Origin of the sequence: Mesobacterium pallidum (assembly GCF_019966535.1) — a bacterium.
GTDB classification, from domain to species: Bacteria; Pseudomonadota; Alphaproteobacteria; order Rhodobacterales; family Rhodobacteraceae; genus Mesobacterium; species Mesobacterium pallidum.
The window spans coordinates 169,995-224,768 of sequence record NZ_JAIMID010000004.1 but is presented as its reverse complement, the minus strand read 5'-3'; the positions used below and the strand labels follow the sequence as shown (position 1 = coordinate 224,768).

Here is a 54,774-nt window from a genome sequence, read left to right as displayed (position 1 = left end):
CAGCGGCGGCTTTCGCGCGCTGCCCGATCTCGGTCATCAGGGCGGGGATGTCGGCGAGGTCTTTCATGGGCATGGTCCTTGCGGTGAGGTCGGATGCGGGGGCCAGCCCCCGCGCCCCCGGAGTTTATCGGCAAGATGAAGGGGGATCTTCAGAGTGCCATATCGTCGCGATGAATCAAGGCCGCGCGGCCTGGGTAGCCGAGGATCGCCTCGATCTCTGAGCTGTGGTGGCCAAGGATGGCCCGCGCCTCGGCCGCGGTGTAGCGGGTGAGGCCATGGGCCAGCTCGCGACCGCTTTCATCGCGGATGATGACCGGATCGCCGCGGCCGAAGGCGCCTTGAACGCCCTTGATCCCGGCGGGCAGCAGGGATTTGCCCTGCGCCAGCGCCCGGGCAGCGCCGGCGTCGATGGTCAGCGTGCCCTGCGGTTTCATCGCCGCGATCCAGCGCTTGCGCGCGGCATGCGGGTCGAGATGCGGCGTGAACCAGGTGGCCGGGGCGCCGTTTTCCAGCGCGGCCAGAGGGTTCAGGCGCGAGCCTTCGGTGATCGCCAGCGCGCAGCCCGAGGCGGTGGCGGTGCGGGCCGCCATGACCTTAGTCTTCATCCCGCCCTTGCTGAGGCCCGATCCGGCGTCGCCGGCCATCGCCTCGATCTCGGGCGTGATCTCGTCGATCACGTCGTAGCGGCGGGCGTTCGGGTCGGTCGTGGGGTTGGCCGAGTAGAACCCGTCCACATCCGACAAGAGCACCAGCTGGTCGGCGCCTACGGTCACCGCGACCTGAGCCGCGAGCCGGTCATTGTCGCCATAGCGGATTTCATCCGTGGCGACGGTGTCGTTCTCGTTCACGATGGGCACCGCGCCGAGGCCCACCAGCGTTTCGAGCGTCGCGCGGGTGTTGAGGTAGCGTCTGCGGTCGGCGGAATCTTCCAGCGTGACAAGCACTTGCGCGGTGACGATGCCGTGGGGCGTCAGCACCTCCTCGTAGGCGCGGGCCAGGCGAATCTGGCCGACGGCGGCGCTGGCCTGGCTTTGTTCCAGCGGCAGGGTGCCGGCGGGCAGACGCAGGGTCGCACGGCCAAGCGCGATGGAGCCCGAGGAGACCAGCACCACCTGTGTGCCGCGCGACCGCAGCCGGGCCACGTCGGCCGCGAGGCTTTCCAGCCAGTCGCGCCGCAGCGTGCCGGTCACCCGGTCGACCAGCAGGGCCGAGCCGATCTTGACGACGAGCCGTTTCGCGTCGCTCAGGGCCGCCATTCGCCGTCCCCGTATTCTTCGTCCTCTTCGACCACGGGCGCGCGGTTGGCGTCCACGTAGGGCCGCAGGGCGCGCAACACCTCGTCGGTGCCTTCGCGGCTGACGCCAGACATGAGCAGCGGCGTGACGCCGGTTTCGGCGATGAATTCGTCCCGCAGGAAGGCGCGCATCTCGTCATCCAGCGCATCGACCTTGTTCAGCACGGTCACGCGCGGCTTTTCGTTCAGGCCCGCGCCATAGGCGTCAAGCTCGCCCAGGATGGTGCGGTAATCCTCGATATACTCGTTCGAGGTGACGTCCACGAGGTGCAGCAGCACCGCGCAGCGTTCGACGTGGCCGAGGAACATGTCGCCAAGGCCCCGCCCTTCGGAGGCGCCCTCGATCAGGCCGGGGATGTCGGCCACGACGAATTCGGTGTTGTCGATACCGACCACGCCAAGGTTGGGGTGCAGCGTGGTGAACGGGTAATCGGCGATCTTGGGCCGCGCGTTGGACGTGGCGGCCAGAAAAGTCGACTTGCCCGCGTTGGGGAGGCCCAGCAGGCCCACGTCGGCGATCAGTTTCAGACGCAGCCAGATCGTGCGCTCCACGCCCTCCTGCCCGGGGTTGGCGCGGCGCGGGGCCTGGTTGGTCGCGGTCTTGAAATGGGCGTTGCCGAAGCCGCCATTGCCGCCGCGCGCCAGCTGGACCCGGTCGCCGAGCGTGGCGAGGTCGGCGATCACCGTTTCCTCGTCCTCGTCGATGATCTCGGTCCCGACGGGCACGCGTAGCACGATGTCCTCACCGCTGGCACCGGTACGAAGCCGGCCGGCACCGGGCCGGCCGTTGTCGGCAAAGAAATGCTGCTGGTAGCGGAAGTCAATGAGCGTGTTCAGCCCGTCCACCGCCTCGACCCAGACATGGCCGCCGTTGCCGCCGTCACCGCCATCGGGGCCGCCGAATTCGATGAACTTTTCGCGGCGGAAGCTGACGCAGCCGCCCCCGCCCGACCCGGAGCGGATGTAGACCTTGGCGAGATCGAGGAACTTCATGATCCGTCGCTTTCCGGGCTTCACGCCCTCATTCGATCCCGCCTTTAGCGCGCCGCGCGCGGCGGGACTAGCCCAGTTTTCGCAGGTAGGTCCAGGTGGGCACGTTTGCATTGCGGGCGACCGAGAAGGTCTCGGCATCGCCCAGGTACTCGAAACCGCAATTGGTCAGCACCTTGGCAGAGGCCAGGTTGTCCTGGAAGACCGACGCGAAATAGGTGCGGTTGCCCAGCGGGTTCGCCTCGACCAGCGCGCGCACGGCTTCGGAGGCGACACCGGTGTTCCAGTAGGCCGGCGCGACCCAGTAGCCGATCTCGGACTGGTTGCCCTCCATCCGCTCGAGCGAGATGAGGCCCATGAGCTCGGTCCCGCTGTCACGGGTGCCGTCCATGACCCAGACCTCCTCCTCCCGGTCGGGCGAGAGGCAACGGGTGATGAAGGCCTCGACCGAGCCGGGTGGCAGCGGGTGCGGGATGGAGCGGGTCATCCGCGCCAGCCGTTCGTCGGCGCCGTAGAACTCGATCATGCCGAGATCGGACCGCCGCAGCGGCCGCAGGTCGAACCGGTCTGCCGCGATGGTCGGCAGCGAGGTCATTTCCAAGGTCATGCGCGGGTCCTCCTCTGCGCATCTGTCGTTTCCGCCGGCCCCTCCTCCGCCGGAAACGGATCGGGGGACCGGCTGGTCTTCCAGCCGATCCCCCGTGTGTCTCATGCCTTCGGGTCGGCTGTTATTCAGCGGCCTCGGCTTGCGGCAGCACCGAAATGAAGGTGCGGCCCTTGAGGCCCTTGTGGAAGGTCACGTTGCCGTCGACGGTCGCGAAGATGGTGTGATCGCGGCCCATGCCGACGCCCTCGCCCGGCCACCACTTGGTGCCGCGCTGGCGAACGATGATGTTGCCGGCGATGGCCGACTGGCCACCGTACAGCTTGACGCCCAGACGACGACCCGCGGAGTCGCGACCGTTACGGGACGAACCACCTGCTTTTTTATGTGCCATTTGGTCAGTCTCCTCTTACTTGGCCAGTTCTTTGGCCTGTTCGACCCACTCGGGCTTCACCTTGGTGGCCTCGAAGGTCTCTGCATCCACGGCCGCCAGGTCGGCGAAGGTGTTGATGCCGGCTTCGTTCAGCTTCTTGGCGGCGGCGGGGCCGACACCGGTGATCTGGGTCAGGTCGTCGCCAGCGGCTGCCGGTGCGGCGGCAGCCGGGGCTGCTGCGGCGGCCGATTTCGGGGCCGATGCGGCGCCGAGGGCGGCCTTGACGCCGGTCGCATCAGCGCCCGAGGCCAGGATGTCGGTGACGCGCAGCAGGGTCAGCTGCTGACGGTGGCCACGGGTCCGCTGCGAGCTGTGCTTGCGGCGACGCTTGACGAAGGTGATGACCTTGTCGGCCTTGATGGTATCGATGACCTCGGCCTGCACGGCCGCGCCGGCGACCAGCGGTGCGCCGACGGTGACGGTGTCGCCACCCAGCATCAGGATATCGTTGAACTGGACTTTTTCACCAGCATTTGCGGCCAGCTTCTCGACCCGGAGCACATCGCCCGAGGAGACCTTGTACTGCTTGCCGCCGGTTTTCAGAACCGCGAACATGTAGTCTTCCTTTTCTCTCCGCGTCCTTCGGCCCCGGTCACCTTTGCAAGGCTTCCCGGCGTTTGAGGGCGACTGCCCTGCCCCGAACTGCGCGCCCCCGCCAGGGGACTTTGGTTACAACGAAAGCGCCGGAGCGTGAGCCCCGGCCTGAGGCCGCGCTTATCGGGGCAAACCCCGCGCGAGTCAAGGACCTTTGGTCACAATTCCTGGCTTTGCTGGGCCCGGGCCGTGGCCAGCCCCAGGGCACGGGAAATGTCGGTATACATCAGGTCAAACCCGCGGAACAGCGCGCGGTTCAGCCGCTGCCCGGCCTCGGTCTGCGACAGATCGGTATAGGCTTGCAGATCGTCGTCGCTCATCGGGCCATAGGCCATCAGCAGAAAGCCGTAGACCCATTCGCGGGTGTCCTCGCGCACATCCGGCTCGCTCGCCCAGACCTCGGCCAGCAGTTCGTCCTCGGGCACGTCGATCGCGCCACCGGCCGAGAGCCCGGCATAGAAGGCATACGACGCGTTCAGCGCCCCTTCGACGTTCCACTCGATCAGGTCGTTCGCCTCGACGAAGTCGCGCATCAGCTGGTAGCGCGGGGTCTCGGCCGCCTCCATCTCGCGGAACCCGTCGCGGGCGGCCTCCTCGACGCTTTCGTCCAGCATCGCCTCGCGGGCCGACAACTCCAGGTCGACAAAGCGCGCGCCCGGCCCGTCCTCGAAGAAAGCCAGCAGCGGGCCGAGGTCCGCATCGCCCATCACCTCGTCGAAGCCCGCGCGCACGGCCTCTTCCATCAGCGCGGCGTCGTAGATCTCGGACACGGTGTTCTGCCAGCTCGGGCCGATCCCCTCGACGCCCATGTCGCGGCCCAGCTCCGCGCCGTAGTCGAGCCCTTCTGCCCGCATCAGCGCGACAACCTCGGGAATCCCGACGGCGGCGGCCAGGTCATCGAGCGGCGCGGCCCAGGTCGGCGGCGCGAATGTCACACCGGCGGCAAAGGTCAGGGCGGCAAGGGGTCGAAGCATTTGGGGCGGTCCTCGGGCTGGGTTTCCCTGAATTTAAGGGCCCCGGCGCGGAAATCCAAGCGCCCCGGCGGAAAGGCGCAAATTTGCTGTTGCACGCCCCCATGGCTTTGGCTAAACGGCGCCCCACGACCCCCGCGGAGAGGTGCCGGAGTGGTCGAACGGGGCGGTCTCGAAAACCGTTGTGGGTGCAAGCCCACCCAGGGTTCGAATCCCTGTCTCTCCGCCACTTCCCCCCCGGTTTCCGGGTGTGGATGGTCAAACATTATCCAAGTTGTGATGTGTGATGAGGGGGCTTGGTTCCGGCCGCGCGCCCTCAGCGCGTCAGCAGCTTGCCGATGCCGGCATCCGCAGGGGCGCCGTCCGACCACGATGGCTTGCCATTCACCCAGACAGTGTGGATGCCCGTCGCCCGCGCGGTCGGGTCGTCGTAGCTGGCCGTGTCGATCACCGTCCCGGGATCAAAAAGCACAAGATCGGCATAGTAGCCTTCCTGCACCAGCCCCCGATCCGTCAGCCCCAGCACCCTGGCCGTCTGGCCCGTCATCTTGGCGATGGCCGTCTCGAGCGGGATCAGCCCCCGGTCCCGGCTGAAATGCCCCAGCACGCGCGGGAAGGTCCCCCAAAGCCGCGGATGCGGCCGCCGGTCGCGCGGCAGCCCGTCCGAGCCGACGAGGCTGGGCGGAAAGGCGAGGATCCGGTCGAGGTCACCGTCGTCCATCTGGTGATAGATCGCCCCGCCGGGCTTGAGCCGTTCGATGGTCTCGGTCTGCGACAGGCCCCATTCGGCAGAGACGTCGCCCAGGTCACGCCCGTTCATCTCGGGGTGCGGGTCCGACCAGGTGACCGTGACCTGGCGGCTATCGCGGGCAAAGGTCTCGATCAGAACGGTCGAACTGGCGGTGTAGGGATAGACGTCGAGGTCCAGCGTCAGCTCGGCCCGCGCCTCGGCGATCATCGACAGCGTGGTCTGCGACAGGCCGAACGCCGCCTCACCGCAACATTTGTGGTGCGAGATCAGCGTGCGCGACCCGGTGCGCCGGGCGATGTCGATGGTCTCGGCCACGGCCGAGACGACCCCGCTGCGTTCGTCCCGCATGTGGGTCGTCCAGAGCGCGCCCGCTGCCGCCACGTCGCCCACCAGCGCGATCAGCTCGGCCGTGGCGGTGGCCTTGGCCGGTGGATAGGCCAGCCCGGTCGACAGGCCAATCGCGCCCGCCTCCAGCGCATCGACGAGGTCGCGACGCATCGCGGCGATCTCTTCGTCCGTGGCGGGGCGGTCGAGGCTGTCCATCGCCCGCGCCCGCAACGCCGTGTGGCCCACCAGCGGAACGACGTTCACCGCCGGGCCGGCAGCGGACACGGCGGCGAGGTAGTCGGCAAAGCGCGGGTAGGCAAAGGTGGCCGCATCACCCAACAGGTCCAGCGGGGGCACCGGCACGTCGCGCCTTAGCAGCGGCGAGGGCGCGGCGCTGATGCCGCAATTGCCGGTGACCACGGTGGTGACGCCCTGGCTGACCTTGGGCGTCGATCCCGCCCGGGTCAGCACGGCGATGTCGTCATGGGTGTGCACGTCGATGAACCCGGGTGCCAACACAAGGCCGGCGGCGTCGATCACCTCGGCCACTGCGATGTCCAGCCTCGGCCCGATGGCGACGATCCGGTCGCCCGTGACTGCCACGTCCAGTACGCGCCCCGGCGCGCCCGATCCGTCGTGAACCGTCGCATCGCGGATCAGGAGGTCTGCCCGGGTCATTCCAGGTCCTTTCGCCAGGCGGCCATCTCACCGCCGCGCGCGCCGATGATACGGCCGTTTTCCAGCCGGCAATAGACCTCGCGCGTGATGCGGCCGACCGGGCGGCCGTAGCGCAGGACCGGATCGCCGCGCAGTACGACCGAGCCTTCCCAGGCAGGCCCCAGCCAGGTCGGGTCGTCCACGGTGATCGCGGCGACCGATCCGTCCGAGGCGAGGTCCAGCGCGCGCATGTCGCCAAGCGTCACGCTTTCGCCGACCAGCCGTGCTTCGCCGTCGATGGCATCGGCGGGCGCGGCGAGGTCGAGCGCGGCGGCGACGGCCACCTCGGCCAACCCACGGGCGGGAAAGATGGAATTGTGCAGCACACCGATCGACAGGCCCGCGCCCGGATCTTCGACCAGCGCCGCACCGATGTCGTCGCGGCGCGCGACGAGCGCGCTGTTGGCCAGCGCGATGCGGCCCGACAGGTCCATGGCGATGAGGCCGGCGTCGGCCTCCGGTGCCTCGGCCAGCGCCATTTCGATGGCCTCCACCACGCCGGCACCGCTGCGCATCGCCCCGAGCGCCACGAGGTTTGGCGGCGTGCCTCCGGGCCCCGGCATGTTGGGCAGCCGGTGCCCGGTCATCAGCCCCACGGCGGCGTCGCCGGGGGTGAACTGCACCAGCGGCTCGGGCCGGTCGGGGCCGGAGGACATGAGCGCCGCCAGCCGCGCCTCGGCGAAAGGCGCGCCAAGGGTGTCCGGGCGCAACGCCCCTGTCCCGCCGCGTTGCACGCCGGCCGTCAGCAACGCGCCGTCCGCGATGGCGACAAGGCTGACGAAACCGCCGATGGCGCCGCGCCCCACTGCCTCGATGGCGCCAAGCGCGGCCAGCGCGGCCGGCACGGCGCCGGGGCCCGAGACGGCGATGCCGACGGTCATTGCGCGACCATGTGGCCGGGCGCGACCTCGGCCAGCGGTCCGGTGGGCAGCGTGGCGAGGTCGAGCGTGGGCAGCGCGCCGCGCACCCGGCCCGGATCGGGCACCGGCACGGCGGCCAGCAGCGCCCGGGTATAGGGGTGTTGCGGGTCGTTCAGCACCGCCTGCCGCGCGCCGATCTCGACGATCTGGCCCTTGCGCATGACGGCCACGCGATGCGCCATCTGCTCGACCACCGCCATGTCGTGGCTGATGAAGAGATAGGCGAGGCCAAGGCTTTGCTGCAGCTCGAGCATCAGGTCCAGCACCTGCGCCTGCACCGACACGTCGAGGGCCGAGGTCGGTTCGTCCGCGACGATCAGCTCTGGCCCGACGCCAAGCGCGCGGGCGATGCAGAGCCGCTGGCGCTGCCCGCCGGAAAACTCGTGCGGATAGCGGCGGATATGGTCGCGCTCGAGGCCGACGCGCAGGAACAGCTCCTCCACCCGGTCCTCCAGTTCGCGGCCCGAGGCGAGGCGGTGAATCACCATCGGTTCGGCCACCAGCCCGCCCGCGCTGATGCGCGGGTTGAGCGAGGCGAAGGGGTCCTGGAAGATCATCTGCATCTGCCGCCGCGCCCGGCGCAGGCCGGCCACGCCCAGGCCGCGCACATTGGTGCCCTTGATCTCGATCCGGCCCGTGTCGACCTCCATCAGCCGCAGCACGGCACGGCCGGTGGTTGACTTGCCCGACCCGCTCTCGCCCACCAGCGCCAGCGTCTCGCCCGCGCGCAGATCAAAGCCGACGTCCTTCATGGCCACCGTGCCGGGCTTGGCAGGCGCGAAGAGCCAGCTGCGCTCGGCAAAGGTCTTGTTCAGCCCCTCGGCGCGGACCAGCACCTCGCCGACCTGGCGCGGCTCGGCCACGACGGTCCGCGGTGCGGAAGTCCCGGCCATGGTCCCGAGACGCGGCACCGAGGCGAGCAGCCGCTTTGTGTACTCCTGCCGGGGCGCAGCAAAGATCTCGGCCACCGGCCCCTCCTCGACCTTCTCGCCGCGGTTCATGACGACGACGCGGTCGGCCATCTCGGCCACAACGCCCATGTCGTGGGTGATCAGGATGATCGAGGTCCCGAACTCGCGCTTGAGCGTCCGCATCAGGTCGAGGATCTGCGCCTGCACGGTCACGTCCAGCGCGGTGGTCGGCTCGTCCGCGATCAGGATCTCGGGGTCGGCGGCCATGGCCATGGCGATCATGATGCGCTGGCGCATGCCGCCCGACAGCTCGTGCGGGAACTGCCGCATCCGGTGCTCGGGCCGGTCGAGGCCGACCAGCACCAGCATCTCGCGCGCCCGCGCTTCGGCCTCGGCCTTGGTCATGTTCTTGTGCTCGATCAGCGCCTCGGTCAGCTGGATGCCGATCCGCAACACGGGCGTGAGCGAGGTCATCGGCTCCTGGAAGATCATGGTGATCCGGTCGCCGCGCAGGCTGCGCTGGTCCTTTTCCGGCAGGCTCAGCAGGTCGCGGCCGTGGAAGGTGGCGGTGCCGCCCTCGATGCTGGCCGAGTTGGGGGGCAGAAGGCCGAGCAGCGCCATGGACGACACGCTCTTGCCCGAGCCGCTTTCGCCGACGATGGCCAGCGTCTCGCCCTTCTTCAGCGTGTAGCTGAGGCCCCGAACGGCGACGTTCCGGTTGCGCCCCTTGCCGAAGGCGACGGTCATGTCCCGCACGTCGAGAAGTGTGTCACGGTCCATCATCGCTGCCTCTGCCTGGGGTCCAGCGCCTCGCGCACGCCATCGCCCAGCAGGTTGAAGCCGAGGACGGTGAAGGCGATGGCGAGGCCGGGAAAGATCATCATCCAGGGCGCGCGGCTGATCAGGTCGCGGCTGGATGACAGCATGAAACCCCATTCCGGCTGCGGCGGCTGCGCGCCAAGGCCCAGGAACGACAGGCCCGCAGCGGCCAGCACGGCGGTCGAGACGCCCAGCGTGCCGACCACGATCAGCGTCGGCACCACGTTGGGCAGCAGGTGGCGAAAGATCAGCCGGCCATGGCCCGCGCCGGCGGCGACGGCGGCCTCGAAATAGGGCTTGTTCTTTTCCACCAGCACCACCGAATGCGTCACCCGCGCGTAGAACGGGATCGAGGCGATGCCGATGGCGATCATCGCGTTGGTCAGCCCCACGCCAAAGATGGCAAGGCAGGCCAGCGCGATCACGATCTCGGTGAAGGAAAAGAGCACGTCCACAAGGCGCATCAGGACCTTCTCGGCCCAGCCCGAGGCGTAGCCGGCGACCAGGCCCAGGAAGAGGCCCGAGGTCAGCGAGATGCCGACCGCGATGGCGCCGATCTGCAGCGTCAGCTGCGCGCCGTAGATGATGCGGCTCAGCACGTCGCGGCCGAAATCGTCGGTGCCCATCCAATGCTGCCAACTGGGCGGCTGCAGGCGCGGCCCGGCGGCCATGCGCAGCGGGTCATGCGGCGCCAGCAGCGGCGCGGCCAGGGCGACGATCAACAGCAGGCCGACGATGGCAAGACCGATGATGCCGGTGGGGCTGGACAGGAGTGCACGGAAAAAGCCGGTCTTGCGGGCGCTGGCGGCGTCCTCGGGGTGGGCCGCAAGGGTCACGGTGTCAGTCATGTCACGAATACCGGATGCGGGGGTCGAGGAAGGCATAGGCCACGTCCACGATGACCGAGGCCAGCGCAACCACGGTGGCGAAGAACAGGATGAAGCCCTGGATCAGCGGGTAGTCGCGGGCGAACACCGCCTGGATCGCCAGCCGCCCGACCCCGTTCCAGGCAAAGACATTCTCGACCACGATGGCGCCGCCCATGAGGTACGCAAATTGCAGGCCCAGCATGGACACGATGGGCACAAGGCCCGAGCGCAGCGCATGACGGTAAAGCACGACTGCGCGGGGCAGCCCCTTGGCGCGGGCGGTGCGGACGAAATCCTGGTCGAAGATGTCGATCATGGCCGACCGGGTCATGCGTGCCAGCACGGCGGCATTGGCAAGACCCAGCGTGAGCGCGGGCAGGATCAGGCTTTTCCAGTCGCCCCCCGCGACGGGCAGCCAGCCCAGTTGCAGCGCGAAGAGGAACAGCAACAGCAGGCCAAGCCAGAAATGCGGCATCGACACGCCGATGACCGCCAGCACCATGGCCCCGGCATCCACCCAGGTGCCGCGCTTGTAGGCCGCCAGGAACCCCAGCGACATGCCCACGACCACGGCGATGACAAGGCTGGTCAGCGTCAGGGCCAGCGTGGCCGGGAAGCGCGTCAGCAGGATATCGGCCACCGGCTGATCGCCCACGATGGAGCGGCCGAGGTCCCCCTGCGCCAGGCGGCCGAGGTAATAGAGGTATTGCTTCCAGATCGGCTGGTCGAGGCCGAGGCGCTGGCGGATTTCCTCCAGCTGCTCGGGCGTGGTCTGGAAACTGCCGTACATGATCCGCACCGGGTCGCCCGGCACCAGGTGGATCAGCAGCGTCACGGCAATCGTGGCGATCCAGATCGTGACCAGCGCCGCCAGCAGGCGTTGCGCGATGAAACGGGCCATGGGGCCTCCTGTCGGGGAATTGTGAGCCGCGCGCCGGGCAAACCTGCGCGCGGCCCGCTCGGTTCAGCCTTCGATCTTCACGTCGGTGAAGATGGGGTGGAGGAAGGGGCCGATCTTGAAGCCCTCGACCTCGGGCCGCACGGCAAAGACCCATTCCCAGCCGGGCGAATAGAGGCCGACGTGAACGGCGTTCTCCATGAGGTACTTGATGACCGCCTGCACCTTCTCGAGCCGCGCGCCGGGTTCGATGGTGGTGCGGGTTTCCTCGAGCATCGCGTCCAGCTCGGCGTTCTGGAAGCCGGAATAGGCGCCGGGCGAATGCCAGAGCTGGTAGAGGATGTCCGGGTCGTACCAGGACCAGGTCATCATGTCGAAGGTGCCGGGGGACGGATCGTCGGGGCTTTCGTTCTGTTCCTTGACGCGGGCATTCATTGTCCCGATGTCCATGATCTCGATCGCCGCGTTGATGCCGACCTGGGCCAGCTGCGCCTGAAATATCTCGGCCAGCTTGTGACGGTTGCCGCCCGTCCAGACGAACATCGTCGTCTCAAGCGGGTTGTCCGGCCCGTAGCCCATCTCCGCCAGCAGCTCCATCGCCTTGTCGGGATCATACGGATAGCCGTATTGCTCGCAGAACTCCTGGTCATTGCCGAAGACCCCGCGCGCCACGGGGCACCATTCGCGGTTGGTCAGCCCGCTGTAGATGATGTCGATGGCCATCTGCGGATCGGTGCCATAGGCCACGGCCTGACGCGCGCGGATGTCGTCGAAGGGCGGGCGCGAGACGGTGAATTCCCAGAACACGTCCTGGCCGGTGTTCTCGGCCACGATGATGTCAAGATCGCCCGATTGCTGGATCGCCGGCACGTCGTCAAAGGGCGGCTCGGCGATATGCACCTCTCCGGTCCGGAGGGCGGCCAGGCGCGTCTGCGGCTCGGGCACGGTGCGGATGATCAGCGTGTCGATATAGGGCGCACCGGGGTTGTCGACCGGATCGCCGAGGTTGGTGAACTCGGGGTTCTTGGCCAGCACGATCTGATCGCCCTTGACCCATTCGACCAGGCTGAACGGCCCCGTGCCGATGGCGGTGGACGACCCGAAGGTATCGGCTGTGTTGGTGTCGCAGACCATGGACGAAAAACTGTCGGCCAGGAACGGCAGGAAGGCCCCGAACTTGGAGCTCATCGTGACCTTGACGCTCAGCGGGTCCAGCACCTCGACCCCGGTGATCGGCCCCCAGGAGGTGCGCGTCAGGCTCGGGTTGTCGCCAAAGGCCCGGTCGATGGTGAACTTGACGTCATTGGCGTCGAAGGGCGTGCCGTCATGGCACAGGATCCCGTCGGCCAGCGCAAAGGTGTATTCCAGCCCGTCCTCGCTTACCTCCCACGAAGTTGCCATGTTGGGGCCGGGCGTCCCCTCCATGTCGAAGGCCAGGAGCGTGTCGTAGATCTGGTCCCAGACCTGCATCGACAGCGTGCTCGTCGCGCGGTGCGGATCGAGTGAATCGGCATCGCCGTAGCGTGCCCAGACCAGCTCTTGCGCCGCGACCCCGTGGCCCGAGGCCAGCGTTGCAGCGACCAGAGCCGGGCCCAGAATTCTTTTCCGGGTCGTTCTCATGTGATCGTCTCCCATTCCCATGTCGGCGGCGCCCCCAATGGCGCCTGCGTGGAAATTGGCGCATGTGGCTTGCATCTCTGGCAAGATAAATTTCACAAGCGAAATGTTCATTTTCATTTCTGATGCTTTCACACGGGCGCGCAGCCGGGAATGGACGTGGGAATGAAACCGCTCAGGCGTCGTCGTCCTCGACCTCGTCCCACTCTGCATGAATCGAGGCAATGGCGCGCAATCTGTCAGCAGCCGGAAAACCCAGCTCGGACGCGAGTCGCGCGCAAAGGTAGGTGACCAGGCTGATCGGCGCGGTGAGCGAGCCGAAGAGAGTCGGCCCAGAGGTGCGCCCGCGCAGGATGACCGAGGCGTTCTTTTGGTCGCCTTTCGCGAGCGTTCCGGTGACCAGCACGATGCGCGCCCCGGCCTCGGCGGCCGAGCTGACCACGTTGTGGAAATCCTGCGTGCGCCGCCCGGCCCCCAGCGCCAGCACAGTGTCCTTGTCGGTGATCGAGGCGAATTCCTCGGGGATCGGGAAGCCGCCCAGCGGGATCATGCGGATGTCGGGCCGCAGCTTGATCAGCAGCGAGCGGGCGAAATGGGCGATCGGGTAGTCTTCGCCAAAGCCCACGACCCAAAGCTTTTCGCCGTCACGCAAGAGCTTGACCGCGCGGGTCAGGTCGTCGGGGCGCAGCACCTCGAAGGTGCGGATCAGGTGCTGCACCTCGGCATCGAGGTAGGCGCCCATGCTGAGCGGCACATCGCCCAGCGGGTTCTCGTGGCTCACCGGGCTCACCGGCGGGCTCTCGCGCACCTCTTGCAGGATGGCGCGGAACCCGCTGTAGCCCAAGCGATGGAAGAGGCGCGAGGCGGTGGCCTTGGACACCCCGGCCCGCGCCGCAAGCTCCCCGGCCGAGGAATAGCGGATAAGCCCGAGGTCCTCGAGCAGCAGGTCGGCCAGCCGCCGCTCGCCGCGCGGCAGGTCGTCATAGGCGGTCAGCAGGCGCTGGCCGATGTGGTCCTTGGAATCCATGGCGGCGCGCGGCCCTCGCTGTCTGAACGGTGTTCAACGGCAAGGGTCGCATCCGGCGGGGCGCCGCGCAACTGCCCTACCCCTTGGGCGCGGTGATCGCCGCGTAATCCTCGGGCTGGCGGTGCAGGTCGAAGTTGAAGACATTCGCCCGGATCTCGGCGCAGCGGTCCAGGTCGACCTCGGCGGTGATCACCTCGTCGCCGACCGTGGCGGCGCGGGCCAGGATCTCGCCCGTGGGCGCGACGATGAGACTGCCGCCGATCAGGTCCGAGCCTTCCTCGACCCCCGCCTTGGCCACGGCCACGGCCCAGAGGCCGTTCTGGTAGCACCCGGCCTGGATCGACAGCTCGTTGTGGAAATACTGCAAATGATCATGTTCCGGCGCGGGCACGTAATGCGAGGGCGTGTTGTAGCCCAGCACGACCAGTTCGGCCCCGCCCAGGCCGAGCACGCGCCAGGTCTCGGGCCAGCGGCGGTCGTTGCAGATGCACATGCCAAGCTTGCCGCCAAAGGCGTCGAAGACCGGAAAGCCGAGGTCGCCCTTTTCGAAATAGTATTTCTCGAGATGCTGGAACGGCCGCCAGGGTTCGTTCTCGGCATGGCCCGGCAGGTGGATCTTGCGGTACTTGGCCAGGATCTCGCCCTTGTCCGAGACAAGGATCGCAGTGTTGAAATGCCGCCCCTCGGGGGTCAGCTCGGCATAACCAAGGTGAAAGCCGATGCCGAGCTCGCGCGCCAGTGCGAACAGCGGCGCCGTGTCGGCGTTCGGCATCTCGGTCTCGAACCAGCAGTCGATCTTGGCGGGCTCCGTCTCGTACCAGCGCGGAAAGAAGGTGGTCAGGGCGAGTTCCGGGAACACCACCAGCGCGGCACCCTGGGCATGGGCGCGGCGCATCAGCGCGCACATGCGGGCGACGGCCGAGGCGCGCGGTTCGTCCTTGGCGATGGGCCCCAGCTGCGCGCCCGCGACGATGAATTTCCGGCTCATATCTGTGCTCCTGCAAGGTCGCAGACGACATCGCACAGGACCTGCGCCCCCGCGCCGATGTCGTCTTCGTCGCTGTGTTCGTTGATGTTGTGGCTGAGCCCCCCGGCCGAGGGGATGAAGATCATCGCGGTCGGGCAATTGGGCGCGAACATCTGCGCATCGTGCCCCGCGCCCGAGGGCATCCGGCGCGTGGGCAGCTGTCGCGCCTCGGCGGCCCGCGCGACCTTGTCCACGAGGCCCGCGTCGAAGACGACCGGCGCAAAGCGCGCCAGCGGGCGGATGTCTATCGTGCAGCCCGCCGCTTGGGCCAGCGCCTGCGCCTCGGCCAGCAGTTCCTCCGTGGCGGCGTCCAGCACATCGCCATCGGTGTTGCGCATGTCCACGGTCAGGCGCGCGGTACCCGGGACGACGTTCACCAGCCCCGGCGACAGCTCGAACACGCCCACGGTGGCGACCTGTGGCGGCCCGAGCCGCGCGGCGATGGCATCGGCGGCGCGGGCGATGGCGAACCCCACCTGCCCCGCGTCCCGGCGCAGCGCCATGGGCGTGGTCCCGGCGTGATTGGTCTGTCCCGTCACCGTAACCTCGGTCCAGTGGATGCCCTGGACCGAGGTTACGGCACCAATACGGAGGCCTTCGACCTCCAGCACCGGACCCTGTTCGATATGCAGCTCGAGATAGGCGGCGGGCGTGAACGGGACCGCGGTGCCGGCATAGCCGATGCGCGCCAGCTCTTCGCCCACCACTGCGGTGCCGCCGGTGGCCCGGGTCGCCAGCATCTCGGAGAGGTCCAGAGCGCCCTGGTGCACGCCCGACCCCATCATGTCGGGGGCAAAGCGCGCGCCCTCTTCGTTGGTGAAGGCGGCGACGGCGAGGGGCAGATCGGTCTCGACCCCGGCGGCGTTCAGCGTCGCGATGACCTCGAGCCCGGCGAGCACCCCAAGCGCGCCGTCGTAGAGCCCGCCCGTCGCGACCGTGTCGATATGCGAGCCCATCATGACCGGCGCCGTGTCGCTGTGCCCGGCCCGGATGCCCCAGATATTGCCGATGGCGTCGATATGGACGGTGAGGCCCAGCCCTTCCATCCGTGCCACCAGCCAGTCGCGCCCGGCCTTGTCGGCATCGGTCAGCGCAAGGCGGCAGACCCCGCCGCCGTCCAGCGCGCCGACCTGGCCGAGCGACCGCAGGCTCTCCATCAGCCGGGGTAGCGAGATGTCGGGAGTCATGCGGCGCCCCGGACCTGCGCGGCCGTGGTGCCCATGAGCTGTTCGTAAAGCGCGGCGTCGGTGTCACCTTCAGTTCCAAAAACCAGCACGCGCGAGGTGGCGTCGAGGCCGAGCATGGCCCGCGCCTCCGCATCCTTCATCGCGACCGCCAATCCGGCCAGTCCCGCCACGGCGGATTCACCGGCCACGACGGGCGTGTCGCCCCCTGTCGGGAAGGCCAGCCATTTCATCGCGGCGACGGCTTCGTCGTCGGTGACTTCCATGACCGCGTCGGCGTGGTCACGCAGGATTTCCCACGCCAGCGCCGAAACCTCGCCGCAGGCAAGACCCGCCATCAGCGTGTCGAGATCGCCTTCGACCGCCGTGGGCGTGCCTGCCCGGATCGAGGCGAGCACGCAGGCCGACCGATCAGGATCGCAAAGCACGATGGTCGGGCGCGCGGCGCCGAACTTTCGCGCGACATGCGCGGTCACGGCGGCCGCCATGCCGCCGACGCCGGTCTGCAGGAAGATATGGGTCGGGGGCGTCTGCATGGCCGAGACGGCTTCGTCCGCCATCAGCTCATAGCCCTGCATCACGTCCTTGGGCACCTCCATATAGCCCGGGTAGGAGGTGTCGGACACCACGAACCAGCCTTCGCGGGTGGCCGTTTCCTGCGCCTCCCGGACGGAATCGTCGTAATTGCCTTTGCAGCGCCGCACCTCGGCACCGTAGGCGGCAATGGCCGCACGGCGCCCTTCCGAGACGGTGGCGTGGATGAAGATCACACAGGCGCAGCCGAAGGTCTGCGCGCCCCAGGCGACGGACCGGCCGTGGTTGCCGTCGGTCGCACAGCAGACGGTGATCTGCGACACGATCCCGGGATGCTGCTTGCCGGTGATCTCCTCCATCCCCACGTCGCGCCCGAGCGCGTCGGAGACCTTGGCGCGCAGCAGCCGCGCCACGGCATAGGCGCCGCCGAGGGCCTTGAAACTGCCCAGCCCGAACCGTCCGCCTTCGTCCTTGAACCGGATCTCGGCCACGCCGATCCGCTGGGCCAGCGCGGGCAGCGCCACCAGCGGCGTCGGCGCGTAGCCGGGCCAGCCGGTGATCGTCTCGCGCGCGGCGGCGAGGCCCGCATCGCTAAGGATCGCGTCCTGCGCCGGCGTCCAGGGCGCCGCCTTGGAGGCCGCGGCATTGGTGCAAAGCGTGAACGCCTCGGGCGTGCCGGCAAAGCGGGTGATCTCGGTGGTCATGTGGTCCTCGGGCGTCGGTCGTGTCTATCGACCCGGGCGGGCGCGTCGCCCGGGTCCCTGTTCCGTGAGTGTGTGTTTACTTGGCCGCGTCGATCGAGGACAGCATGGAGTCCAGCATCTCGATCCCTTCGGCGCCGTATTTCTCTTCGATCAGGGCGCGGACGGCGGGTTGGGCAGCCGCGGCGAACTTGGCCTGTTCCTCGGGGGTGACGACGTTCACATCCATCTTGGCGGCCAGCGCCGGCAGGCCCTTTTCCGAGGCCTCGATCACGCGGCTCATCGACCGGCCGGCATCGGTTGCGACCTCGGCGGCCCAGGTGACCAGGTACTGGTCCTCTGCGCTCAGGCTGTCATAGAAATCCGGGCTCATGGTCCAGATGTAGGGCGTGATCAGATGGTTGGTGACCGACAGGAACTTCTGCACCTCGTCGAACTTGGCAAAGGCGATGATCGGAACCGGGTTCATCTGGCCGTCCGCCACGCCCGTCTGCAGCGCGGTATAGACCTCGGCCCAGGGCAGCGCGGTCGGCTGGCCACCCAGCGACGAGATGATCGCCTCGTGCGTCGGAAGGGTCATGGTGCGGATGCGCTGGCCCTCCATGTCCTCGACCGAGGCAATCGGGCCCTTGGAGGAGGTGAAGGCAAAGAAACCGCCCGAATCCAGCAGGCCCAGCACCTTGAGGCCGGTCTTGGCCTCGAGATCGGCGGCGAATTTCTCGCCGAAGGGGCTGGCGAGGTCGATCACGTCCGAGGCCACCCCGATGTTCGGGAAGGCGAAGGGAATGTCGAAGACGCCGACCAGCGGGTAATGCTGCGCCATGCCGCCCGAGGACGAGATGGTCGATTCCACGAGGCCCGAGCGCACCTGCTCGATCACCTCGTTGTCCTTGCCCAGCTGGCCGTTGGGGAACAGCTGCACCTCGATCCGGCCGTTGGAGTTCGATTCAACGAGGCTCTTGAAGACCGAGGCCATGGCGCCGGAATGGCTGGCGAAGGGGTCCTCGGGGTTCAGGTGCGCCAGGCGCAGGGTGATGTCGGCAGCATAGGCTTGCGCCGCAAGGCACAGCGCCGCGACGGCGGTTGCGGTGGTCTTCATGAAGGTCATGTCTTGTCCTCTCCTGTTAATCTTGGTGCCGGGCTCAGAGGCCCAGCAGTCTTGGGATGAAAAGCGTGAGATCCGACCAGAAGGCGACGACCAGCAAGATGCCGACCTCGGCCAGGATGAAGGGCCAAAGCTCGCGCGTGATGGATTCCACCTTTTCCCCGGTGACCGAGGCGAGCACGAAGAGGCAGGCCCCCACGGGTGGCGTCATCAGCGAGATATTGAGCGCGAGGATGATCATGATGCCCGCGTGCACCGGGTCCATGCCGATCTGCACGGTGAGCGGCGCCAGCACGGGGGCGAGGATGATGAGCGTGGCGTTGATGTCCATGACAAGGCCGATGACCAGCAAGAGCAGCAGGATCAGCGCGATGATGACCTGCGGGTTGTCCGACACCGACAGCAGCCCCGCTGCGATGGCCTGCGGGATGCGGTTGAAGGTCATCCACCAGCCAAGGATCGTGGCCGAGGCGATGATGAGGAAGATCACCCCGGTGATGCGCGTGGTGCGCACGGCGACTTCGTAAAGGTCCTTCCAGGTCAGCGCGCGGTAGACCAGCCCGCCGACGACGAGGGCATAGGCCACGGCGATGGCGGCGGCCTCGGTGGGGGTCGCAAAGCCGCCCAGGATCGAGCCGAGGATGAAGATCGGCAGCATCGCCGCCAGGAAACCTTCGCGCAGGGCCTTGATGACGATGCCGAAGCTCGGCCGCCCCTGCCCTTTGGGCAGGTTCTTTTTCTTGGCGTGCAGCGCGATCACGGCCATGCAGATGGCGCAGATCAACAACCCCGGCAGGATGCCGGCAGCGAAAAGCCCGGCAATCGACACGCCCATGATGGACCCGTAGATGATCGCCAGCGTCGAGGGCGGGATTGTCGGGCCGATGATGGACCCGGCGGCCGTCACGGCGGCGGCGTAGCGGCGGGTGTAGCCGGCTTTCTCCATCGCCGGCACCAGCGTGTTGCCGAAGGCGGCGGCGTCGGCGGTGGCCGAGCCGGTGATGCCCGCGAACATCACGGACGCCACCATGTTCGAATGCGCCATCCCCCCGCGCATCCAGCCCACCAGCGCATCGGCCAGCCGCACCAGCCCCATCGTGATGCCGGACCGGTTCATGATCTCGCCCGCGAGGATGAAGAACGGCATGGCCAGGAAGGGGAACAGGTCGAGCCCGGCAAAGATCCGGTCCGGCGCCATCTGCATGAAGCGCGGCCCCATCTCGAGGATGCCGATCATCCCCGCGACCCCGATCGAGATGCCGACCGGCATGCCAAGGGCCATTAGGCCGAAGAACGCGATTGCGACAAGGGCTGCACCCATCACTCTTCTCCCCTCAGGGCCATGGTGGCGTCGGACACGCCGGTGGAACTGGGCGGTTCTTCGGCAAGGAAATCGTGGATGCCGATCAGCAGCAGCTGAACGCAGGCCATGAACGCGGCGAGGGGCACGCCCATGAAGGCCCAGCCCTTGGGGATCGCGTAGATCATCGTCAGGCGCGAGAAGCCCTTGATGGTGAATCCGATGCCGTAGAAGAACAGCGCAAAGAAAAAGAGTAACGCGATGACGTCGAAGGCGACGGCCAACCAGCGCCGCACCGGGGCCGGCAGGCGGCCGAACACGAACTCGACCCCGATATGTTCGCGGTAGGCGATGCCCGAGGACACCGCCAGCAGCGCCATCCAGATCATCAGGTAGCGCGCCAACTCCTCGGTGAAGGTCAGCGGCAGCGGGATCACGTAGCGCACCAGCACGCCCAACCAGACGTCGAGCACCAGAAGGACCAGCAGCGCCACGCAGACCCGCTCGACCAGCCAGTTGACCCGGAGGCTCAGTGTTTTTGCGTGATCTGACAGCCCTGCCATCTGGCGAGTCCCCCGGGGCGTTGATAGGTCTTGCATGGCTGATGAAATGCTATTTTCATGAGTCGCGAAAGATGGAAAATTAATTTTCAGAAACGCAGGACCGACATTGCCCAAAGAAACAGCACAGCCCCCGCGCAAGGCCATCGCACAGCGCATCCACGAGGCCTACCCGACCCTCACCGGGGGCGAGCGCAAGGTGGCCGACACGATCCTTGTCGCCCCGTCCGAACTGGCGGTCTGCAACGCCTTCGAACTGGCGGCGCGCGCCGAGGTGTCGAACGCCACCGTCACGCGGTTCTTTCGCCGCCTGGGATACGAAAGCTTCGACGCCGCGCGGCAGGATGCGCGACGCCTGCGCGAGACTGGCTCGCCGCTGTTCGCCGGGCGACCCGCGGGGGTGCGGGGCGATCCGGTTTCGCAATTCCTGGCCGAAGAGACGCGGGTGCTCGAGGCGACGCTGTCGCGGGTCAACCCGCTGACCATCCGCGAGATCGCCGGGGCCGTGACGAAAGCCACGCGTATCCGCACGCTGGGCTACCGCAACTCGGCCTTCCTGGCGCAATACCTGGCCGCGCAGCTGGCGCAGATGCGGCCCGGGGTGGCGCCGCTGTTGCTGCCCGGCCAGACCGAAAGCGAGGGGATCGCGATGCTTGGGCCGGATGACCTTGCCATCGTCGTCGGCCTGCGCCGCCGCACCGCCGGGTTCACCCGCGTGGTCGAGGCGATCGCGGCGCGCGGCACGCCGGTGCTGCTGATCGCCGACGGCACCATTCGCGGCGCCCCGGCCCATGCGACCTGGACGCTTGACTGCGTGGTCGAGACGCCGCATTTCGCCGACAGCTACGTGGGCACGATGGCCCTGTTGCGCCTGCTCTACATCGAGGTGAAGCGCGAGATGGACAAGGCCGGGCTGCGCCACCTGCAAGACATCGAGGACCTGCGGGATCGGCTGGGCGAGCTGGAATAGCCGCCCTGCCCTTGTGTCAGACTGGCAGCGTTGCGGCTGCCGCCGTCACGGTCGCATCGAGCCGCAGGTCGGTGGCCGAGAACCCGACCTCGATCCGGTAGTCGCCTGCCGCGACCTGCCAGCACTGCCCGGCCAGGTCGAACCGGGCAAAGTCGCGGGGGCTCAGCGGGATCTCGATCCGCGCGCTTTCACCCGCGCCCAGCCGGACCTTGGCAAAGCCGCGCAGCACCCGTTTCGGTCGCCCTTCGACCGGTGTGACAGGCCCGAGGTACAGCTGCACCACCGTGCTGCCCGCCCGGTCGCCGGTATTGGTGACGGTCAGCTCGGCGCCCTCGGCCCAGGCCGACAGCTCCGCCATCTCAAAACGCGTGTAGGACAGGCCATGCCCGAAGGGAAACAGCGGCGTGATCCCCTGCGCGTCGTAGTGGCGATAGCCGATCATCAGGCTTTCCTCGTAGCGCACGCGCCCGTCGAGGCCCGGGTAGACCTCGGGGTCCTGGCTGCGGGTCGGGTTGTCCTCCCATCGCGCGGGGAAGGTCTGCGGCAGGCGCCCGCCGGGTTCCGCGTCGCCGAACAGCACGTCGGCGATGGCATTGCCGCATTCCTGGCCTGGGTACCAGGCCTGCAGGATCGCGGGAGCATCGGCGACCCAGGGCATTTCGACCGGGCCGCCGGTCTGCAAGACGACCACCGTCTTCGGATTGGCGGCCAACACCGCCGCGACCAGCTCGTCCTGGCGACCCGGCAGGCGGATGTCCTCGAGGTCCGACCCCTCGGTGTCCCATTCGCCCGAGCGGCCGACAAAGACCAGCGCAGTGTCCGCCTCGGCCGCCGCCTTTGCCGCCGCCGTTATCTCGGCATCGCCCAGGGGCCGCGAGACACCAAAGCGGAAGGCGCTGTGGTGCAGGTTCGCGGCGGGCTTGCTGCGCAGCTCCATCACGATCTCGACCTCCTGCCCCTTGGCGAGGTCAACCAGCCCGCAAACCTCGTCGCAGCCTTCTTCAAAGAAGGTGCGGCCGGGCGTCCAGTTGTCCCAGACATCGACCACCAGCTGGCCGTCCACGTAGAGCCGCGCGAGACCCGCCGCGTGCAGACCGAAACTGTGCGGCCCGGCCTCCTCGGCGGTGTAGCGTCCCCGGACGCGGGCCGAGAACCGGGCCGGATCGACCTTGCCGTCGGCCATCCCCTCGATCCAGAAGGCGATGGAGCTGTCGAGAGTTTCGGTGTGCACCGGCGCGCCGTCGAAGTCCTGGTTGTCGAAGAACTCGGCGGTCAGGTTGCCGGTCACGACGGGCTCCCACCGATGGTTGGTGCAGCCCTGCGCATGGGCCAGGGCATCCGGCCCAAGCCGCGCGGCCAGCCCGTCCCAGGGCGAAACGCGGTAATGCGGGTTCAGCTGGGCCGAGCCGCCGCCCATGATCTGCGCGACCGATGCATTCGGCCCGATCACGGCCAGCTTGCCCGCGTCCGCCAGCGGCAGCAGCCCGTCGTTCTTGAGCAGCACCGTCCCCTCGGCCCCCGCGCGCCGGATCAGCGCGCGGTGCTCGGGCCGGTCCTCGGCGTGTTCCTCGAACGGGCGGTCATCATGCAGCGCGCCGGTCCGCTGCATGAGCCGCAGCATGTTCAGCGCACGGGTCCGTATGGTGTCGCGGCTGACCGCGCCGGTCTCCACGGCCGCAACCAGCTTGGCACCCCGGTCCCGCGTCGGCCCGGGCATTTCCAGGTCGAGGCCTGCGTTCACCGTCGGCGCGGTGGTGCGCGAGCCGAACCAGTCGGACATGACGATCCCGTCATAGCCCCAGTCGCGCCGCAGCACCTGCCCCAGAAGCCATTCGTTTTCAGCGGTGTAGCTGCCGTTCAGCTTGTTGTAGGACGACATGATCCCCCAGGTGCCGGCGATCTTCACCGCGTCCTCGAAGGGACGCAGGTAAATCTCGCGCAGGGCAACCTCGTCCACGACGCTGTCGATGGTCGTGCGCTCGATCTCGGATTCATTGCCGACGAAATGCTTGATCGTGGCCGAGATGCCCTGCGATTGCAGCCCCTCGACATAGCCGACGGCCAGCGCGGCGGTCAGTTCGGGGTCTTCGGAATAGCATTCGAAATTGCGTCCATTGGTGACGGATCGGTGGATGTTCACCGTTGGGGCCAGGCTGACATGGGCGCCCTTGGACTTGACCTCTTCGGCGATGGCGACGCCGATTTCGCGCGCCAGCTCGGGGTCCCAGCTGGCGCCGATCGAGATGCCGACCGGGAAGGCCGCCGCCGTGACGCCACCCACGAGAGAGCCACTGCCGCGCGCCCCGTTCGGCCCGTCGGTGACGCGCATTTTGCCGATGCCGAGGCGCGCAATCGCCGGGACGGACCAGAAGTCCTCGCCCGAGAGCAGGCTCACCTGCTCTTCCAGCGTCAGCGCGTCGACGAGGGTCTCGATATCGGTTCGGGTGCTCATGGGGCCGTCCTTCCTGCCTCCCCTCGGGGGAGAGATCGCCGGAGGCGGCGCCCGGCCGGGCACCACCTGTTAGCGATATCATTACGGAGATTCCCCTGCCCCGGCAACCGGGCGCGGGGTCAATCCACCGAGAAGACCACGTTGGTCTGCCCCGTCCCGGAAGACGGGAAATAGGGCGTCACGACCTCACCCCGCCCCGTGTACCGGTCCCAGCCAAGCGCGCCGAAGAGCATCACCGTGTCGTGCATGTCGCCCTCGCCGTCGCAGTATTTCGCGTAATCGGGCAGCATGTCGAGGAACAGCCCGATCTCGCCCCCCTCCCACATCTCGAGCACGCGGCGGTCGACCACCTCGTTGAACTTGCTGGAAATCGTGAAGGTGCCGTTGTTGGCCTCGTAGATGTCGTTGGGCCAGATCCGGTGGCTGAGAGACCCCGAGGCGATCAGCGCGACGTTGCTGTCCGACGCGGCGATGGCCTTGGCGATGGCCGCCCCCAGCCGGCGGGATTGTTCCAGGCTGTGCACGGTGCACATGGCGGCGACCGAAACGACCTTCAGGTCGCCCTCGGGGTTCATGTAGCGCATGGGAACCAACGTGCCGTATTCGAGATCGAGACTGCCAACCTGGTGGCTGAGCGTGTAGACCCCCATCTCGCGCGCGGTCTCGGCCATGAGGTCACCAAGCGCGCCATTCCCTTCGTAGGCGTAGGGAAGGTCCTTGATGAACTGCGGGAACTCGTGACTGGTAAACAGCCCCTCGAACCGATGGTTCGCGTTGATGTGATAGGCCGCGTTGACCAGCCAGTGGGTGTCGAGCACGACGAAGGTGTCCGCGCCGGCGTCGCGCGCGCGGCGGCCGATCTCGTGGTGCCCGTCGATGGCGGCCTGGCGGCAGCCCTTCAGGCGGCCCTCCTGCTCGGACATGATCATGGTGGGCACATGCGTGCATTTGGCGGCCAGGACGATCTTGCCCATGGGTTCTCCTCCCCGTTCGTTAACATGTGTATCATGTCGGAATGCGGGGGGATGCGCCTTGATCGGGATCAAGGTCCGGCGGACGGGTCCGTTGCGAGGGGCCAGCCCCTCGCGCTCCCCGGGATATTTTTGGAAAGATGAAGGGGATCAGGGCGCGCCTGCTTTCATTATTCTCCAAATACTCCCGCCGGAGGCCTGCGCGGCTGGCTTGGGAGTGAGGGGCCAGCCCCTCACACTCCCCGGAGTTTATCGGCAAGATGAAGGGGATCGGCCGTGCTTTCATCTTTCTGCAAATATGCAAAACCGGCGCCAGAGACGGGCGGCGCCGGATGCAATTACAGGGTCTCGTCGGCCACGGTATTGCGCAGGATGCCGATGCCCTCGGCCTCGACCTCGATCACGTCGCCGGGCGTCAGCCAGATCGGCGGGTCGAAGCGCGCGCCGGCGCCGGTGGGGGTGCCGCAGACGATCACGTCGCCGGGGGCGAGCGTGGTGAAGGTGCTGATGTAGGCCACGATGTAGCGGAAATCGTACATCATGCGGCCGGTGCGGTCCTGCTGGCGGGCCTCGCCGTTCACGCGGGTTTCGAGCGCGATGTCGTCAAGCTGGGCGGGGTCGCGGAAGGGCACGAGCCAGGGGCCGATGGCGCCGGAAGCGTCCCAGTTCTTGCCTTGCGTGACGTTGAACTTGGCATGGCGCACCCAGTCGCGGATCGTGCCTTCGTTGCAGAGCGTGATGGCGGCAATGTGGTCATAGGCGTCTTCGCGCGCGATGCGGCGGCCGCCCTTGCCGATGACGATGGTCACCTCGCCCTCGTAGTCGAGCTGTTCGGATTCCGGCGGGCGGATCAGCGGCTCGCCATGGCCGACGAAGGAGCGCGGGAAGCGGATGAACAGGGACGGGTAGGATTTCGCGTCCGTGGTGCCGTCCTTGTATTCCGCGTTGCGGTCGGGGAAGTTCACGCCGACGCAGATCAGCTTTTCCGGGTTGGCGATTGGGATGAGGTAGGTCACCTCGTCTTCGTTGAAATCGGGCGCGCGGCCGGCGGCGGCAGAGATCAATTCTTCCAGCGCGCCGGCCTCGATGACCTCTTTCAACCCCTTGAACCGGGATGAGAAATTGGCGGTAAGGTCGATGAATCCGGACTCGGCAACGACGCCGTATCGGTCCTGGCCGCCGGCGTGGAAGGCCGCGACGCGGGCGGGGATGTCCTTGGGCATGGGGCCTCCTTACGGCGCGATGATGGGCGAGGCGCCCAGGGTCGAAGGTTGCGGTTCCAGCCCCTCGAAGAGCGAGCCATGTTCGAACCAGGACCGCGGGGCGGCGGCACCCCAGAGGGTCTGGCGCTGCGGATCCTTGAGGTCCCACTTGATCGCCTCGAGGTCGGGATCGACGGTCTGGTAATCCGAGCAGTAGATCTCGATCCGGTGGCCATCGGGGTCGAGGATGTACAGGAAGAAGGCGTTGGAAATGCCGTGCCGGCCCGGACCGCGCTCGATGTTGGAGACGTAGCCGGTGGTGGACATGAGGTCCAGGAGGTCGATGATGTTCAGCGGCGTCGGCACCCAGAAGGCGGTGTGGTGCAGGCGCGGGCCGGTGCCGTTGGTGAAGGCGATGTCATGCACGCCGCCCTTGCGGTGGGTCCAGGCGGCCCAGAGGCGCTGGCTCTCTTCGTCCTCGGTATACTCGGTCACGCGGAAACCAAGCTCGTTGTAGAACGAGACGGCCGCATCCACATCCGGCACGAAGCAGTTGAAATGGTCGATCCGCAGCGGCTTCACGCCCTTGTAAAGCGCGTATTTCTGGTGGATCGGCGCAAGGCGGTCCATCTTGAAATAGAACTCGACCGGCATGCCGAGGTGGTCGTGCGTCGCGAGGGTGCGGCCCTGGTAGGGGCGGTCGACCCAGGCGACATCGTGGCCCTGCGCCTTGAACCAGTCATGGGCCTTGTCCAGTTCGCCCTCGTCGAAGACCTTGAAGGACAGCGCCTTGACGGTCGGCGTCTCGGCCTTGCGCAGCACCATGCAATGGTGGCCGCGCTCTTCCATGGCGCGCAGGTAAAGCACGTCGTCGGTCTCGTCGGTGACCTGAAGGCCCAGCGTGTCGACGTAAAAGGCGCGGCTGGCGGCCAGGTCGGTCACGCCGAATTCCACGTGGCTGAGGCGGATGATGTTGAAGGGCGGGTAAAGGTTCGGGGCCGGGATGGGCATGGGGATACTCCCTCGTATGGTCTGTGCGGCGGGGCCTCCCTGCCCCGCCCGTGGCTCAGCCGAGTTTCGGCGTTTTGTGCGGGGCGCGGGGGAAACTGACGTTGACGGTTTCCATGTAGAAATCGAAGGACCAGTCGCCGCCGTCGCGGCCGATGCCGCTGGCCTTGACGCCGCCGAAGGGGGTCGGCAGGTGGCGGATGTTTTCCGAGTTTACCCACATCATGCCCGCGTCGAGATTGTCGGTCATGCGGATGGCTCGGTTCAGATCGTTGGTCCAGAGATAGGCGGCGAGGCCATATTGCACGTCGTTCGCGAGGCTGAGCGCCTCGTCCTCGTCCTTGAACGGGATGGCGGTCAGGACGGGGCCAAAGATCTCCTCCTGCGCGATGGTCATGTCGTTGGTGGCGTTCGTGAAAAGCGTGGGGGCCACGTAACACCCGGTATCGCCAACCTTTTTCCCGCCCGCGGCGATGGTCGCCCCTTCGTTACGGGCCGCTTCGAAATAGGACAGGACCTTGGCCTCGTGTTCGGGGTGGATCAGCGGGCCCACCACGGTCTCGGGGTCCAGCGGGTGGCCGACCTTGATGCGGCTCGCGACCTCGGCCACGCGGGTGCAGACCTCGTCGTAGATCCCCGCCTGCACCAACAGGCGGGACGAGGAGGTGCAGCGCTCGCCGTTCAGCGAGTAGATCATGAACGCGGCGGCATCGACGGCCTGCTCGAGGTCGGCGTCGTCGAAGACGATGACCGGGTTCTTGCCGCCCAGTTCGAAATGCACGCGCTTGAGCGTCTCGGCCCCCTGCCGCATGATCATCGAGCCCGTGCGGCTTTCGCCGACAAAGGCGATGGCCTTGATGTCCGGATGCTCGGTCAGCCGCTTGCCCGCGTCCTCGCCAAAGCCGTTGACGGTGTTCAGAACGCCCTTGGGCAGGCCCGCCTCTTCGGCGATTTCCACCAGCAGCTTGGCGGTCATCGGGCTGAACTCGGCCGGCTTGTGGACCACGGTGCAGCCGGCGGCGAGCGCGGGCGCGATTTTCCAGGTCGACAGCATGAAGGGCGTGTTCCAGGGCGTGATGACACCGACCGGGCCGATGGGGCGCTTTGAGGTCGTGTTCATCTGCGTCGGCGTGCGCGTCACCGCGCCATCCTCGGCATAGGGCGCCTGGTCGGCAAAGAACCGGAAGTTCGCCGCGCCGCGGATCGCCGCCTTGGACATGAAGCGCAGGGCCTGGCCCGTGTCCATGCACTCGGTGAATGCGATCTCTTCGGCGCGGGCCTCGATCGCCTCGGCGACCTTGATCAGGATCTTGCGACGCTCGGCGCTGGGGGTCCTGGACCAGGCCGGGAAGGCGGCTTTCGCGGCGGCCACGGCGCGGTCGATATCCTCGGCCCCGCCGCGCGCGACCTTTGCCAACGGCTTGAGGTCGACCGGAGAGATCGTATGAAACGTCTCGCCCGAAGCGGCGGGCACGTTCTCGCCGCCTATATGGTTCATCACGCCATCCGCGGCGAAACGGGCCATGTAGCCACGGGCGGCGGCGATGTTGTCGTCAAGCTTGCTCATGATGGGTCCTCAGCTCTTGCCCTTGAGGCGGGTATGGATGGGCGTCTGTTTCCAGGTCAACACCGGGTCGATCTGCCGGATTTCGAGGGACAGGGCGAAATGCTGCGTGGCCAGCGGCACCGACAACGCCTGCTGCGCGACAGCGAAGAGGCGATCCCCGGCCGCCTTCAGTTTGGCCTCGCTGCGCCCTGCCCCCACGTTCAGCGTCATGGCGACAAAGGCGTTCTGGTCCAGCCCGTCGGCGACAATGGCGAAATCGGCGCGGTAGGCCCGCACGCGAATCCCCGCCAGCGGGAACAGGTCAATCTGCATCATCTCGGCATGCAGCGCGCGGCAGACATCGGCAATATCCGCGTAGCGGTCCAGCGATGGCGCGTATTCGATGGCCAGATGTGGCACCGGTCTTCCTCCCTCTCTTCGTCACTTAACATGTTAAACAACAGGCGACTTGTCAAGCCTCCATTCCCTGTATCGCCCGTGATACCCTCGGGCAAAAGGAGACGCGCCATGGACAAGCTGTCGGTCATGAACGCCTATTGCCGGATCGTGGATCGCGGGTCTTTTGCCCGCGCGGCCGATGATCTTGGTGTCTCGCCTGCCCTGCTGAGCCGCGAGATACGCCTGCTCGAGGACAGCCTGGGCACCGTGCTGCTGGCGCGCACCACGCGGTCGATGTCGGTCACGGATGCCGGGCGGATGTATTACGACGAGGCGCAGGCGATCCTTGCCGCCGTCGGCCGGGTCGAGGACCGGATTCGCGAGGGATCGGGCGCGCTGAGCGGCCACCTCAGGGTCAATGCCTCCAGTTCCTTCGGCCAGATGGTGATCGCGCCGATGCTGCCCGGGTTCCTGGACGCGCACCCGGACCTGCGACTGACCCTGTCGATGGACGACCGCGTGGTGGACATGATCGAGGGCGGCTTTGACCTGTCGATCCGCATCCGCAGCGGCTTGGGCGATTCGACGCTGGTGGCGCGGCGAATCGGGACCATACGGCAGGGGATCTTTGCCGCCCCCGACTACCTCGCCCTCCATGGCACGCCCGAGACGCCGGAAGACATCGCCAAACACCGCATTGTCGGCTTCCTGCTGGCCGATCACCTGGCCGAATGGGACCTCTCCGGCCCCGATGGTGCGCAGAAGCTGACGCTGGACCCGGGCCTGCGGGTCGGCAATTCCATGGTCCTGCGCGACCTGCTGATCGCCGGGCACGGGATCGGCAGCCTGCCGAATTTCGTCTCGGACCCGTCCGTCGCCAGCGGCGCGCTGGTCCCGGTCCTGCCCGGCTACAGTCTGCCATCCCGCGACATCTGCGCGGTGACTGCCGCCCGCGCGGGCATGGACGCCCGCGTGCGCGCCTTTCTCGACGCGCTGCGGCCCGCCCTGCGTGACTGACATTCTTCAACCGGCGTAAAGAGTGATGTGCGACCGGGGCGGTTAATCGGCAGGACATCTCCTGCGATCTTGCCCGGCATCGAACAGATGCAAGGAAGATCCCGATGACCCATATCCTCGTCCTATACTATTCCAGCTATGGCCATGTCCGGGCTCTCGCCCAGGCCGAGGCCGAAGGCGCGCGCAGCGTGCCCGGAACCCGCGTCGACCTGCTGCGCGTGCCCGAGACGATGCCCGAAGCGGCCCGCCGCGCGGCCGGTTTCGCCCCCGACGACACGCCCGAGGCAACGCCGGCGGACCTTGCCGATTACGACGGCATCATTCTTGGCACGCCCACCCGTTTCGGGCTGATGGCGGGCCAGATGAAGCAGTTCCTCGACCAGGCCGGCGGTCTCTGGGCGCGCAATGCGCTCGAGGGGCGCGTGGGGGCGGTCTTTGCCTCGACCGGCTCGCAGCATGGCGGGCACGAGGCGACGCTGCTGACCACGCAGGTGCCGCTGATGCATTTCGGCATGGTGATCGCCGGGCTGCCCTACAGCTTTGCCGGTCAGACCACGCGCGATGGCATCATCGGGGGCGCGCCCTACGGCGCGGGCACGATCGCCGGGGCCGATGGCGCCTTGCTGCCGACCGAGACCGACCTCGCCGGCGCGCGGTACCAGGGCGCCCATGTCGCCCGGCTCGCCGCCCGCCTCGCCCCGGCCCGCAACGCGCAACACGCCGCCTGACGGCCAGAGAAAGGAAGCCGCCATGGCCACCCGCACCGACATCGTCCTGACCGCGCTCGCCCCGGCGATCTGGGGCAGCACCTACCTTGTCACGACCGAGTTCCTGCCCGATGGTCGCCCGCTGACGCTGGCCGCGCTGCGCGCCCTGCCCGCCGGGCTGCTACTGCTGGCCGTCACGCGCAGTTTTCCGCCGCGCGCCTGGTGGGGCCGCACGCTGGTGCTGGGCGGGGTGAACTTTGCGCTGTTCTGGGCGCTGCTGTTCGTCGCCGCTTACCGGCTGCCGGGAGGCGTGGCCGCGACGCTGGGCACGCTGCAGACGCTGATGGTGCTGGGGCTGGCGCGCGGCATCCTCGGCACGCCGATCCGGGCCGGCGCGGTGATCGCCGCGCTGACCGGACTGGCCGGCGTGGCGCTGCTGCTGATCGGCCCCGAGGCCGCGCTGGACCCGGTGGGCGTGGCGGCCGGCCTCGGCGGTGCCGCGTCGATGGCTGCCGGCACGGTGCTGTCGCGGCACTGGCAGCCGCCGGTCTCTCCGCTCAGCGTAACCGGCTGGCAGCTGACCGCCGGGGGGCTGCTGCTGGTGCCGATGGCACTGGCGTTCGAACCTGCGCTGCCCCCGCTCAGCACCGCCAACATCGGCGGGCTGCTCTGGCTGGGCCTCGCGGGCGCTGCGGGCTCCTACGCGCTGTGGTTCCGCGGCATCCCCCGGCTCGAGCCCGGCGCGATCTCGATGCTGGCGATGATGAGCCCGGTGACCGCCGTCGCCCTCGGCTGGCTCTGGCTGGGCGAAACGCTGAGCCCCCTGCAAGCCATCGGCGCCGTAATCGTGCTAGGATCGGTCTGGACCGGCCAGCGCGCCAACCGCCCGGCCCCGCACCCCGTCGCTGCCTGAAAGGACCGCCCCATGACCCTGCTTCGCCTCTCCGGCCTGTTCTACCTGGCCATCATCCTCGCCGGCCTCGGCGGAGAGCTCGCCCTGCGCGGCCCGCTTGTCACCTACGGCGACGCCACGGCAACGGGCGCGGCGATCCGTGCCGCGCCCGCACTCTTCCGCGCCAGCATCGGCACCGACCTGGTGATGGCGCTGAGCGACGTGGCGCTTGCGCTCTGCCTCTTCCAGCTTTTCCGGGCCGCCGCGCCGGGCCTCGCGCTGGCCGCACTGGTGTTCCGACTGGTGCAGGCGGTGCTGATCGCCGCCAACTTCATGGCGCTGCAGGCGGCCTGGATGCTCGCTTCGGCGGGGCAGGATGCGCAGGCACTGATGCTGGTCTCACTGCATGCTCATGGCTACGACCTCGGCCTCGTGTTCTTTGGCGTGAACTGCCTGCTGATGGCGCGGCTGCTGACCCTGCAGCCGCTCTTTGCCACCCGCTGGACCCGCGCCCTGCCCCCGGCCATCGCCATCGCCGGCGTGGTCTACCTGGTCGGCAGCGCGCTGCGCTTCTTTGCGCCGGGTCTCATGACCGCATTCCAGCCTGCCTATGGCCTGACGATCCTGGCCGAAGGCGCCTTTTGCGTCGCCCTGCTGACCGCCCGCCCATCGGCGCGGCGCCCGGGCGCGTGAGCCTGCCGCGCGCGGCGCATTTCGCTGTCCTGCGCGCGGCAAATGGGTAACATGAGGCGCAAAGAATTGCCAAAGGACCGGCCATGACACGCGATATCGACCCGATCATCCTGCACCTGTGCGAGACGCTGCTGACCACCTTTTCGGTCACCGCCGCGCTGCAGGTCTGGTGCGAGCTGCGGGGCCTTGGCTCCGGCAACCTCTATTCCGACGTGAAACCGGAATCGGGCGCGCTTGCGCTGCCGCCGCTGGGCGTGGACCTGCTGAAACCGAAGGGGGACGAGACGGTCCGCCACCGCGCCATCACGCTGAAACGCGGCGACGTCCCGCTGCTGGACGCCGACAACTGGTACATCCCCGACCGCCTGCCCCTGCGCGCGCGGGTGCTCTTGGACACGACCGACACGCCTTTTGGCAAGGCGCTCGAGGGGACGTTGCAGAACCGCGAGACCTTCTCGACCCTGCTGCCGCCGCATGTGATGGACCGGTTCGGGGACCGTACGCGCATCCGGCAGACGATCCTGGGCGCCGACCCCGCCGTGCCGGTGCTGACGATCCGCGGGATCGTGACGGTCGACACGATCCCCGTGTCCTTTGTCGAGGAACGCATCCGGCCGGAACTGGCCGAGGCCTCGGCCGCCGCGGATTACTAGAACCGCGTCACGACCGTCGCGCCCAAGCCGGTGAAATCATCCATGCCGGTGAGGCAGGCGATCGACTCCTCGAGGCTCACTTCGCGCCCGACCAGCCGCGCGGGATCAAGCGCGCCCGAGCGGACCATCGCCAACATCGCGTCGTAGCGATGCGCCTGCATGCCGTGGCTGCCGAGGATCTCAAGCTCCCAGCCGATCACCCGGTCCATGGGCAGCGGCGGCCGGGCCTGGTCGGCCAGCAGCAGGCCGACCTGCACATGGCGTCCCCGCCGGCGCAGGCCGAGGATGGAATTGGCGCAGGTCACCGGGTGCCCCAGCGCGTCGAGCGAGACATGGGCGCCGCCGCCCGTCGCCGCCATGATCGCTGCCGGCACGTCATCCGTCGCCGCGCCGTTGATGCAGGCAACCGCACCAAGCGAGCGGGCGAGGTCCAGCTTGGCATCGTCGATATCCACCGCCACCACCTGCGCGCCAAGCGCGGCGGCGATCATGACGGCCGAAAGGCCCACGCCGCCGCAGCCATGAACCGCCACCCACTGCCCACCTGTCACCCGGCCCTGGTCGACCACCGCCCGGAACGAGGTCGCGAAGCGGCAGCCGAGGCTGGCGGCGGTGGCAAAGCTCATGTCCTCGGGCAGCGCGACGAGGTTCAGATCGGCCCGGTGCAGCCCGACAAATTCGGCAAAGGACCCCCAGTGGGTGAAGCCCGGCTGAAACTGCGACCGGCAAACCTGCTGGTCGCCCGCGTGGCAGTCCGGGCAGGTGCCACAACCGCCGACGAAGGGAACGGTCACCCGGTCGCCGACCTTCCAGTTGGTCACCTCGCGGCCCACCGCCACGATGGTGCCCGCCAGTTCGTGCCCCGGCACGTGGGGCAGCGTGATGTCGGGGTCATGCCCTATCCAGCCGTGCCAGTCGCTGCGGCAGACCCCCGTGGCGCCGACCTGCAACACCACGCCATGCGGTTCGGGCGCCGGGTCGTCGACCGTGGCGATCCGGGGCGTCTGCTGGAAGGATTCGTAAAGGACGGCTTTCATCGTCGGGCGCTCCGGCTGGTTTCACGCACCCTGCCCGGCCCGCGTCCCAAGGTCCAGCCGCAACGGGAAAGGCGCGCCCGGGGGCTGCCCGGACGCGCCTTTCCCTACGCCTGTGTATGGCGGGATCAGTAGTAGTCGAAGATCTCGAGAACTTCTTTCAGCTTGGCATCCAGCTTGCGGATCGTGGCCGGGTCCAGCTTGGCCCTGTGATCGCCCGGAACGGCCTTGCGGATGAACTTCTGGCCATCCTCGGCCTCGGGCACCACGTCGACCTGCTTGAGGATGTTCTCGATCTGGCCGGGGTGGCACTCCCATCCGAAATGGTCGAGGATCTTGTGGATCATCCGCTTTTTCTGGAACACCCATTCCTCGTAACGCAGCACAAGGCACTTGGGATCGTCCAGCAGCGGCGTGTAGCCCATCATGGTGTTGGCCATGCCGCCAGCCTTCTGTACGACGTAATCGTCCAGCTTGGTCTCCTGCGCCGCCTTGCGCTTTTCCAGGAAGATCTCGCGGCCGACGCCGGCGCCCTCGGGCGGCAGCGAATGCGAATAGGCGTCCGAGAAATACTGCGACACCAGCGCGTCGCGCGGGTCGCGGAACATGAACAGCTTGGGCGCGGCGGCGAAATGCGGCGACATGCCAAGGCCGGGCACGTAGTTGCGGAAACCGCCGTAGAAGTTGCCCGGGTAGATGATCTTGTTGATATCGCTGTTTTCCCAATGCCCGACGACGAAACCGCGCTTGAAGGCGGTGCCGGGCAGGTCGACGATGTTGATGCCGTTCCGCCGCGCCAGGAACTGCGCGATGATCCCCAGCATGGTCGATCCGGACTTGCGCACGCCCATGCAGAAAAAGGCGTTGCCCTCGGCCTTGGTGTCGATCCTGAAGTTCAGCGACCCGCCCTCGATCGGCAGCTTGACCGTCTGCAGGTTAGGGTTCTCTTCGGCTTTCGGTTTTTCGGCGGTGGAATCTGCGCTCATGTCATGTCCTCGGGGATCAGGGGTGACGGGCCATCTCAGGCATAGCCGAAGGTGGTCATGAAGGGGGCAAGCTCGGCGCCCACGCGGGCCTGGAGCTCGGGGCTCATCTTGTTCTCGTAATCGCCCGGCGCGACGCGACGGACGAATTCGCCGGGCCGTTCCGAGGCGGGGCGCACATCGGCCCAGCCCATGATCAGCTCGACCTGGTGATCGGTCACCGTCCAGTGCATGTGATCGCAGACCTCGCGCATCAGGCGGGGCTTTTCAAAGATCACGTCCTCGTAGCGGAAGACCTTCATCAGCGGGTCCTTGGCGGCCGCGACGAAGGGCGCGCAGGTCTGGGCCATGGGATGGATGCGCTTGCCGATGTATTCGGCGATGTCGGAATTCAGCGCGGCGGTCCGCTGCACTTCCATTTGCGCCCGGGCCTCGCCCTCTTCGGGCAGGGAATGCGAATAGGCGTTCGAGAAATACTCGCTGACCAGCGCATCGCGCGGGTCGCGCACCATGCAGACCTTGCGCGCGGCGCGGAACTGCGGCGTGCGCGCCAGACCCGCCGGGAAGGACCGGAAGCCGCCGTAAAGGTTGCCCGGCTCGAGGATCTCGGCGATGGACGGGTCGTCCAGCCAGGCGTGCTCCGGCTGGCCTGCCTTGAACAGCGTGCCGCCCACGTCGACGTAAGGCACGTCGTTGAACCGGGCCAGCGCCGTACAGATCGAATTGAAGATCGAGCTGCCCGACTTGCGGATGCCAAGCACGATGCAGATGTCGCCCCGGGACCCCACGGCCATCTCGAGCGGGACGCCCCGGAACATGCGTGTCTGTATGTTGCTCATGCCTCGGCCCTCATTCGTGGAACAGGCGCGCGGCCAGTTCCGGCCCCACCATCGACACCACGTTATCGAGGTTGTCGAGCCAGGGCAGCCCCACTTCGGCGGCGTATGTCGGCTCCCACGGTTTGGGGCGGTCGAGGTAATGCAGCACGGCGGCGTCGGCGTCCACGTCCGAGGGCGACACCATCGGCGGGACAAAGAAGTTCTGGCTGATCGGCAGGTATTTCACATGCCCCTGGAAGCCGATGTTCAGCGCGCACTGGTCGTGGAAGAACAGCCGTGCCTCGTTGATCGAATGGATCGCCCGGTCCAGGCAGCCGTCGGTTTCGGGATGCGTCATGTCGAAGGACAGGATGCCCGAGTTGAAGTACTGCTCGGGCGTCATGCCGTGCTCGCGCGTGGCGATGACGATCTCGGGCCGGATGACCTCGCGCCGGGCCGCGAGGGCCTTGCCCTCGAAGTCGCCGGCCAGCAGTTCGCGCAGGTTTCCGACGACGGCCACGTCGCTGTCAAGGTAGGTGGCGCGGCGCCATTGCGGGTCTGCGGCCAGTTGCCGGGCAAAGAAGATCCGGTAATAGGCCGCCTGGCTCAGCTCGTGCCCGCTGGTGAAGATGCCATAGGACGGGTCGAGTTTCGAGAAATCGTCAAGGAAACTGCTGACCGGCACAATCTCGGTGCGCAGGTTCGCGGCCTTGGCCATGATCGGGAAGATCTCGGAGGAGAGCCCGTCCTCTTCGTCCGTCACCACGAAGATCTGCGTATCGCTCAGCAGGCTCAGGTTCGACCGGATCAGCGACATCAGCGCCACGGCCGTGCCCTTGCGGTAGCTGCTGTTGGTGCAGAAGAACACCGCCTGGTCGGGGGTGCCGGTCTGCACGCTGGGCGTTTCGAGGTAGCGCAGCGCGGTCTGCAGCCGGCGCTTGACCACCGGATCCAGCACGACCGGCGCCTTGGTCAGCAGGTGCGCCATGTCGGCCGGGCTGGTCGCGTCATGTTCGGCCAGGGTGACCCAGAGCCGCGCCAGGTCGGTCTCGTCGGACCAGCCGGGGATCTGCTCGATCCGGGCGGCCAGCTCGCGGGTGCGGCCGGCGCGGGTGAAGGCGCGGAAGACCACGTCGCCCAGCTGGGCAAAGTTGAACTGGGCCAGCCCGTGCTGCAGGAAGGCATCGCAGACCCCCGCCCAGTCGCGCAGCTCGGAGCGGAAGCGCAGCACTGGCGGCAGGGCGTTGCGGGCAAAGCCGTCATCCGACAGCAGCCGTCCCTCGAGATCGCGCGCGGCGTCGAAATCGCCGGTGAAACAGGCCAGCTCGAACCGCTTGAGGTTCAGCTCCATCTCGTCGCGCGGATCGCGCGGTTCGAGCCCCTTGAGGTAGGTCCCGGCAAGGTCGTAATCCTGCTGGGCAAAGGCCACGTTGATGCGCAGCAGCGCGACGGGGAAGTTGATGTGCCCGTCCTTGGCCAGGATGTCGGCCATGGCGGCCGCGTCGCGGGTCAGCCCGCGTTCGTTCATCAGGTAGCCCATGGTCAGGGCCTCGTAGCACAGCTCGCGCCGCGCCTCGGGGCCGATGGCGGCATAGGATTTCACGGCCACGTCGAATTCGCGCGCGGCAAAGACAAAGGACACCCGCACCAGGTCCATCACCTTGCGGTCGGCCCCGGCAAAGCGCGCCGCCACGTGGCCACGGCTTTCGCGCACGCTCTCGACATCGGGGTGGGTGCGCAGGTAGGTGCGCAGGAAATGCACGTGGAAATCCGGCCCGCCCAGCAGGAACTCGGCCAGGTCGCGCGCCTCGTCCACCTCGCCAACGGCGATCATCACCTCGACAAGAATGCAGGTCTCCCACTTGCCGGGGCGCGGGATGGTCAGGTCGAACCGGCCGATGACGCGGCGCGCCTCGGCCGCGCGGCCCAGCTTGAGCAGGATGTCGGCGTAGCGCACGGTCGCCAGGTCGTCGCCGCCGCGCGCATGCAGAAAACCGTAGAGATCCACGAGCGTGGCCCGGGCGCCGCCGGAATACTCGGTCTCGGCCAGCTCGGTCACCAGGCGGGCAAAGCCGACCGGGTCGTAGCGGTCCTCCCAGGCCAGCACGGGCCCGGCGGCCCGCACCGCCTCGGCCTTGCGGCCAAGCGCGTTCAGCGCGACGCAAAGACCGAACCAGTTGGGCGCAAAGCCCGGGTCGATCTCGGTCCCCTTGCGGAACGCGGCCTCGGCCCGCTCGAGATCGCCAAGGTCCAGCGCGGAAAAGCCGATCTTCTCGCACAGCACGGGGCTGTCCCCGAACCGCGCGCTCCCTTCTTCGAGGTATTTCAGCGCCAGGTCAGAGCGCCCGATCTCGCGCGAGACGTCGGCGGCCAGGTAGTAGGTCTGGTCGGGTTCTTCCGCGGCCAGCCCATGCGCGGCGTAAAGCTCGAGCAAGGCGACAAGCGGCCCGCCTTCGAGCGTCCTCAAGGCAACGGAGAAGACCATCGGCGCCGCCTCGTGCGGTTCGGTCTCGATATCCGGCTTGTCCGTCACGGTCTCTTCCATCACTTCCTGTCGGCCGGCCCCTCAGCCAGCCTGTCTGCTGTCGCTCCATGCTGGGCCAGCTTGGCCAGATTAGCACGGACACTTGTCTTTTTCACGGCCCCCATAGGCCCTTAGAGACCTTCGCGCACCTCTTGCGAGATGTCCACGTAGGCATCGGGCGTCGGATGCGCGCCATCGTTGCGACTGAACAGTCGACAATTGTCAAGATCGGGGCACTGCGCCCGGATCTGCCGCCCGATGGGCACGAACGTATAGCCGATCTCGTCCGCGTTCCGCGCCAGCAGGCGGTTCATCTCGTCCTTGGCCTGCCCCAGCCTTGTGCCGCCCTTGCGCGGCAGCAGGCCCGAGACCACGATGTCGGCATTGGGGAACAGCTGCTTCAGCCGCGCGACGGCCTGGCGCGTGCCGGTCAGCACCTCGCAGGGCTCGGCCCCGCGGCGCAGGTCGTTCGAGGCCGCGCCCAGGAACACCCGCGTCACGCCGGCCGCGCCGGGCACCTCGCCAAGCCGGTTCAGCCGGTCGAGCACGTCGCTGATCCCGTCGCCGCCCACGGCCGCATTCGTCACCCGGCCGCCAAGTGCCTGCGACAGCAGCCGCGGCGGCCAGCGCCGCACGATGGAATCGCCCACCGCCAGCACCTGGTAATTGCCGGCGCGCAGCGTTTCCTCGGACCGGGCCTGCCGCTGGGCGATCATGGGCAGGTTCTGGGGCCGCAGCGCCGGCACGGCACAGTCCTGCGCGAACGCCGGCGTCCCGGGCAGCGCGGTGCCGAGGCTCGCCAACAGCAGCATCGCCGCGCCGGTCAGTGCCTTCCAAAGCCGCCGGGTCATCGCCGGCGCTCCTGGCGCTGCGCCTTCTCCTCGTCCGAGGGCCGCGCGATCAGCGGGATGAAGCCACCGCCGGTGCCGATATCCTCGGGCGGGCCAGTCACGATCTCGGTCAACCGGTCGGCGTAGAACGACTGGTAGGCCTCGGCAAAGGCCTCGCGGCTTTCGGCGGTCGCGGCATCGGGGCCCTCGATCACGCCGGTGCGGAAGCCCGAGCCGGACCAATAGGTCGACACCCAGAACACCCGCGCCTTGCCGCTCCAGGCCAGTGTCTCGGCGCCCGGGCCGATGGGTATCTCGCGGCCGGCCACGTTCAGGAAGGTCGGCTCATCGGACTTGGCGCCATCGGGGAAGATCACGACGACGATCTGCTCCTTGCGGATCCGCTTGGCCAGCTTGAGAAATTGCGCCGGCCCCTCGTCGCCCTGCACCACGTAGGATTCCAGCAGGCTGCTGTTCGGATTCGTGTTGCCGTAATTGGTGACGCGCACCACCGGCAGACCCAGTTTGACATACGAATCCGTCGGCATGGCCACGTTGGTGCTGGTGTGGGCCGAGACGATCACGATCGGCTGGCCCGCGTCCACGGCCGCGCGGATAGGCGAGAAATCGGGCGCCTCGAGCAGTTCCCAGTTCTCTTCCACCAACCGTCCGATCTTGCGCCATTCCCGGTCGCCGTTCACGTTCCGCATCCGCCGCAGCGCCGTGACAAAACGCGTGACCGCGGCCCCCCATTGCGTGCGGCGCTCAAAATCTTCGGGGTCCTCGCCCGGGTCGCGCAGCGCGAACAGACGCCGGATGCGCTGGTCGGAATGGCTCTTGCCGGCCTCCTCGAAATCGATTGCCTTCAGCACGTCGATCAGGGGGCCATCCGGGATCTCGCCATCGGCGAAAAAGCCGCGCAGATCGTCCGGCCCCAGAGCCCTCTCAGCACGCCCGCCCGGCTCGCCCTCGCGGACCCGGCCGAACCGCGCGCGCATCTCGGCCAGATGGGCCGCATAAACGTCGGGATCCCCCATCGCCAGGGCCATCGACTTGAGTGACATGACGGTGTGCTGCTGGGCGATCGCCTCGGGCAGCGTGTCGATCAAACCCAGCGCGACCGGGTAGCGGCGGCGATAGACCGCGAACCGGACGGCCGCAACTGCGGTGTCATGCGGATCATCGGTCTCGTCCAGCGCACGGGTCAGGCATTCGGTGACGAAGGTGATCGCAGTCTCGCGCGACATGGCGCCGATGTCGCCCTCGGTGGCGCGGCGGGCAATGTCCGGGATGTCCTCGCGCTTCGGCCAGGGATCCAGCTGCGGACGGGTCCCGGCGCGGCCCCACCCTTCGGGCCGTTCTCCACGGGCCGGACGCTCGGGCCGTTCGCCGCGGCCCAGCCGTCCAGGCCGATCACCGCGGCCGGGCCGGTCAGGCCGTTCACCGCGACCGGGCCGCTCGGGGCGCTCGGGGCGCTCGGACCGGTCGCCGCGGCCCGGACGCTCGGGGCGCTCGGGACGGTCGCCGCGGGCCGGACGCTCGGGGCGCCCCTCACGCTGTGGGCGGACGGGCGCTTCCGCGCCCTCTGCGCGGTTCGGACGCTGCGGCCGGTCGGGCCGGTCCGGGCGATCGGGACGCGCCCCCTGCGGCGGGCCCTCGGGCCGGTCCGCGCGAAGCGGACGGGCGGGGCGATCGGGTCGTTCGGACTGCGGGCCGCGCTGCGGCCGGTCCCGCGGCGGCATCCCGTCGGGACGCGGGCCGCGCTGCGGACGGTCGGGGCGCGCGCCGCGTGCCATGGCCCCGGCATCCGCCTCTTCCAACTCGCGCCCCTCGCGCTGGGGGCGGTTCGGTCGGCGTTGGCCGCCGGCACCCTGCGGTCGTCCGTTGACCGACTCGAACTGGTCGGCCTGGGCGGCCTTGCGGCCGGTCACCAGGACCTCTGCCCCTTCGAGCCGGCCCAGATAACCAGAGGACACGGGCGCTGCCCCCCCCACCGCGACCACGACCTCGCCCTCGTCCGACACGGACAGCGCGCAGCCGGGCAGTGCCGGGCCGAAGGACAGGGCCGCGCCCTCTTCGCCTTCCTGCACCACCAGCGCCGGGGCCAGGGTCACCGGGCCGCCGCATTCGGCCAGCTCGAAGCTGAGCGCGACTGAGGCCGGGTCGATCGCGCGCCGGGCGCAGAAATTGGCCAGCGGCGGCACCGGGCCGCGATCATTGGCGTAGATCCAGCGCCGGACGGGCGGCAGACCGGGCACGCCCTCCTCCGGCGACAGGGCGGCAAAGGCACGCCCGGGCAGGACCGCGGTCGTCACCGCGTGTCGGGCCAGCGCCTGCGCCAGCGTCTCGGCCGTGGTCTCGGCGCGGCCGGGGGTGACCAGGACGACCCGGGCACCGGCCAGCAATGGCAGAGCCAATCCGTAGACCATGCCAGCCAGGTCAAACAGCGGCCGGGCCACGCAGATCGTCTCGGCCGCGCCTTGCAGGCCCAGCCCCGCGATCAGCGCCTCGAGCCGCAGCGCCAGGTCGGGGGCCGCGATCCGCACCGCCTCGGGCGGGCGGCCGCGGCTGGGCAACGTGGTCGCCCAGAGGTCGGGCAAGGACAGCGCAAAGGTCGCCCCGTCAACGGGCTGCAGCGCCGCCAACTCGGCATGGGACACCAACGAGACCGCGTCCGGAAGCTCGGCCGCGATGTCCTCGGGCCCGACCACAAGCGTGGCCCCGCTGCCCTGCAGCGCGCGCGACAGCAGGCGGCCGAACGGCCCGGGGCGGATCATCTCGTCCCGGTGCGGCAACACCAGCGGACAGCCGCCCGCGAGGCCCACCGCGTACCATGCCAGCACCAGGTCGCGCCCGACGGGTCCGACCAGCACCACGGCCTCGCCGGCTGCGATCCGGCCACCGAGGTGATCGGCAATCGCCCGGATCCGCCCCGCCTCTGCGGCGAGGTCGAGCGTGTCGCGCCCCTCGGGTCCGTGGTCGAAGTCGATGCGGGGCAAAGCGTCAGAGGCTGTCATGGCGTTTTTATCGTTCCGGCAAAGTAAGGACGCGGGCCGGTCAGGCGGCCCGGTGGAAAATGCGGCGTGCCTGCTGCACGAACAGGGGGGCGCCGGACATGTCCTGCCCGGCGGCCCCCTGCGTCACGCGGATGCGCGAGGCCACCCGGCCGCCGCGCCCCGCGGGCGATCTCAATCCTCGCCGCCGTCGTCGTCACCGCCCTTGGCGGCGTTGGCGAGGTCTTCTTCCGAGAACTTGAAGGTCAGCTCGACACGCTCGTTGCGTTCCATCAGGCGCAGCAGGCGGCGCGCCGTCATCTGGAGCGCCTTGCGGTCCTTGTTCCAGGCTTCCTTGCGCGCCGCGACCATGGCAGCGCGGTCACCGCCGCCTTCACCCTTGTTGAACTGCGGCGAGGAGCGGAACAGCATCCGTGCAAGCTCGCGCGTCTTGAGACGCATTTCACCGCGCTCGGCATCGGTCATCGCCTTGCCGGGTTTCGTGTCTTCGTCGGCCATGTCGAATATCCTTTCAATGAGCCAAACCAAACCGTGAAAGCAGAACCTGCCCTCGACGGGTCACCACCTGATCCAAGAGGCCCTCAAAGGGCCCCTCCCCAGACTCGATCGGAACGAAATCCTTCCCTCCGAACGACCAAACATGACGCGCCGTCCCCAATCGGCTGGCCATTCCGCTGCGATGTGCAAGCCCCCTTGCATCGCAGCGGCGATATCGCCCCCCTCTCGGGGAAAACAGCCCTCGGACCGGGGCCTGAACCCGCCACCGACCGAAACTTGGCGAAGTACTGGCAGGTCCGCGCATGGATTCCAATGGCCAATCTGCCAGCCTGCCCGAAAGCGCGGCAGACCCAAGGGCATGACGTTATGGTTAACCTATTGAAAACAGGCGGCTGCGTCAAAAGTTCGGGCCTTGTCAAGGACATGACAGGCAAAACGCTTGGGGTTGACGTGACGCATTCTTGAGCAGTCGAAATGCGTCTTTGGCAGCGCCGGGCGCGTGCCCGGGCCTGATCCCGAATCCCTTAACAGATGCGGGGCAGCTGTTCGCCGACCAGCATGTCGACGATGCGCGTGCCGCCGAACGCCGTCCGGGTGACGACCGGGATGGCGCCGCGTGCCCTGGCCCGGCCGATGATCGCGGCGCCCTGCCCCTCGGGCCGCGCGCGCATGGCAGCCAGGGCCGCCTCGGCCTCGGTCTCGGGGACGACCAGCACCAGCGTGCCCTCGTTCGCCAGGTACAGCGGGTCGAGGCCAAGGATCTCGCACATGCCGCGCACCTCCGCGCGCAGCGGCAGGGCCTCGTCCTCGAGCTCAATGGTAACGCCGGCCTCCTCGGCCATCTCGTTGAGGGTCGAGGCGACGCCGCCCCGGGTCGCGTCCCGCGCCGCGCGGGTGCCGGGGGCGGCCTGCAGCACCGCCTCCATCAGACCGTTCAGCGACCGGCAGTCGCTTGCCAGCGCGGCACTCAACGACAGGTCGCCCCGCGCGGCCAGGATCGTCGCGCCGTGATCGCCCAGCACGCCATTGACCATGACCACGTCGCCGGGCTGGATGCGGGCGGCGCCAAGGTTGCGCCCCGCCGGGATCACGCCCACGCCGGAGGTGGTGATGTAGACCCGGTCGCAGGAGCCCTTTTCGACCACCTTGGTGTCGCCGGTCACGATGCGCACCCCTGCCGCCGCGGCCTCGCGCGCCATCGAGGCGACGATGCGGCGCAAGAGGGCGATTTCGCAGCCTTCCTCGATGATGAAAGCGGCCGAAAGCCAGAGCGGTTGCGCCCCGCCCACGGCGAGGTCGTTGACCGTGCCGCAGATCGCAAGCTTGCCGATATCGCCGCCGGGGAATTCCACCGGGGTCACGACGAAACTGTCGGTGGTAAAGGCGAGCTGCGCGCCGGGCTGCCGCAGCGCATCATGGCTCAGCCGCGCCTGGTCCTCGCTGCTTTCGGGCCGGAAGACATCGGTGAAGACCTCTTCGATCAGGTCCCGCATCGCGCGCCCGCCGCCGCCATGGGCCAGGGTCACGCGGTCGCCGCGCAGGCGCGAAGGCTTGCTTGCCATGTTCATGTCGCTACTCCGCGGGTTCCACGGCGCGGGCGCCGCCATAGGTCCAATAGGCCGCGCAGGCGCCCTCGCTCGACACCATGAGCGCACCGAGCGGCATGTCGGGGGTGCAGCCCCGGCCGAATTGCGGGCATTCGGTCGGCTTCATCCGGCCGGTCATGACCGCCCCGCAGGCGCAGCCCTCGGGCTCGGGCACGTTGCGGGTGCCGGCCGCATAGCCGATGCCGAATTTCTCTTCGGCATCAAAGGCCTTGTAGCCGTCCCTGATGCGCAGCCCGCTCGCGTCGATCTCGCCCAGACCCCGCCATTCGAAGCTCGGGCGCGGTTCGTAGACATCTTCGATGGCGGCAAGGCTCACCGGGTTGCCATGCTCGGGCACCACGCGGGCATACTGGTTTTCGACGCGCGCTACGCCGTCGCGGATCTGGACCAGCACCATCAGCACCGATTGCAGCAGGTCGAGCGGTTCGAACCCCGCCACCACGATGGGCTTGCCGTAGTCTTGGGCAATGAAATCATAAGGATGCGTGCCGATCACCATGCTCACATGCCCCGGCCCGACAAAGCCGTCCAGCCGCATGTGCGGGTCGTCCAGCAGCGCCCGGATCGGCGGCGGCACAGTAATATGATTGCAGAAGACGCTGAAGTTGCGAATATTTTCCCTTGCGGCCTGCTGGATGGTCAGCGCGGTCGAGGGCGTCGTCGTCTCGAACCCGAGACCGAAGAAGACCACCTCCCGCTCCGGGTTGCGCCGCGCCAGTTCCAGCGCGTCGAGCGGAGAGTAGACCATGCGGATGTCGGCGCCGTCCGCCTTGGCCTGCAGCAGGCTCTTGCGCGTTCCGGGCACCCGCATCGCGTCGCCGAAGGTGGTAAAGATCACGCCTTCCTGTTCCGCGATCTCGACGCATTCGTCGACGCGGGCCATGGGCAGGACGCAGACCGGGCAGCCGGGGCCGTGGATGAACTCCAGCCCCTCGGGCGTCAGCTTGTCGAGGCCATAGCGAAAGATCGCATGGGTGTGGCCGCCGCAGATCTCCATGATCCGCACGGGGTTTTCGGCCGTCGCGCCAATCTGGTCGGTGACCCTGGCGATCTCGGCCAGAACCGCGCGCGCCTTAACCGGATCTCTGAACTCCTCGACATATCTCATTGAACCACCTCCCCTTTCGGCGCCAACGCCTTGGCACCCTCGGCCATCTGCTCGAGCGTCTCCTGCGCCTCGCCCAGCCCTTCGAGCGCCGCCAGCGTCTCGGCCGCCTCGTCGGCGTCGATGAGCGCCATGGCAAAGCCGACGTGGATCAGCGCCCATTCACCGATCAGCTGGTCCAGCGGCCGGTCGGCCACGCATGCCAGGCTCACCTCGCGGCGCACGCCGGACACGTCGGCCATACCCAACTGACACGCGGCATCGGTGATTTCGACGATCTGTCCCGGGATTCCCAGACACATGGCTCACTCCTCCTCTGCAATCGACGCATGGGGTTCGATCCCGTAGCGGTCGAGTTTCGCGCGCAGGCCAACGCGGCTTAACCCGAGCTCTTGCGCGGCCTTGCTCTTGTTCCACTTGAGGCGCGTCAGCGTCTCGCCGAGGATGCGCATCTCCATCAACTCGACCCGTTCCTTGAGCGTGCCCTCGAGCTGGCACAGGTCCATGCCGGACACCCGCTCCCCCTCGCGCTGGCTGCCCGCCTGGAGGATGTGGCGCGAGATCAGTTCCGGCCCCAGGGTCATGTCCTGCGCCAGGATCAACATGCGCGTCACCTCGTTGCGCAGCTCGGGCAGGTTGCCGGGCCAGTCGTAGGCGACAAGGAACTCCACCGCCCCGGCCGACAGGCCCCGCACCGGCTTGCCATGTGCGCCGGCCACCTCGTGCAGAAAGCGTTCGGCAAGGATTTCAACGTCTTCGCCGCGTGTCCTCAGGGGCGGAACGGACAGCTCGGTGACCGCCAGACCGTAGAACAGGTCCGAGCGGAACCGCCCCTTGGCGACCCGGTCGCGCAGGTCGTCATGGGCGCCGGTCAGCAGGCGCACGTCGACGCTGAGCGTCTCGTGCCCGCCCACCGGCTGGAAGATCCCGTCGCGCACCACCCGCAGCAGCGCCATCTGCATCCGGTCGCTGAGGCTGTCGATGCCGCCAAGGTACAGCGTCCCGCGGTCGGCCTTTTGCAGCAGCCCCGCCCGCGCCTGCACCTGGCCCGAGAGCGCGCCGCGCTTGACGCCGAAAAGCTCGACCGCCAGCGCCTCGTCCGTGAGGCCCGCGCAGTTCAGCTCCATGAACGGCCGGTCAGAGCGGAGCGAGCCGTAATGCATCGCCCGCGCGATCTCGGTCTTGCCGGTCCCCGGCTCGCCGGTCAGCAGCACGGGCACATCGAAGCTGGCCGCCTGCCGGGCCAGCGCGATGGTCGCGTTCAGCGGCGAATTCGCCCCCCGCAGCACCTTGTCAAACCCGAGTCCTGCCTGCGCCATGCGCCGCCGATCCTCGAGCTTCGAACTCGCCGTGTTCCCCAAGTAACGCATTTCCAGCGTCATCCGGTCGTGTTCGCGCGCCAGCGAGAACAGCCGCGCCGCATTGCGCACGGCCATCAGCAGCTGGTCCGGGTGCCAGGGCTTGGTGATGAACTGGTAGATCCCGGCGTCGTTGATCGCCTGGATCATGTCCGAGCTCTCGGTATAGCCCGTCACGATGATGCGCACCGTTTCGGGCCAGCGGTCGCGCACCTCGGTCAAAAGCTCGATGCCGGTCTTGCCGGGCATCCGCTGGTCCGAGATCACGACCTGCACCCAGTGCTCCTCCATCAACCGCCAGGCGTCGTTCGCGTTGACGGCCTCCAGGACGGTGAAATCGTCCTCGAGCGCCATGCGCATGGCGGCGACGGAATGCGGCTCGTCATCGACGACGAGGATGGTGGGAAGACTGGGCTGGGCCATCACTCGGCCGCCTGTTTCGCACGTTTCGCGGCGGCCTGGCTTTCCAGCCAGCCGAGCCAGAGGTCGAGCCCTTCGCCCGTGCGGGCCGAGACGCGGATGATCTCGATCGTGGGGTTCACGCGCCTGAGGTTCGCCTCGTAAAGCTCGAGATCAACGTCACAAAACGGCGAGAGGTCGATCTTGTTCAAGAGCGCGATCCGGGCGGCAGTGAACATGTCGGGATACTTGAGCGGCTTGTCCTCTCCTTCCGTCACCGAGATGACCGCGACCTTGGCGTCTTCGCCGAGGTCAAAGGCCGCCGGACAGACCAGGTTACCGACATTCTCAATGAACAGAGTGCTTTGCGGCTGGATATTAAGGTGCTTCATCGCGTGCCCGACCATGTGGCCGTCCAGGTGGCAGCCCTTGCCGGTGTTCACCTGGCAGGCCGGCGCGCCGGTCGCGCGGATACGGTCGGCGTCGTTCGAAGTCTGCTGGTCGCCCTCGATCACCGCCACGGGGCCGGCGCCGCGCGCCGTCATCGCGTTGATCGTCGCACAGAGCAGCGTGGTCTTGCCCGAGCCGGGCGAGGACACGAGGTTCACCGCGTAAGCCTCTAGTGCGGAGAGCTTTTCGCGGTTCGCGGCGGCGTAGCGGTCGTTCTGCGACAGGATGCCGGTCTCGATCTCGATCAGCCGCTCCTGCGTCATGCCCGGCACTTCGACACCCGCCGGCCCCTGGCCGAAGTGGATGTCATGGGCGTGGCCGTGGTGATGGTGGTGGTGATGACCGTGCTCATGGGAAGCCCCGTGATCGTGGTCATCATGATGGTGGGAAAGCCCCTCCACCTGTCCGTCTCCGCATCCGCATACCGTGCACATCAGGCCACCTCCATGTCCTTTATTCGCATCTCATCGCCCCCGTCGGGCATCAGTTTTCCACCCCCGCAGTCGGGGCAAGGGTCCAGCCGGTCGGCGATCTCGACGCTTTTCATGCAATCGTAGCACAGCGCCTTGCCCGGCAGGTCGATGATCTCGAGCGCCGCGCCCTCGGCCTTGGAGCCGCGCATGACGACCTCCCAGGCGAACTCGAGCGCGGGCTTTTCCACCCCGGCAAAGCGGCCGATCTCCAGCCGCACACGGGTCACGCGGGCGATGCCGGGGTCCGACGCGGCCTTGTCGACCACGTTTCGGATGCCTTCGCAGATCGACATCTCATGCATCACGCGCCTCCTTCAGCCGAACGGGGCTGCACGGGTCGAGGATGTCGAGCAGCAGCGCCCCCAGCCCCGCCTTGGCGGGTGGCAGCGTGGCCAGCGATTGGTCGAGCAGCCCGTCCGGGGCCAGCAGTGCATCGGTCGGGGTCACGCGGTCAAGACTCTCGACCCGACCACCGGAGAGCGTAAGGCGCACGGCATAGCCGCCCCGCGCCGCCGGGACCATGGCCCAGCCCTCGCCCGACTGGACGGCAGGCAGGCGCCCCTGCGCCGCCGCCTCGATATCGTAAAGCCGCGCGGCGCTGCGCCAGAGTGGGCCGCGGCCATGCTCCGCCTCGATCGCCTGCATGACCGGGTGACCGGCATGGCGGGCGGCGACGGAATTCTCGATGCGCCGATCCGCGAAGATGTTGGCCGGCGTCACTTCGGGCAGCGCTAACGCCACCGCCTCGCCCGGCGCAAAGGCGCTGCGGATGGCGCGCAGGGGCGCGGCGAGCGGGCTGCCGCCGCCGAGGAAGCGTTCAAATTCAATGCGGGTGGCCGGCGCAACGCTTGAGTCCCCAAACAGCGCCTGCAAAAGCGCCGGACCACCCGCCGCCCAGCCCGAGGGAAATGGCTGGGGAGAACAGCCGATGGAACCGGGCCAGGTAACCAGGAATTTCAGGAGGTGATCGCGCAGGATGTCCGACGCGATCCCGGACGTGTCGACCGGGCGACCGAGGGCAGCGGCGACCGCCGCCCCCTGCGCCGCACGGCAAAGATTGAAGAGGCGCGGGAGCAGGTCCAGCACCTCGTCGGGCGTGCGGCCCCGCACGAAGGCGGCCACAGGCACGCCGGGTGCGGCTTGCGCCACCAGCCGGGCGCCTATGCGGCCAGAATCGAGCATCAGGCCTGCGCCTCCTGCGCATCGGCCTCGGCGGCAAGGCCCCCGGTGATGACCTTGCGGCGCGTGGGCGCGGCGTCGAGTTCGGGCGCCTCGGCTTCGGCCTCGGCCTCGGTGGCTTCCACGGCGGCCAACTCTTCTTCGCGGGCGGCGCGGATTTCGGCCTGGCGGTCGGTCTCGGCGCGGTTGCCCTCGTCAAACAGCGCGAGCATCACGGCGTTCGCCACGTCCACCGCATCGCTCTGCTTGCTGAAATCACCCATCGGCGAGAACAGCGAACAGGCCTTGTAACCGCCGATCAGCTCGCGCGTGTTGTGGATGAATTCGTATTCGCCCGACGGATAGGTGATCACCTCTTTCTCGCCCGGTTTCAGCGCGGACCAATCCTGCCCGTCCGGCAGCTGAACGAGGTTCATGAACCAGGGAGAGATCAGCACGCCCAGGATCACGTCACCGGATTTGCGAAAACCCACGGCCTGCACGTGCAGCGTCTTGTTGACGATGGGCACGTCGCGCATCTTGGCGTGGTAGACTTCGGTGAAATCGGCCACCAGCCGGTCGGTCATCGCCTTGATGCGGTTGGCCTCCAGCAGCGCCTCGGCGCCGGGGTCCTCGAGCACCATGAACTGTTCCTTGGGGCCCGAGCAATTGGGGCAGGACCAATCCTCGGGCAGGTCGGTGAATGCCGTGCCGGCCTCGACCTGGCGGAAATCGTCGCCCTCGGCCGGGTCGTAGGGCGTCCAGCAGATCTTGCATTCCATGATGGCCTGCGGGCTGATGCGGTCGTTCGCGCCCAGGTAGCTGCCTTCGAAGCTCATGCGATCGCCTCCAGCACTTCGACCAGGCGCTCGGCGCTGTCCGAGAGGTCCTCGGGCGCGGCGATGGCCACCTCGGGCATGTCCGTCACCTCGAACGTGTCGAGGATCAGCGTGTCCATCGAGTTGAAGAATTGCACCCGCCAGACATGCGGCATGGCCGTCGCGGTGACGCGGCAATTGCCGTAGCCGCGCGACAGGATGTCGGTCGAGCCCTGCCCAAGCCGCGCGTCGAGCCAGGCCAGGTCGCCTTCGGTATGGGGCAGCAGGGTCAGGTTGACCACGTGCAGATCGCCCGGCCACGACGCCGACTTGTCGGCCAGTTCCACCAGCAGCGGCGGCGCGTTGACCACGGCGCCCGAGGGTTCGACATTCTGCATCGGGCGGTGCGGAACGAAGGCGCGGTCACGGGCGGCGCCGGGGGCCTGGGCCACCTCGATCGCATCGACACCGGCGCCCGAGATCACCCAGATCCCGGCAAAGACGCTTTCCTGCATCCGCAGCGCAGGGCGGCCGCGCACCTTCATCGCCACCTCGCCCTCGCCCATCGTCTCGGCGATCAGCGCGCGGTTGGCGGCGTCGAGCCCGCCCAGGTCGAACCGCTCGACCGGCCCGCCAGCGGCGACGCGCGCCGCGGCCCGGGCCACTTCGGCCATCACCGTCATGGCCGGATCGAGGCCGATCAGGTCCTCTATGTAAGGAATATGGGGCGAGAAGGTCCGCATGTCCTGCGGCAGGGGCATGTATTCCAGCTCTCCGTCGACCTCGGGCTGGGAGCCGGGCCCGTAGCCGGTGGGCGGCATGCGAAAATTGCTGACCATCTGGATGCTCCTTACGCCGGGGTTGTGTCGCGGGACAGGATCTGCGGGATGCGGGCGACGTAATCGTCCCAGTCGCGCACCTTGGGGATGCCGCCCAGGCAGTCGCCATCGCGGTAAAAGATCAGGCTGGGCGTTTTCAGCACCTTCGCGTCGGCCCGCACCTGCGCCTCGATCTCGTCGCCGCAGATGGCGCAGTCGAAGGCGCCCTGGAAGGCCATGCGCAGCTCGGGCAGGATCACCGCCACATCCGCGCTTTCGAGGTTTCGCGCCGCGTCGCCGGGGACAAAGACGACATGCGCGCCCTCGGTCCCGAGGTAGTCGGCCATCGCCGCGTGGCTGTCCAGAAGCGGCCAGCCCAGGTCTTTGCTCAAACGGTCGATCAAGGGGTGTCCCATGTCGTCTCTCTCCCTACCCTGTTCGCTTGCCCGCGGCCCGCGCCGCCTCGAGATGCGGCGGCAGCTGCGGTTCCCTGTTGGTCAGATCGGCGAAGGCCCCGCCGATGTCGCCGCCCCCCATCACGGCGCGCAGCCCGTCCAGCGCATCCTCGATCAGCCGCGCCTCGCGTTCGGTAATCACCTCGCGCGCATGGCCGAGATGGGTGAGCACCCAGTCGCCCGGCCCCGCCTCGGGGCACAGCGACATGTCGATCAGCGCCGCGCCCTCCTGCCCCGTGGCCCGGCCCGCGATCCCGTCGATTGACAGGATCTGCATGGGGATGCCGACACACATGTCAGGCCTCCTCGGGGAAGAAGCGGTCGTCGCCGGTGCGGCAGGCCGCGTCTTCGGACGGGCGGCCCGCCTCGTAGGCGTCCTGGCGGATCGCGGCATCGGCCAGATCGTTGGTCTCGGTCCGGCCATCGGTGGCATGGAACCCGCGCGCGGCCAGCCAGTCACGGGCGATCTGCAGCGCGGCGGGGATCTGTGCGGCCACGATGGGCCGCAGCCCGCCGCCGTAGTCCTCGAGCTCGACCGGCTGAACGCCGATCAGCAAAAGCTCGGCCGGCTTGTAGCCCATCAGCTCGGCGGTCGAGATCACGTCCTGAAAGCCGGTCTGGTGCAGCGACATCTTCTTGGCACCCAAGAAGCTGGGCACCTCGTCGCCCTCGACGGTCTTCATGGTGCCGGGCTCGAGGCCGTAATCGACCGCGTCAAAGACGACCATCACGTCGGCCTCTTCCAGGAAGGGCAGCAGGTACAGCCCTTGCGTGCCGCCATCCAGCAGCGTGACCTCGGGGCCAAAGGCCATCTGCTCGGCCAAATGCTCGACGCAGCGGACGCCGAAGCCCTCGTCCGCCCAAAGTACGTTGCCGATGCCAAGAATGAGCGCGCGCGCCATGTCCCCCTCCCGTATTGCCCGGGGCGGTCCCTCGCTTTCCGCCCGTCGTCTGGATTGAAATTATGCTTTTCAGGGGATGGCGGCAGCCGAATTTCCACATCCCCAAGACAACTTTTAACCAATTGTTAAATCTGAACTATCTCAGCATGTGGAGGCATTCCCGGCCGCACATAATGTCTTTCATCCTTCCATAAATATGCAAAATTGAAAAGTAACTAACCATGCAAAACGGGCCCCGAAGGGCCCGTTCGCGAGTCGGTCCCGGCCCGGCGGATCAATCCGGGTCATCGTCCTTGAAGGTGCGGGTCCCCGAGATCATGGTCGACACCATCGACTGGCGGGACATGATATCCTCTCGGATCGCGGCGTAGATGTGGATCATGATGAACAACACGATGGCCCACATGCCCAGCCGGTGGATCTGGTGCACGACCATGGAATTGCCGATGGCATCGCGCAGTGGGCCAAAGATCACGTCCGCCCAGGACCCGTGCCCCAGCCCCTCGGCATAAAGCATGAAGCCGGTGACGATCATGAAGCTCAGGCCCACCGTCATGAAGAAGAACATGGCGATCTGCGCCAGCGGGTTGTGGCCCACGTATTTCTTCGGCTTCTTCTCGAGGAAGGCGTACCACTTGATCTCCTGCACGACCTCCTTCCACCATTTCTTGCGATGGATCGGCAGCTTGAACATCTGCCGGGCGTGGTGGTTGCCCACGAAGGCCCAGTAGATCCGACCAAAGAAGCCGACAGTCATGATCATCCCGGCCGCGAAATGGGCAAAGCGGATGTAGCCGAAGATGAACTGGTGCGTCGCCTCGGCGATATCGACCGACGGCAGCGGCTTGCCGATCAGGTAGCCGGTGACGGCCAGCACCAGGATGCAGGCCGCGTTGATCCAGTGCCAAAGACGCACCGGCGCCTCGTAGACATAGACGGAGGTGTTGCGGCGGATCGTGGCGCGGTCGGCATCCGTCGCATCCCCCGTGAGGGGGGATGCAACGTAGGTGTCGATACGCGGGCCGCCGGCGATTTGCGGATCGTCCTTCATTCGCGGACCCTCCCCAACCAAGCGAGGGCCGCGGCGGCGACGATGACGGCGAGGCCGAGCAGCGGCAGGACATGCACCGTGTTATGGGCCACGGCGGGCACCGGGGCATGGGCGCCATGCGCCATGGCAGAGGCCGGGACCAGTGCGATCAGTGTTGCGATACGTTTCATCGTGCCCTCCCTCAGCGCACTTTGACTTGGGTCAGTTCGTCGCCGTCGGGCGACATGACGTGGGTCGAGCAGGCCAGGCACGGGTCGAAGCTGTGCAGGGTCCGCAGGATCTCGACCGGCTCTTCCGGGCGCTCCATCTTGGTGTTCATGAGGCTGGCCTCGAAGGCGCCGATGTTGCCGGCGGTGTCACGGGGCGACCCGTTCCAGGTGGTCGGCACCACGCATTGGTAATTCTCGATCCGGCCGTCCTTGATGCGGATCCAGTGCCCCAGCGCGCCGCGCGGCGCCTCGGTCATGCCCACGCCCTTGGCTTCCTTGGGCCAGGTCGAGGGGTCCCACTTTTCCACGTTCGCGGTCGCGCTGTCGCCGTTCTTGATGTTGGTCACCAGCTTGTCGAAGAAGTGCCGCTGCAACCGGCCGCAATATTCGGACTCCAGCGCCCGCGCGGCCGTCCGGCCGAGGGTCGAGAAGACGGCCTCGAGCGGCAGGTTCATGTCGCGCAGCAGGCGGTCGACCTGGTCCTTGATCTCTTCGTGACCCTTGGCATAGCCGACGATGTAGCGGGCCAGCGGGCCGACCTCCATCGCATTGCCGCGCCAGCGGGGGGCCTTGATCCAGGAATACTTGGCCGCCTCGTCCAGCTCTTCGATGTTGGTCCGCGTGCCCTTGGCGTTGGGCCCAAGCTCGTAGTTCGGCTCGGTCACGCCGTCCCACGGATGCAGGCCCTTGCCCGGAGTGCCGTAGGTGTACCACGAATGGTCGACGAATTCCTGAACCTGCTCGGGGTCGCGCGGATCGACGTCGTGAACGGTGCTCAGATCGCCATTGATGATCGCGCCGCGCGGCAGATGCAGCTGCTCGGGGCTGAAATCATTGGCGTGTTCCGGGATGTCGCCATAGGCAAGACAGGCCTTGGACGACAGCCCGCCACCATAGAGCCAGTTCTTGTAAAACCCGCCGATCGCCTTGACGTCGGGCAGGTAGACGTTGGTGTTGAACTCGTGGCAGCGGTCGATGATCGAGCTGACCATGTTCAGCCGTTCCATGTTGATCGCGCCGACACCGCCGACCCCGTCGACATTAATCGGGCATGGCACGCCGCCCACCAACCAGTTCGGGTGCGGGTTCTTGCCGCCAAAGATCGTGTGGACCTTGACGATCTCCTTCTGCAGATCCAGCGCCTCGAGGTAATGGGTCGTGGCCATCAGGTCCGCCTCGGGCGGCAGCAGGTAGGCCGGGTTGTCCCAGTAGCCGTTCTTGAAGAGGCCCAGCTGGCCGGATTCCACGAACTTCTTGAGCCGGTTCTGCACGTCGCGGAAATAGCCGGGGCTCGACATCGGGTGCGACGGGCTCACGGCCTGCTGCAGCTCGCTCGTCGCTTTCGGATCGGCGCGCAAGGCATTGATCGGGTTGACCCAATCCAGCGCATGCAGGTGGTAGAAATGCACGATGTGGTCGTGGATTTCCAGGTTCAGCTGCATGATGTTGCGGATCGAGTTGGCGTTGTCAGGGATGGTGATCCCCAGCGCATCCTCAACCGCGCGCACGCTTGTCAGCGCATGGGTGCCGGTGCAGACGCCGCAGATCCGTTCGGTGAACGCCCAGGCGTCGCGCGGGTCGCGGCCCTTGAGGATGACTTCCAGCCC

At 67.8% G+C, this 54,774-nt stretch carries 55 protein-coding genes and 1 tRNA gene (2 of these 56 running past the window's edge); 8 read left to right on the top strand and 48 right to left on the bottom strand.

Features of this window, described 5'->3' with window-relative positions; all coding sequences use genetic code 11:
• From MF270_RS08175 to MF270_RS08145, 7 genes are all read right to left on the bottom strand, one after another.
• A protein-coding gene (locus MF270_RS08175; protein WP_238365387.1) for a glutamate-5-semialdehyde dehydrogenase crosses the window boundary here: on the bottom strand, nt 1-67 show its 5' portion. It extends 1,199 nt beyond the left edge of the window; 67 of the gene's 1,266 nt are visible here — the first part of the coding sequence; the start codon lies at nt 65-67; its stop codon lies beyond the left edge, outside the window.
• Nucleotides 68-149: 82 nt separating this feature from the next.
• Nucleotides 150-1,256 (bottom strand): glutamate 5-kinase, encoded by a 1,107-nt coding sequence (gene proB, locus MF270_RS08170; protein WP_238365386.1) that lies wholly within the window; start codon nt 1,254-1,256, stop codon nt 150-152.
• Nucleotides 1,244-2,287: a GTPase ObgE gene (obgE, locus tag MF270_RS08165; protein WP_238365385.1), complete on the bottom strand. Its 1,044-nt coding sequence runs from the start codon at nt 2,285-2,287 to the stop codon at nt 1,244-1,246. The genes proB and obgE overlap by 13 nt, the downstream gene beginning before the upstream one ends.
• A gap of 67 nt (nt 2,288-2,354) precedes the next feature.
• Nucleotides 2,355-2,891 (bottom strand): GNAT family N-acetyltransferase, encoded by a 537-nt coding sequence (locus tag MF270_RS08160; RefSeq protein ID WP_238365384.1) that lies wholly within the window; start codon nt 2,889-2,891, stop codon nt 2,355-2,357.
• Nucleotides 2,892-3,012: 121 nt separating this feature from the next.
• Nucleotides 3,013-3,282, bottom strand: a complete 270-nt coding sequence (gene rpmA, locus MF270_RS08155) for a 50S ribosomal protein L27 (protein ID WP_238365383.1) — start codon at nt 3,280-3,282, stop codon at nt 3,013-3,015.
• Between the two features lie 15 nt (nt 3,283-3,297).
• Complete coding sequence (locus MF270_RS08150; protein ID WP_238365382.1) at nt 3,298-3,876, bottom strand: 50S ribosomal protein L21; 579 nt, start codon at nt 3,874-3,876, stop codon at nt 3,298-3,300.
• 197 nt (nt 3,877-4,073) lie between these two features.
• Nucleotides 4,074-4,889 carry a DUF2059 domain-containing protein gene (locus MF270_RS08145; RefSeq protein ID WP_238365381.1) on the bottom strand — a complete coding sequence of 272 codons (816 nt, stop codon included), beginning with the start codon at nt 4,887-4,889 and terminating at the stop codon, nt 4,074-4,076.
• A 136-nt stretch (nt 4,890-5,025) separates the two neighbouring features.
• Between MF270_RS08145 and MF270_RS08140 the strand changes: the two genes are divergently transcribed.
• Nucleotides 5,026-5,115 (top strand) — tRNA-Ser (locus MF270_RS08140).
• Between the two features lie 87 nt (nt 5,116-5,202).
• Here the strand turns inward: MF270_RS08140 and MF270_RS08135 are convergent.
• The 13 genes from MF270_RS08135 to MF270_RS08075 form a co-directional block, all read right to left on the bottom strand.
• Nucleotides 5,203-6,642, bottom strand: coding sequence for an N-acyl-D-amino-acid deacylase family protein (locus MF270_RS08135; RefSeq protein ID WP_238365380.1), 1,440 nt, complete (start codon nt 6,640-6,642; stop codon nt 5,203-5,205).
• Nucleotides 6,639-7,562: a DUF6963 family protein gene (locus MF270_RS08130; RefSeq protein WP_238365379.1), complete on the bottom strand. Its 924-nt coding sequence runs from the start codon at nt 7,560-7,562 to the stop codon at nt 6,639-6,641. Before MF270_RS08130 ends, MF270_RS08135 begins: the two co-directional genes overlap by 4 nt.
• Nucleotides 7,559-9,295 (bottom strand): ABC transporter ATP-binding protein, encoded by a 1,737-nt coding sequence (locus MF270_RS08125; RefSeq protein WP_418887867.1) that lies wholly within the window; start codon nt 9,293-9,295, stop codon nt 7,559-7,561. Before MF270_RS08125 ends, MF270_RS08130 begins: the two co-directional genes overlap by 4 nt.
• Nucleotides 9,292-10,179, bottom strand: a complete 888-nt coding sequence (gene nikC / locus MF270_RS08120; protein ID WP_238365377.1) for a nickel transporter permease — start codon at nt 10,177-10,179, stop codon at nt 9,292-9,294. The genes MF270_RS08125 and nikC overlap by 4 nt, the downstream gene beginning before the upstream one ends.
• Nucleotide 10,180: 1 nt before the next feature.
• Nucleotides 10,181-11,101 (bottom strand): ABC transporter permease, encoded by a 921-nt coding sequence (locus MF270_RS08115; RefSeq protein ID WP_238365376.1) that lies wholly within the window; start codon nt 11,099-11,101, stop codon nt 10,181-10,183.
• A 63-nt stretch (nt 11,102-11,164) separates the two neighbouring features.
• Nucleotides 11,165-12,718 (bottom strand): ABC transporter substrate-binding protein, encoded by a 1,554-nt coding sequence (locus tag MF270_RS08110; RefSeq protein WP_238365375.1) that lies wholly within the window; start codon nt 12,716-12,718, stop codon nt 11,165-11,167.
• A 172-nt stretch (nt 12,719-12,890) separates the two neighbouring features.
• A complete protein-coding gene (locus MF270_RS08105; protein WP_238365374.1) occupies nt 12,891-13,742 on the bottom strand; it encodes a MurR/RpiR family transcriptional regulator in 852 nt (283 codons plus the stop codon).
• A 76-nt stretch (nt 13,743-13,818) separates the two neighbouring features.
• Nucleotides 13,819-14,730, bottom strand: a complete 912-nt coding sequence (locus MF270_RS08100; RefSeq protein WP_238365373.1) for an N-carbamoyl-D-amino-acid hydrolase — start codon at nt 14,728-14,730, stop codon at nt 13,819-13,821.
• Nucleotides 14,727-15,956 (bottom strand): M20 family metallo-hydrolase, encoded by a 1,230-nt coding sequence (locus tag MF270_RS08095; RefSeq protein WP_238365372.1) that lies wholly within the window; start codon nt 15,954-15,956, stop codon nt 14,727-14,729. Before MF270_RS08095 ends, MF270_RS08100 begins: the two co-directional genes overlap by 4 nt.
• Nucleotides 15,953-17,191, bottom strand: a complete 1,239-nt coding sequence (locus MF270_RS08090; protein WP_238365371.1) for a diaminopropionate ammonia-lyase — start codon at nt 17,189-17,191, stop codon at nt 15,953-15,955. The genes MF270_RS08095 and MF270_RS08090 overlap by 4 nt, the downstream gene beginning before the upstream one ends.
• Nucleotides 17,192-17,267: 76 nt before the next feature.
• Complete coding sequence (locus MF270_RS08085; protein ID WP_238365370.1) at nt 17,268-18,296, bottom strand: TRAP transporter substrate-binding protein; 1,029 nt, start codon at nt 18,294-18,296, stop codon at nt 17,268-17,270.
• Between the two features lie 34 nt (nt 18,297-18,330).
• A complete protein-coding gene (locus MF270_RS08080; protein WP_238365369.1) occupies nt 18,331-19,614 on the bottom strand; it encodes a TRAP transporter large permease in 1,284 nt (427 codons plus the stop codon).
• A complete protein-coding gene (locus tag MF270_RS08075) occupies nt 19,614-20,156 on the bottom strand; it encodes a TRAP transporter small permease (protein ID WP_238365368.1) in 543 nt (180 codons plus the stop codon). Before MF270_RS08075 ends, MF270_RS08080 begins: the two co-directional genes overlap by 1 nt.
• Nucleotides 20,157-20,262: 106 nt before the next feature.
• Between MF270_RS08075 and MF270_RS08070 the strand changes: the two genes are divergently transcribed.
• A complete protein-coding gene (locus tag MF270_RS08070; protein WP_238365367.1) occupies nt 20,263-21,123 on the top strand; it encodes a MurR/RpiR family transcriptional regulator in 861 nt (286 codons plus the stop codon).
• Between the two features lie 16 nt (nt 21,124-21,139).
• Here the strand turns inward: MF270_RS08070 and MF270_RS08065 are convergent, their stop codons facing one another.
• The 6 genes from MF270_RS08065 to MF270_RS08040 all read right to left on the bottom strand — a co-directional run bounded on the left by MF270_RS08065 (nt 21,140) and on the right by MF270_RS08040 (nt 28,722).
• Complete coding sequence (locus MF270_RS08065; protein ID WP_238365366.1) at nt 21,140-23,575, bottom strand: beta-glucosidase; 2,436 nt, start codon at nt 23,573-23,575, stop codon at nt 21,140-21,142.
• Between the two features lie 119 nt (nt 23,576-23,694).
• On the bottom strand, nt 23,695-24,549 hold the full coding sequence (gene hpaD, locus MF270_RS08060; protein WP_238365365.1) for a 3,4-dihydroxyphenylacetate 2,3-dioxygenase: 855 nt from the start codon (nt 24,547-24,549) through the stop codon (nt 23,695-23,697).
• Between the two features lie 335 nt (nt 24,550-24,884).
• On the bottom strand, nt 24,885-25,769 hold the full coding sequence (locus MF270_RS08055; protein WP_238365364.1) for a fumarylacetoacetate hydrolase family protein: 885 nt from the start codon (nt 25,767-25,769) through the stop codon (nt 24,885-24,887).
• A gap of 9 nt (nt 25,770-25,778) precedes the next feature.
• Nucleotides 25,779-26,759 (bottom strand): 3,4-dihydroxyphenylacetate 2,3-dioxygenase, encoded by a 981-nt coding sequence (gene hpaD, locus MF270_RS08050; protein WP_238365363.1) that lies wholly within the window; start codon nt 26,757-26,759, stop codon nt 25,779-25,781.
• Between the two features lie 55 nt (nt 26,760-26,814).
• A complete protein-coding gene (hpaE, locus tag MF270_RS08045; protein WP_238365362.1) occupies nt 26,815-28,323 on the bottom strand; it encodes a 5-carboxymethyl-2-hydroxymuconate semialdehyde dehydrogenase in 1,509 nt (502 codons plus the stop codon).
• 9 nt (nt 28,324-28,332) lie between these two features.
• Nucleotides 28,333-28,722: a 5-carboxymethyl-2-hydroxymuconate Delta-isomerase gene (locus tag MF270_RS08040; RefSeq protein WP_238365361.1), complete on the bottom strand. Its 390-nt coding sequence runs from the start codon at nt 28,720-28,722 to the stop codon at nt 28,333-28,335.
• A 108-nt stretch (nt 28,723-28,830) separates the two neighbouring features.
• Here MF270_RS08040 and MF270_RS08035 point away from each other — a divergent pair, with 108 nt between their 5' ends.
• From MF270_RS08035 to MF270_RS08015, 5 genes are all read left to right on the top strand, one after another.
• Entirely contained in the window at nt 28,831-29,718 is an 888-nt protein-coding gene (locus MF270_RS08035; RefSeq protein ID WP_238365360.1) for a LysR family transcriptional regulator, read from the top strand.
• A gap of 104 nt (nt 29,719-29,822) precedes the next feature.
• Nucleotides 29,823-30,446 (top strand): NAD(P)H:quinone oxidoreductase, encoded by a 624-nt coding sequence (gene wrbA, locus MF270_RS08030; RefSeq protein ID WP_238365359.1) that lies wholly within the window; start codon nt 29,823-29,825, stop codon nt 30,444-30,446.
• Between the two features lie 22 nt (nt 30,447-30,468).
• Complete coding sequence (locus MF270_RS08025) at nt 30,469-31,338, top strand: EamA family transporter (RefSeq protein ID WP_238365358.1); 870 nt, start codon at nt 30,469-30,471, stop codon at nt 31,336-31,338.
• A 12-nt stretch (nt 31,339-31,350) separates the two neighbouring features.
• Entirely contained in the window at nt 31,351-32,010 is a 660-nt protein-coding gene (locus tag MF270_RS08020) for a DUF4386 domain-containing protein (RefSeq protein ID WP_238365357.1), read from the top strand.
• Between the two features lie 83 nt (nt 32,011-32,093).
• A complete protein-coding gene (locus tag MF270_RS08015) occupies nt 32,094-32,663 on the top strand; it encodes a hypothetical protein (protein WP_238365356.1) in 570 nt (189 codons plus the stop codon).
• Here MF270_RS08015 and MF270_RS08010 read toward each other — a convergent pair.
• The 7 genes from MF270_RS08010 to MF270_RS07980 form a co-directional block, all read right to left on the bottom strand.
• Nucleotides 32,660-33,700 (bottom strand): zinc-dependent alcohol dehydrogenase family protein, encoded by a 1,041-nt coding sequence (locus MF270_RS08010; protein WP_238365355.1) that lies wholly within the window; start codon nt 33,698-33,700, stop codon nt 32,660-32,662. The two genes, MF270_RS08015 and MF270_RS08010, sit on opposite strands and share 4 nt — an antisense overlap.
• A gap of 125 nt (nt 33,701-33,825) precedes the next feature.
• Entirely contained in the window at nt 33,826-34,683 is an 858-nt protein-coding gene (locus tag MF270_RS08005) for a sulfotransferase domain-containing protein (RefSeq protein WP_238365354.1), read from the bottom strand.
• Between the two features lie 35 nt (nt 34,684-34,718).
• Nucleotides 34,719-35,519: a sulfotransferase domain-containing protein gene (locus tag MF270_RS08000; RefSeq protein WP_238365353.1), complete on the bottom strand. Its 801-nt coding sequence runs from the start codon at nt 35,517-35,519 to the stop codon at nt 34,719-34,721.
• 10 nt (nt 35,520-35,529) lie between these two features.
• The gene (locus MF270_RS07995) at nt 35,530-38,043 is read right to left on the bottom strand and encodes a glycosyltransferase (RefSeq protein ID WP_238365352.1); all 2,514 of its coding nucleotides are present in this window, start codon (nt 38,041-38,043) and stop codon (nt 35,530-35,532) included.
• A gap of 110 nt (nt 38,044-38,153) precedes the next feature.
• Nucleotides 38,154-38,873, bottom strand: coding sequence for an SGNH/GDSL hydrolase family protein (locus MF270_RS07990; protein WP_238365351.1), 720 nt, complete (start codon nt 38,871-38,873; stop codon nt 38,154-38,156).
• Entirely contained in the window at nt 38,870-41,869 is a 3,000-nt protein-coding gene (locus MF270_RS07985) for an AMP-binding protein (RefSeq protein WP_238365350.1), read from the bottom strand. The genes MF270_RS07990 and MF270_RS07985 overlap by 4 nt, the downstream gene beginning before the upstream one ends.
• A gap of 171 nt (nt 41,870-42,040) precedes the next feature.
• On the bottom strand, nt 42,041-42,364 hold the full coding sequence (locus tag MF270_RS07980) for a hypothetical protein (RefSeq protein ID WP_238365349.1): 324 nt from the start codon (nt 42,362-42,364) through the stop codon (nt 42,041-42,043).
• A 312-nt stretch (nt 42,365-42,676) separates the two neighbouring features.
• Here MF270_RS07980 and MF270_RS07975 point away from each other — a divergent pair, with 312 nt between their 5' ends.
• Nucleotides 42,677-42,829, top strand: coding sequence for a hypothetical protein (locus MF270_RS07975; protein WP_238365348.1), 153 nt, complete (start codon nt 42,677-42,679; stop codon nt 42,827-42,829).
• Nucleotides 42,830-42,888: 59 nt separating this feature from the next.
• Here the strand turns inward: MF270_RS07975 and hypE are convergent, their stop codons facing one another.
• The 15 genes from hypE to MF270_RS07900 form a co-directional block, all read right to left on the bottom strand.
• Nucleotides 42,889-43,932 (bottom strand): hydrogenase expression/formation protein HypE, encoded by a 1,044-nt coding sequence (gene hypE, locus MF270_RS07970; RefSeq protein WP_238365347.1) that lies wholly within the window; start codon nt 43,930-43,932, stop codon nt 42,889-42,891.
• Nucleotides 43,933-43,936: 4 nt separating this feature from the next.
• Nucleotides 43,937-45,079 carry a hydrogenase formation protein HypD gene (gene hypD, locus MF270_RS07965; RefSeq protein ID WP_238365346.1) on the bottom strand — a complete coding sequence of 381 codons (1,143 nt, stop codon included), beginning with the start codon at nt 45,077-45,079 and terminating at the stop codon, nt 43,937-43,939.
• The gene (locus tag MF270_RS07960; RefSeq protein ID WP_238365345.1) at nt 45,076-45,378 is read right to left on the bottom strand and encodes a HypC/HybG/HupF family hydrogenase formation chaperone; all 303 of its coding nucleotides are present in this window, start codon (nt 45,376-45,378) and stop codon (nt 45,076-45,078) included. Before MF270_RS07960 ends, hypD begins: the two co-directional genes overlap by 4 nt.
• Before the next feature lie 3 nt (nt 45,379-45,381).
• Nucleotides 45,382-46,857, bottom strand: a complete 1,476-nt coding sequence (locus MF270_RS07955; protein ID WP_238365344.1) for a sigma-54-dependent transcriptional regulator — start codon at nt 46,855-46,857, stop codon at nt 45,382-45,384.
• Complete coding sequence (gene hypB / locus MF270_RS07950) at nt 46,857-47,717, bottom strand: hydrogenase nickel incorporation protein HypB (RefSeq protein ID WP_238365343.1); 861 nt, start codon at nt 47,715-47,717, stop codon at nt 46,857-46,859. The genes MF270_RS07955 and hypB overlap by 1 nt, the downstream gene beginning before the upstream one ends.
• On the bottom strand, nt 47,717-48,058 hold the full coding sequence (gene hypA / locus MF270_RS07945; RefSeq protein WP_238365342.1) for a hydrogenase maturation nickel metallochaperone HypA: 342 nt from the start codon (nt 48,056-48,058) through the stop codon (nt 47,717-47,719). The genes hypB and hypA overlap by 1 nt, the downstream gene beginning before the upstream one ends.
• Nucleotides 48,051-48,938: a hydrogenase expression/formation protein HupK gene (locus MF270_RS07940; protein WP_238365341.1), complete on the bottom strand. Its 888-nt coding sequence runs from the start codon at nt 48,936-48,938 to the stop codon at nt 48,051-48,053. Before MF270_RS07940 ends, hypA begins: the two co-directional genes overlap by 8 nt.
• Complete coding sequence (gene hybE, locus MF270_RS07935) at nt 48,938-49,753, bottom strand: [NiFe]-hydrogenase assembly chaperone HybE (protein WP_238365340.1); 816 nt, start codon at nt 49,751-49,753, stop codon at nt 48,938-48,940. The genes MF270_RS07940 and hybE overlap by 1 nt, the downstream gene beginning before the upstream one ends.
• Nucleotides 49,750-50,571 carry a hydrogenase expression/formation protein gene (locus MF270_RS07930; RefSeq protein WP_238365339.1) on the bottom strand — a complete coding sequence of 274 codons (822 nt, stop codon included), beginning with the start codon at nt 50,569-50,571 and terminating at the stop codon, nt 49,750-49,752. Before MF270_RS07930 ends, hybE begins: the two co-directional genes overlap by 4 nt.
• Before the next feature lie 11 nt (nt 50,572-50,582).
• Nucleotides 50,583-50,966: a thioredoxin domain-containing protein gene (locus MF270_RS07925; protein WP_238365338.1), complete on the bottom strand. Its 384-nt coding sequence runs from the start codon at nt 50,964-50,966 to the stop codon at nt 50,583-50,585.
• Between the two features lie 13 nt (nt 50,967-50,979).
• Nucleotides 50,980-51,300 (bottom strand): HypC/HybG/HupF family hydrogenase formation chaperone, encoded by a 321-nt coding sequence (locus MF270_RS07920; RefSeq protein ID WP_238365337.1) that lies wholly within the window; start codon nt 51,298-51,300, stop codon nt 50,980-50,982.
• Nucleotide 51,301: 1 nt separating this feature from the next.
• A complete protein-coding gene (locus MF270_RS07915; protein ID WP_238365336.1) occupies nt 51,302-51,907 on the bottom strand; it encodes a HyaD/HybD family hydrogenase maturation endopeptidase in 606 nt (201 codons plus the stop codon).
• A gap of 274 nt (nt 51,908-52,181) precedes the next feature.
• Entirely contained in the window at nt 52,182-52,958 is a 777-nt protein-coding gene (gene cybH / locus MF270_RS07910) for a Ni/Fe-hydrogenase, b-type cytochrome subunit (RefSeq protein WP_238365335.1), read from the bottom strand.
• Entirely contained in the window at nt 52,955-53,128 is a 174-nt protein-coding gene (locus MF270_RS07905; protein WP_238365334.1) for a hypothetical protein, read from the bottom strand. The genes cybH and MF270_RS07905 overlap by 4 nt, the downstream gene beginning before the upstream one ends.
• A gap of 11 nt (nt 53,129-53,139) precedes the next feature.
• On the bottom strand, nt 53,140-54,774 hold the 3' portion of the coding sequence (locus MF270_RS07900; RefSeq protein WP_238365333.1) for a nickel-dependent hydrogenase large subunit. The gene runs 159 nt beyond the window's last position; 1,635 of the gene's 1,794 nt are visible here — the last part of the coding sequence; the start codon falls outside the window, past its right edge; the stop codon is at nt 53,140-53,142.

What these genes read in the sequence shown, in the direction of transcription:
- MF270_RS08115 (WP_238365376.1), bottom strand. Translation starts at nt 11,101, where the DNA reads ATGGCCCGTTTCATCGCGCAACGCCTGCTGGCGGCGCTGGTCACGATC.
- MF270_RS08090 (WP_238365371.1), bottom strand. Translation starts at nt 17,191, where the DNA reads ATGACCACCGAGATCACCCGCTTTGCCGGCACGCCCGAGGCGTTCACG.
- MF270_RS07915 (WP_238365336.1), bottom strand. Translation starts at nt 51,907, where the DNA reads ATGGCGCGCGCGCTCATTCTTGGCATCGGCAACGTACTTTGGGCGGAC.
- wrbA (WP_238365359.1), top strand. Translation starts at nt 29,823, where the DNA reads ATGACCCATATCCTCGTCCTATACTATTCCAGCTATGGCCATGTCCGG.
- MF270_RS08005 (WP_238365354.1), bottom strand. Translation starts at nt 34,683, where the DNA reads ATGAGCGCAGATTCCACCGCCGAAAAACCGAAAGCCGAAGAGAACCCT.
- proB (WP_238365386.1), bottom strand. Translation starts at nt 1,256, where the DNA reads ATGGCGGCCCTGAGCGACGCGAAACGGCTCGTCGTCAAGATCGGCTCG.
- MF270_RS08080 (WP_238365369.1), bottom strand. Translation starts at nt 19,614, where the DNA reads ATGGGTGCAGCCCTTGTCGCAATCGCGTTCTTCGGCCTAATGGCCCTT.
- MF270_RS08110 (WP_238365375.1), bottom strand. Translation starts at nt 12,718, where the DNA reads ATGAGAACGACCCGGAAAAGAATTCTGGGCCCGGCTCTGGTCGCTGCA.
- MF270_RS08075 (WP_238365368.1), bottom strand. Translation starts at nt 20,156, where the DNA reads ATGGCAGGGCTGTCAGATCACGCAAAAACACTGAGCCTCCGGGTCAAC.
- MF270_RS07980 (WP_238365349.1), bottom strand. Translation starts at nt 42,364, where the DNA reads ATGGCCGACGAAGACACGAAACCCGGCAAGGCGATGACCGATGCCGAG.
- MF270_RS07940 (WP_238365341.1), bottom strand. Translation starts at nt 48,938, where the DNA reads ATGCTCGATTCTGGCCGCATAGGCGCCCGGCTGGTGGCGCAAGCCGCA.
- hpaD (WP_238365363.1), bottom strand. Translation starts at nt 26,759, where the DNA reads ATGCCCATCCCGGCCCCGAACCTTTACCCGCCCTTCAACATCATCCGC.
- MF270_RS07985 (WP_238365350.1), bottom strand. Translation starts at nt 41,869, where the DNA reads ATGACAGCCTCTGACGCTTTGCCCCGCATCGACTTCGACCACGGACCC.
- rpmA (WP_238365383.1), bottom strand. Translation starts at nt 3,282, where the DNA reads ATGGCACATAAAAAAGCAGGTGGTTCGTCCCGTAACGGTCGCGACTCC.
- MF270_RS08160 (WP_238365384.1), bottom strand. Translation starts at nt 2,891, where the DNA reads ATGACCTTGGAAATGACCTCGCTGCCGACCATCGCGGCAGACCGGTTC.
- hpaD (WP_238365365.1), bottom strand. Translation starts at nt 24,549, where the DNA reads ATGGGCAAGATCGTCCTGGCCGCCAAATGCACGCATGTGCCCACCATG.
- MF270_RS07960 (WP_238365345.1), bottom strand. Translation starts at nt 45,378, where the DNA reads ATGTGTCTGGGAATCCCGGGACAGATCGTCGAAATCACCGATGCCGCG.
- hypD (WP_238365346.1), bottom strand. Translation starts at nt 45,079, where the DNA reads ATGAGATATGTCGAGGAGTTCAGAGATCCGGTTAAGGCGCGCGCGGTT.
- hypB (WP_238365343.1), bottom strand. Translation starts at nt 47,717, where the DNA reads ATGTGCACGGTATGCGGATGCGGAGACGGACAGGTGGAGGGGCTTTCC.
- MF270_RS08020 (WP_238365357.1), top strand. Translation starts at nt 31,351, where the DNA reads ATGACCCTGCTTCGCCTCTCCGGCCTGTTCTACCTGGCCATCATCCTC.
- MF270_RS07905 (WP_238365334.1), bottom strand. Translation starts at nt 53,128, where the DNA reads ATGAAACGTATCGCAACACTGATCGCACTGGTCCCGGCCTCTGCCATG.
- MF270_RS08025 (WP_238365358.1), top strand. Translation starts at nt 30,469, where the DNA reads ATGGCCACCCGCACCGACATCGTCCTGACCGCGCTCGCCCCGGCGATC.
- hpaE (WP_238365362.1), bottom strand. Translation starts at nt 28,323, where the DNA reads ATGAGCAAGCTTGACGACAACATCGCCGCCGCCCGTGGCTACATGGCC.
- MF270_RS07955 (WP_238365344.1), bottom strand. Translation starts at nt 46,857, where the DNA reads ATGGCCCAGCCCAGTCTTCCCACCATCCTCGTCGTCGATGACGAGCCG.
- hypA (WP_238365342.1), bottom strand. Translation starts at nt 48,058, where the DNA reads ATGCATGAGATGTCGATCTGCGAAGGCATCCGAAACGTGGTCGACAAG.
- hybE (WP_238365340.1), bottom strand. Translation starts at nt 49,753, where the DNA reads ATGAGCTTCGAAGGCAGCTACCTGGGCGCGAACGACCGCATCAGCCCG.
- MF270_RS08010 (WP_238365355.1), bottom strand. Translation starts at nt 33,700, where the DNA reads ATGAAAGCCGTCCTTTACGAATCCTTCCAGCAGACGCCCCGGATCGCC.
- cybH (WP_238365335.1), bottom strand. Translation starts at nt 52,958, where the DNA reads ATGAAGGACGATCCGCAAATCGCCGGCGGCCCGCGTATCGACACCTAC.
- MF270_RS08065 (WP_238365366.1), bottom strand. Translation starts at nt 23,575, where the DNA reads ATGAGCACCCGAACCGATATCGAGACCCTCGTCGACGCGCTGACGCTG.
- MF270_RS08100 (WP_238365373.1), bottom strand. Translation starts at nt 14,730, where the DNA reads ATGAGCCGGAAATTCATCGTCGCGGGCGCGCAGCTGGGGCCCATCGCC.
- MF270_RS08055 (WP_238365364.1), bottom strand. Translation starts at nt 25,769, where the DNA reads ATGCCCAAGGACATCCCCGCCCGCGTCGCGGCCTTCCACGCCGGCGGC.
- MF270_RS07995 (WP_238365352.1), bottom strand. Translation starts at nt 38,043, where the DNA reads ATGGAAGAGACCGTGACGGACAAGCCGGATATCGAGACCGAACCGCAC.
- MF270_RS08125 (WP_418887867.1), bottom strand. Translation starts at nt 9,295, where the DNA reads ATGATGGACCGTGACACACTTCTCGACGTGCGGGACATGACCGTCGCC.
- MF270_RS07920 (WP_238365337.1), bottom strand. Translation starts at nt 51,300, where the DNA reads ATGTGTGTCGGCATCCCCATGCAGATCCTGTCAATCGACGGGATCGCG.
- MF270_RS07990 (WP_238365351.1), bottom strand. Translation starts at nt 38,873, where the DNA reads ATGACCCGGCGGCTTTGGAAGGCACTGACCGGCGCGGCGATGCTGCTG.
- nikC (WP_238365377.1), bottom strand. Translation starts at nt 10,179, where the DNA reads ATGACTGACACCGTGACCCTTGCGGCCCACCCCGAGGACGCCGCCAGC.
- obgE (WP_238365385.1), bottom strand. Translation starts at nt 2,287, where the DNA reads ATGAAGTTCCTCGATCTCGCCAAGGTCTACATCCGCTCCGGGTCGGGC.
- hypE (WP_238365347.1), bottom strand. Translation starts at nt 43,932, where the DNA reads ATGAACATGGCAAGCAAGCCTTCGCGCCTGCGCGGCGACCGCGTGACC.
- MF270_RS08085 (WP_238365370.1), bottom strand. Translation starts at nt 18,296, where the DNA reads ATGACCTTCATGAAGACCACCGCAACCGCCGTCGCGGCGCTGTGCCTT.
- MF270_RS07925 (WP_238365338.1), bottom strand. Translation starts at nt 50,966, where the DNA reads ATGGGACACCCCTTGATCGACCGTTTGAGCAAAGACCTGGGCTGGCCG.
- MF270_RS07930 (WP_238365339.1), bottom strand. Translation starts at nt 50,571, where the DNA reads ATGGTCAGCAATTTTCGCATGCCGCCCACCGGCTACGGGCCCGGCTCC.
- MF270_RS08145 (WP_238365381.1), bottom strand. Translation starts at nt 4,889, where the DNA reads ATGCTTCGACCCCTTGCCGCCCTGACCTTTGCCGCCGGTGTGACATTC.
- MF270_RS07975 (WP_238365348.1), top strand. Translation starts at nt 42,677, where the DNA reads ATGGCCAATCTGCCAGCCTGCCCGAAAGCGCGGCAGACCCAAGGGCAT.
- MF270_RS08035 (WP_238365360.1), top strand. Translation starts at nt 28,831, where the DNA reads ATGGACAAGCTGTCGGTCATGAACGCCTATTGCCGGATCGTGGATCGC.
- MF270_RS08000 (WP_238365353.1), bottom strand. Translation starts at nt 35,519, where the DNA reads ATGAGCAACATACAGACACGCATGTTCCGGGGCGTCCCGCTCGAGATG.
- MF270_RS08135 (WP_238365380.1), bottom strand. Translation starts at nt 6,642, where the DNA reads ATGACCCGGGCAGACCTCCTGATCCGCGATGCGACGGTTCACGACGGA.
- MF270_RS08150 (WP_238365382.1), bottom strand. Translation starts at nt 3,876, where the DNA reads ATGTTCGCGGTTCTGAAAACCGGCGGCAAGCAGTACAAGGTCTCCTCG.
- MF270_RS08130 (WP_238365379.1), bottom strand. Translation starts at nt 7,562, where the DNA reads ATGACCGTCGGCATCGCCGTCTCGGGCCCCGGCGCCGTGCCGGCCGCG.
- MF270_RS08105 (WP_238365374.1), bottom strand. Translation starts at nt 13,742, where the DNA reads ATGGATTCCAAGGACCACATCGGCCAGCGCCTGCTGACCGCCTATGAC.
- MF270_RS08015 (WP_238365356.1), top strand. Translation starts at nt 32,094, where the DNA reads ATGACACGCGATATCGACCCGATCATCCTGCACCTGTGCGAGACGCTG.
- MF270_RS08095 (WP_238365372.1), bottom strand. Translation starts at nt 15,956, where the DNA reads ATGACTCCCGACATCTCGCTACCCCGGCTGATGGAGAGCCTGCGGTCG.